A 57,671-nucleotide genomic window follows, 5' to 3' on the forward strand; every position below is an offset into this window, starting at 1 on the left:
CAATACTCTTGCCTGGAGCTACTTCATTCAGATTTCCTTCCTTTGCATTCCATCCGAGCTTCTCCGCTTCCTTCTTCGTAATGAAATTATCTGGCAGAGAATGATGCTTCCTTATATAATTCGCTACTTCCTCGAAGTCTGTTAGAGGTTTCGATTGAACTGGCTCGTTAGACTCCACTGTTGGCGAAGGACGTTCAATGGCCTTCTTCCCTTTATCAACCTGTGTCGTGCCGCATCCTGTCATTACCATCAAGGTAAGGAACAAGACGAACAGCGATTTCATCCATTTCAACGTAAAATTCCCTCCATATGTGCTAATCACCTGCTATTGTGAATCAGGAATTATTGTAACATGAATAAGCCCATAGATTAAAATCTACTTTTAGATTACCAGCGTAGCCATCAAAACAAACCTTCGCATCTCTAGTTCAGACGAGTCAAAATAAAAAGAAAGTCCAGCATAGCGCTGGACTTTCCAAGAACATAAGCATGTTCGATTATTGAATGTGAATAGTAGGAAGAGAGTACGTGAAATCGCGGTAAGGCGACATATCGAAGCCTTGCAGGCGAGCGTTCGTTGCGAACATATCACGACGTTGGTACATGAAGATGTAAGGAAGATCTTCGTTCAGCTCTTTATAGATTTGATGGAAGAATCCTTTCCGTTTCTCAACATCGAGGGTCGAATTAGCCTGCTTGAACAAATCATCGATCTTCGTATTGCTGTATCCGATATCGTTTTGGAAGCCTTTCGTTGAGAATACACCTTCAGAAGATTGCGGATCTGGCGTCAAGCTCCATGCCATGAACAGCATGTCGAAATCGCCCTTCTTACGCTTGTCGACAACTGCGTTGAATTCCATTTGGTCAGCGATGAACTCGATGCCAAGATCGCCGAAGTTCTTCTGTGCAACTGGAATAATTGCATCATTGACTGGGTTCGGTGTTGAAGCTGTGAAGTGAATTACGAACTTCTCGCCATTCTTCTCACGCTTACCGTCAGCGCCGACTTTCCAGCCTGCTTCATCAAGCAATTGCTTCGCCTTCTCCAGATCGAAGTTGTATTTCGTTACGTCATCTGTGTAAGACCAGGATTGCTTGGATTGCGGAATGTCGATAACGTCTGCATAGCCTTGGTATACGGCATCAACAATCTCTTGACGGTTCAAGCCGTATGTCAGTGCTTGACGAACACGCTTGTCCTTGAACTTATCCAGCTTGTGGTTGAATGCGATGTAGCCGTAGCCATTCGTACGGTACAATGTGGAATCCAGGAAGCCCATTTCCTTCAATTGTTCAACTTGGTCTTTGGATACTGCTGGAGCATCCATATCCGTTTCACCCGTTTGCAGCAATTGAACGTTGGTTTCGTCAGTTGTGAATTTGAAGATCAGCTTTTCAACCTTAGGCTTGCCCAAGAAGTAGTTCTCATTTGCAGTAAACTGCGCTTCTTGTCCTGCTACGAACTTATCCAGCTTGTATGGGCCAGCTCCGATTGGCTTCGTGAACAAGTCATGCATATAACCGAGGTTGCCTTGTTTGTAATCTTTGCCGTAGTATGCCTTAGGCATGATTTCCAAACCACCGATAGCAGCAAGTGCTGTCGCACTAACTTCTGTTGTCGTGAATTCGATCGTTAATGGATCGATAACCTTGATTCCTTCGATGGAAGATACTTTACCTTCGCGGTATTCTTGTCCACCCTTGATATGTGCGTCCTTGACGATATCAGACGGACCATCGTAGGATTTGTCATGCAGTGCAGTAAATGTAAACGCTACGTCTTCTGCAGTAAGATCCGTGCCGTCGCTAAATTTCAAGCCTTTCTTCAGCTTGAACGTATATTTAAGATTGTCAGGAGACACTTGATAGTCTTCCGCCAATGCTTTCTTCAATGTACCATCTTTATCATACTCCAGCATGCCCTTGAATAAAGCGCGCATTACATAAGTATCATAGGCTGTCTCCGAATAAATCGGGTTGAAAATACCTTTTGGAGCTGTCATACCGATAATAGCCATATCTTTACGGTTGTTTGCCAATTCTGGAGATTTAGAAGGATCTGTTGCTTTTATTACGCCCTCAGAAACAATTTCGCCTTCCCCAGCAGCATCGTCCTTTTTCTCTTCTTGGCCAGAACCCTGCTCATTTGATTGTGCATTCTTCTCTGATTCCTTCGCCTTGTCGCTGCCGCACGCGGACAACGCGATCGATACAACAAGAAGCGTACTCAGGAACAAACTCCACTTCTTCTTCATACTTTCGCCCCCTAAATCTGGAATAAATCCAATGATGTGATGTTTTTTTATGCACTATTTTAAACATGGCAGCAGCGGAAAAAAATACGAGAATTTCGTTCGTTTTCCATTAAATTCTTTGCACATAAAACCGTCTACCATAAATAGGCACCTCAATATTTCTCACTATACTACTTTATCTTCATAGTTTTGTAAAGTAGTTTCTTATATTTTCTTACAGGAGTAGTCGTGGAGAGGATTTTTACTCAAATTGATATTTCCATAGTAGACATTATGAATAATTAACCACATGTCTGAAAACAAAATACATTATTACATAAAAAGGGACCCTGATAATCAGGATCCATTATATACATTAATTGTAAGATGATAATTTTTCGTTTTTTACGATTCCATCTCGATGGACACCGCATGGGCAATACATGGAATGCTCTCCCCTTGCTGGTACGAAAGTGGAGACAGCAATGAGCCTGTAGCCACGACTAACAAGCGTTTTAGTTGCCCTCGAATCATTCGCTTCATCAAATGCCCATAAGTGACAACAGCTGAGCAGCCGCAGCCACTGCCCCCAGCTTGAACAGCTTGCTTGTTACGGTCAAATACCATGAGTCCGCAATCGTCGAATACTGTACCCTCCATTGATACTCCAGACTGTTTCAACAAGTCTGACGCGATTGGATGACCGACTGCAGCCAAATCCCCAGTTACGATAAGATCGTAATCTTTTGCCTCCCGCCCGGTGTCTCTGAAATGTGCCCGCAGTGTATCTACAGCTGCGGGAGCCATTGCCGCCCCCATATTGAATGGATCCGTAACCCCTAGATCAATGACCTTGCCTATCGTAGCGGTAGTAACCCTTGGCCCGCTACCTCGGCTGCACAGAACGGCTGCCCCTGCTCCGGTCACAGTAAACTGAGCCGTTGGCGGCTTCTGTGAACCATATTCTGTAGGGTAACGAAACTGCTTCTCTGCTGTACAGTTATGACTGCACGTGCCCGCCAGCGCATAATTGGCATTGCCAGAATCGATAATCATCGCCGCTAGCGCCAACGATTCCATGGAAGTCGAGCACGCGCCAAATACACCAATATAAGGAACTGACAAAGTACGTGCAGCGAAGCTGTTGCTTGTTATCTGATTCATTAAGTCTCCGCCGATGAAGTACTCGATATGGCTTGTATTTACATTTGCCTTCGTAATGGCGAGACTCGTCGCTTGTTCAAGAAGCTTGCGCTCGGCCTTTTCCCAGCTCTTCTCATACAAATCAAGCTGCTCATGAATCAAATCATAATCAGCCGCCAGCGGCCCCTGCCCTTCCTCAGGGCCAACAATAGCTGACGTGCCGATAATATATGGAGCTCGCTCAAATTTCCAAGATTGCTTGCCTATTAGCATAAAGCCACCTCGCTTCATCCCATTCCTTTGCAATTATTGAATGAGTAATGGTCGTACCTTTTCAATAATGTGCTTCATCGTACGAGAACATTGCCAATACATTTGCTTAGCCTTTTCATCTTCTGTTGCCAGGCAGAACAGTTCCAGATCAGCTTCGCATTTTTTCATCGTTGCCAGCGTATTCGCTCGCTTCTGCGGAACCGTGATTTTAATTTGGTCATTGAGGAGATCAACATATAATTCTCCGAAGCTGTCTACTTGAGCCAAATATACATCCTGAACGGCCTTCACCCCCAGTGCGGTTAACTGTTCGCTCAGCCATTTTTTATCACGTCCAATGGTGGCCAGTGGTTTTTCCAAAACCTGACCGTCCATAATGACTGCTTGCGGCTCGTATTCAGGTGCAACTTTGATGCCCAAATGCTTGGGGGTAAAGGGCATATTCTCATTTTTTAACAGCACACTAACATCGCCGCTTGATTCCATCATGGCAAATTCCACATCAGCGACTTTAAATACATCCTTTTTGCGAAGAAGCAGCAGCAATTCATCAGTGGTTAGACGTTCCTTTTTTAAATTATCCTCTAAAATTTTTCCGTTCTTGATAAGGACTGTTGACTTGCCATCAATCCAATCTCGCATCGTTTTACTTTTTAATTGCAATATTTCGATTCCGAATGATACAGCAACCCACACCCCAAGCGACACAAGCCCTAAATACCAATTGCTCTCCAAATCCAAAGAGACATAGGCTGCTAGGCTTCCGATCGTGATGCCGGTTATGTATTCAAATACGGATAATTGCGTTACCTGACGCTTACCGAGCATCTTCGTAAGCAAGAACAAGGCAACAACCGCAACCAAAGTCCGAAGTGTGATTTCCAGCCATTGTGGCATAATACATCCTCCTTGAGAAGAAAAGTTCCATTTGTTCCACTACGTCATTATTTGTAGGTGCTCCTGTTTTTATGAAAGTGGTTTTATTTGCTCCTGGGAGGTATGGTACAGCCGTATTCGGGACAAATTATGCTCTGTAGATCGAATGAGGAAGGGAGGTGTTGCAGCATGACAGTAGGATCACAAGTAAAAACATGCTTAGCTTCATTAAAGGGTGTACAGGCTGATTTAGAATCATTCGCACTAGCTACTCAAAACCAAGAAGCCAAGCAATTATATACCAATGCAGCGCAACAAACGCAGCAGATCTTGGATCAAGTGGAAAGCCGCGTTCAGCAGTTGGAAGCGGAAGAGCCGCAATATAAAGGCTTCTAAACCTAGCAGAACGTACAAGCCATGCAACAATTGCATGGCTTTTTCATATGAATGACGCGCTGAAATCCGTCAAACGTCCAATCACCCCCGCAGTTTCCTACATACAATTATACGGTAATACATCATTCTCCAGCGAAAGGGGTTAAGAACATGTCTGATGTAAGAAACTGTGGTGTTGGCGGATTTTGCGGTGGCTTCACAAGCACAGGTGTTATCTTGGTACTTTTCATTTTGCTTGTAATCGTAAGCCGCTCATTCTTGTTCTAATAATCGAATCCAGGCAACCACCCAAGCATCGCTTGGGTGGTTTATTATTTTTTACTTCTCTTGTCTATTTCCCAAGCTCATTCCAATATGGATAGGACGATTGATAATATTCTTCCAAGGTGATGTCACGTTCGGTCAAAAGCCAAGATAGATTTTTCCCAACATACCGAATGTGCCAAGGCTCATATTGATACCCTGTAATGTGTTCTTTGCCTTTGGGATATCGCACAATATATCCATATTCATAGGCATGATCCTTCAGCCATTTCGCTTCCTTCGTCACTGCGAAGCAAGCTTCAACCGCACATTTCCCGTCACTGCGAGTCAGATCAACAGCCAGCCCTGTCTTATGCTCACTATGTCCAGGTTCTGCGCAGTACAATTCAGCCATTTTCTTGCCATAACGCCGGACATTGTTCTGGTATATTTCCGTTTGAGCAGCTTGAGAGCGGTAAGCAGATACGCCAGCTAAATAAATGCCGTCTTGTCTAGCGCCGGCAATAAGTTGTTCCAAAGCACGGGCCGCTTCTTTACGCAATTTACGCTTATCCACCCGCTCATCAAAAATAAATGGAGCATTCGGATAAACAAGATCACTGGGACGGTAATCATTAGGGAGCTTATTGAATTTGTTCACAAGCACCCCATTACTTCTAACCTCATTTTCTGACAACTTATGAACAAGCTGTGTCGGCATTTGCTGCATCTTCCATACTGCGTGATTGAATGAACGCAAGGTTTGCAGGTGCAGCTCAACGGTATCCCCTGCATGAACCGTATAGGATAAGTGAGCAGCAGGCTTTGTCTCAATATGCAGCATGGTTCGCTCATTTCCCTGTATCATGCAACCACTGTACAAGGTCAGACTCAACACCAAAATGCTTATCACATATATATTCCGCAATCCATCACCCCCATCACTACTTGTTAGTATGAGTCGATGAGACATGATTCATGTGAATCGAAATAACAGTTATTAATAATTAAAAAGAGCCTGCCTGTGCTTAATGCGCACCTCAACAGACTCTTAACGCTATATATTATTAATTATATTACTTATTATTTCGCTATGCCTCAATTGCTGCTGGCGCCTCCGCTAGCGACTCTTCCTCACCCTCCGCTTCTTCCATTCCTCGCTGCGTAACAATGGATACCAACAGTTCGTTCTTATGGGATATGAGATGTATATGTTCTGGAACTTGAACATCTTCTACCAATAATTTGCCGCCTATCCTCAAAGTAGAGATATCGACTTGAATAACGGAAGGAAGATGTGCAGGCAGCCCCTCAATCTCCAGATTCGTTTCTTGTGTTTGCAAAATACCGCCTTTTTTCACACCTACAGGTGTGCCCACATACTCAATTGGCACATGAATGCGAATCGGATGATTGGCCGATACCTGTTGGAAGTCAATATGCGCATAAGCACCGTCGCCTTTGACAACGTCCTTGATTAAAGCTTGTACAGGCTTCATACCCTCAATCTGCAGCTGGAACACCTCTGTGCGTCCAACACGGGCGAGCTTAGCGAACTCCCTTGAATCGACATGAAGTGCTGTACTTTCCATATCTGCACCGTACACAACACCCGGAATCCGACCTTTCTGACGTAATTCACGAAGGGAAGAGCGAGTAAAGTCCGTTCTTCTCTCTGCTTTCAGTTGATAAGTTTTGCCTTGTGCGTTCATGATGAAACTGCCTCCTTATAGCAATCCTTTCACTTCACCAGAGTGAGTCCTGCGATGAGTGTAGCAGGACATGTGTATCATTACCCTAATTCAACTAATGTGAAACTCATTTTTCGAAAATTTTCATTATTTTCAGAAATAAATCAAATATCGCAATAATGACGGATATGTTGCCATCGCGTATAAGAAAAGCCAGCATTCGGTTTGAATGCTGGCTTTGGCGTTTGCATGCGCTGTTTTATAGGGTGGGATCAACAAATAGGAAGCTCACTGCTTCATTTCATTAACACGTGGATTTGCAGCGTTCCCTGCAAAAATCTTCCGTATTTAACAGTTATGGTCGCAGTACCGGGTTGTTTTGCATTTACCCGGCCATCCTCCCCAACAGACATTATCGAAGATGAACTGCTGGTAAATCGGAGATCGCTGGTCATCTCGAACCGATCACCGTTCTTCGCAATGCCATATACTTTTATTTGCTGCTGCTGTCCAACAACCATTCTCGCATCAGCCTTTATTTCGATTGACGCAAGCGTTTGATTCCATATCGTTTTAGATTGACTAAGGTTGCTTTCGTTGTGGAGCCGATCAGCAGCGGTTACCGCATACGAATACTGCTTTCCGGGATTGCCTGTCGTGTCTAGGTAAAACTGATACATCCCATTTATTTTCCGAATCGTTGTCAATATGTTCTTCGGATCGTTAATGTCAATTGCTGTATTGCCTTCGGCCCGATATATCACGTAATAAGCTGCTGAGCTGTTCTTTGCATCCTCCCAGGACAGGTGCACACCCTGACCTGTTACATGCGCAGCCGTAAGCTTGGGTACAGGCGGGGTATTGGCTGGCAGCCATGGCATCTCGGGAACAAGCGCCTTAAAGCGATAGCTCTCTCCACTTAGCCGATCCTTCAAACCAAGGGGATTGTTAAGGATATCCGTCGTGCTAAAATGCATGCTGCCCTTCACCACGTCGAAATTGAGCAGGTACTTCAGTTGATTAGGAAGCTCATCTGGATTGAGCCATGCTGGCGTATTGGGATCGTTTACCTTATAATCGGCATGACCAATATAGAGCTGAGTGTGCGTACCTTCAGTTTCCTTCACCCACCAGTCCACAAGCTTCTCAAAAGCCGCTGGAGTAAAGCCAAAATACCAATAAATTTGCGGAGTAATATAATCAATCCAGCCCTTTTGAATCCATAAGCGGGTATCTGCATAAAGGTCATCATAGTTCTCTACACCAGCTGTCGTGTCCGATCCAGTCGGATCTGTCGCTTTATTGCGCCACACTCCAAATGGGCTAATTCCGAACTTCATGTAAGGTTTCACTTGCTTCATTTTCTTCGCCAATTCCTCGATGAAGGCATTCACATTGTTGCGTCTCCAATCCGTAATGTCGGTAAACCCAGCCCCATAGTTCTGATAAGTCTCCCGATCCGGAAAGTCTACCCCATCTACCTTGTACGGATAGAAGTAATCATCGAAGTGAACCGCATCGATATCATAATTGTTGACAACCTCCATAACGCTGTCTATGACAAAGCGCTTCGCCTCAGGCACGCCTGGATTGAAATAAAGCTTCCCTCCGTAGGTGATAACCCAATCAGAATGCAGTCTCGCAGGATGATCGGCAACCAATTTTGTAACGTCTGACTGCATGCTGACACGATAGGGATTGAACCAAGCGTGGAATTCCATATTGCGCTTATGTGCTTCCTCAATCATGAACTGAAGCGGATTGTATCCCGGATCCTTACCCTGTACGCCAGTCAGCCATTCTGACCATGGCGCGTACTTCGAAGGGTAGAATGCATCAGCAGTCGGCTTGATTTGCATCACAACCGCATTCATTCCTGCCGCTTCCAGTTCATTTAACAGCTGAATAAAATCACGCTTCTGTTCTTTCTCCGTTACAACACCCTCTCGCGGCCAGTCGATATTGACGACTGAAGCAATCCAAGCCGCTCGCAATTGGCGCTTGGGAGGTGATGAATTCTTATTAACGACAAGCGTGAAATCCGCTGTCTTTCCTCCGTAAGTAGCTGAAATGGAGCTAATTCCAACTTGAAGCGCAGCTATGACACCAGTTGCATCTACCGTCGCTGTCTTCGGCTGACTTGTCTTGAACATCACACTGCTTGTCACCTCTTGCGATGTGCCATTTGAGTAGTAAGCTGTCACTTTCCCTTGCAAGGACTCGCCAATAGTCATTGCGCGAAGTCCAGACAGTTCAATTTTCTCCAGCTTCGGCTGCGCCGCAACAACCGTTAGCTCATAAGAGGAAGTCAGCTCGCCATATACCGCCTTCATCACGCTCGTACCACTCTCCAAGGCAGTGACCATGCCAGCTGCATCAATGGAAGCTACCTTCGGATTGCTGCTGTAATATGTGATTCCATCAAGCATAGCAACAGGCTTCGGTGTACTTTCGTAGCGCGCAAATGCATTGGTTTTTACACGTTGACCGATCTCCATGAGCGGATTTCCATACAGGCTCAATTGCTGCATGGCTGGTGCGCTGCTGGTGACAGCAACTTCATATACCGAGTCTGGAGCCTGCAAATATTGAATGGTTAACTTTGCACGTCCTTCACCTACTCCTGTTATGGTATGATCAGCATTCACTCGTACAATCGAAACATCACTGCTTACAAGTACTGCATCCTTGGTTACATCTGCTTGCTCTGCTGCTCCAGCATATGTTGCCAATACCTGAACCCGCTTGGTTTCCCCCGTCTGCAAGGGCGGTAAACCGGCAACAGTAACTTCATAGACAGTAGTCGCTCCATAGAAAGCCCGCAAACTATCGAAAGAAATAGCTCCGCTATTTTTGTTCCGATCATTCGTTTCTACCACATACAACTGGTTCAGTTTAATAGGCTGGACTAGATTCGTAGGCATGTTTGCCGTAACATACCTCCATCCCTCCCAACTCAGCCCGTTGCTGGTTGTAAAGTCTATTGTAGGCCTTGCTCCTGTTCCGTCCTGCAATTGAGCTCGCAGCCAATGTTTATTTCCATCTCCATATACCCAAACACCGATTGTAGAAGGATAGCCGATTAATTCCCGACCTGCTCCACCAGAAGCATTTAAGAAATTCAGATAGGCTGCGGATGTTCCTGATGTATCAGTGAAATCATAGGTGAGCTTGACGGCATGCTCATCATGCTGCACAGCATCCGGCCTAGAGGTTAAGATTGCCTTAACAGAGCCCGGCACTGCTCGAGCGGATGATGCCGTTAATTGTTGAAGCTGCTCGAAGTCATCAATTAACAGGGAGGAAGCAGCGCTTTCAAGATTAGGCAACATAGCCTGTTCATCGGCCGCTTCAGAAGATGGTGTCGGTGACGCTTCTGAGGAATTTATCGCGTAAGCGTTTACAATTGTGCTGAACATAAACATGACCGACAGCATTACCATGAGCATAATGCGAGCCCGTTTCCTTGCATGATGCAACGTTAATTCCCTCCTTCTTGATTAAGAAATGAGAATATCATCAGACAGCTCTAGATGGATGAAATATAATTTCACAATTTTTAACAACTTAAGTTTAAAAGATTTCAACACTCGTGTATATAGCGACAAAAGTTTTCTTTTGTCTAATTATGTAGGCCCACGGAAGCAATCCTTTGCACCCGCCATTTATATCCATAAAGACAAAAAGCCGAAGCCTTTAATCAAGAGACTTACAGGAAGACGAACTTCCTGTAAGCCTCCAATCAGCTTCGGTTACATCGTTACATATGAACTTGTCATTTACAAAATCGTAGATGAAGCATTGTTTAATCATTGCAGAAGAAGGACGATCATTTTGTAATTTTCTCCGAATGATACCACCGCTGTCCCGTGCTGGGATTGTAATACACAGTTACCTTCCTCCCCGTTGATGGATCCACGCTAATTTCCGATGTCTCGATATATCCTTCCGGCACCTTGTCCTCCGCATTAGCCTCATGCCTGCGATCTCGAAAAGCAGATACAATGAGTATGACGATGAAAAAGGCAATCTGTATGGAAAAATAAACGATTAAGAACGTTGTCATTTCACATCACGCTTGGGGCGAATCGTAACTGCCGTGCCATAGGCGACAATCTCACTCATATTGCGGCCGACCTCTCCAGAGTCGAAGCGCATCATTATGATTGCATCTGCTCCCATAGCTTGCGCATTCGCAACTAAGCGATCTATCGCTTGCCTACGCGCATCCTCCAGCATCTCGGTGTACTGCTTAATCTCGCCGCCTACAAGGCCCTTCAATCCAGCCGCAATGTCCTTCCCCAATCCTCTCGCCCGAACGGTCAAGCCAAATACCGTTCCGAGAACTTCCTTCACCTCATAATCTGGCACATGTTCTGTTGTTACAATAATCATCGATTAGCCCCTCCTCAACCGCACCTTATACTGACAGTATCTCTTAATGATAAGTTGACCATAATACGGTTGAGGATTCATTTTCGTTCAAACCTAGTTAAAAAAACAATTAAGTTAACATAATAATTATTATGTATATAAAATTCACTAGAATGATGTACCCAAATATAAGTCCTAGTTGCAAGCACTACATTGTTCTTCGTTTAAAATAAACTCTTGTCCACAAAAATAATCGCATTCCCAATTAACAGAATCGTAAACTGCAACCCGCTGTTCCCCTTGTTCATGAGATCGTACAGCGCCCATACGAGCAAGGCTATCGTATAGAACACGTAGCCATTTTTTGCTGATTTGTCATTATGATAGCGTTCCATTTCATCTTGTTTTCTCATTTCAGTTCCTCCTCGTAAGTGAACAGCATGTCGACCGTGACCCCTAATGTGCGTGACAGCTTGAAGGCAAGTGCTAATGTTGGATCGTATTTGTCATTTTCGATCGCATTAATCGTCTGCCGGGTCACTTCACACCGCAGCGCCAGCTCTTGTTGTGACAAGCCCATACGCTTCCGCAGCTCTGTAATCTTGTTTTTCATAACGAGACCTACCCTCTCAAATGTAAAAAACATTTTACATTATTTATTATAAGCAACTACGAAATAATGTCAAATATATTTTACATCGTTTTATTTTTTACGCCGATTTATTCACTTCTTTCCCCCTTGTGCACGCTGTTGAAATGCCCACCCATTTCGCTTGTGAAAGCTTATAACAAAAAGAACCCCTGCTCCTTAGGAGTGCAGGGGTTCAGGAATTCTTCTCGTCGTATTATATCGTGAACTTGAGCATTTCTGCCTGTAAGTCCTTCATTTTCCCATTCAATAGAGCGGCTGTATCTGATATTTCCTCTACGATAGCCAATTGTTCCTCGGACGCAGCGGCTACACTTTGCGTGTTCCCCGATGATTCCTTAGCAATTGAAGCCAAGTTATCAAGCGTGGCAGCTACCTCTTCAGTGCCGGCCGACATTTCCTCCGCTGCTGCGGATACTTCTTGAATCTGTTCCGTGACATGCTGCACAGCCTTCCAGATTTCTTGGAAATGCGCACCAGCCTCTTGAACGACAAGCGTTCCTTGCTCTGCCTGTTCCGCGCTTTCTCCCATCGCTTCAGCGAGTTCCTTCGTATGCATGACAACGGAGTTCAGCAGTTCGCCAATCTGTTCCGTGGAGACCTTTGTCTGCTCCGCCAGCTTGCGCACCTCCTGTGCCACAACCCCGAAGCCGCGTCCATGCTCTCCTGCCCGCGCCGCTTCAATTGAAGCATTAAGCGCCAGCAAATTCGTCTGCACGGCTACATTGCCGATAATGCTCACAATATGCTCAATCTTCTCCGATTGATCCGCCAATGATTGCGTAATGGCTACGGAACGGTTAACCGAGCTGCGAATCTGATCCATCTGCTGCATAGTCAACTGTACAACCTGATTACCTTGATCGACCGATACTGCAGCGTCATGACTAAGTTCAGATACAGTCGAGGAGGATTCCGCTATTCGCTGTATGCCAATTGCAATCTCTTCCATGGCCGCTTTACTTTCTTCCGCACCTTGCATCTGCGTTTCGGAACCGGTAGCCACTTCCTGGATCGATCCGGATATTTCATAGCTTGACTGCGCTGTTTGCTCCGCGATCATGGTCAAATGATGAGAAGATTCGGCAACATGATTAGCAGTTGTCTTCGCATTCGTTATTAAGTGCTTAATTTGAGCGATCATGACATTGAAGCTGTCTGCCAGGACTCCAATCTCATCCTTGGAATGAACGGGAATAGACACGGTCAAATCCCCGCCTGCCACTTGCTTCGACAATTTCGACAGTTGCTTGAGCGGACTTATTAATCGGCGGATCAAAAAGGCAATAATGATGATGAACACTGCTCCTACCCCTGTGCCGATGCCTATCGCTTTCCACAGCATCCCATTCAGATCGGCCTTAACCTTATTGTTATTGAAATCTACTGCAAAAACGGCCACCGTCTCACCTTTATCGTTGTGAATCGGCTTAACGACCGTGATCCATTCTCCGCCAAGATCTTCATACGCATCACTGAACCCGATTCCGGATTTCTCCATGGTACGTACCGCTTCAAACAGGGCCGGCTTCAATTCATAATCGTTGCCAGGCTTGTTGCCTAATTGTTCAAAATCATGGCTTCCCTGCAGCACCTTCATGTACGATTTCCCGTCTTTTTCCGTTACTTCCGGAAACAGCAAATAGACATAGTTAATAAAATTGTCCCGAACCATTACGTTCAAATTGTCACGTATCCACTCAATGTTTTCGTCATTGGAATATTGCGATGCTCCCATTGACTTCAGCTTGCCTGCAGCGCTCGCAATACCATCGTTTTCAATTTCAATTTGCCTTGTCAGCGTAGTGTGAAGGGATAACATCTCATCATTATAAATTCCCCGCTCCATCCAATAAGAAGTCGTCGTAAATACAACGCACATGAGAGCAAGCAAAATTGTCATCCCGATGACTGACTTCATGACTAAACTTTTGTGCTTCATCCAAATAAGCCCCCTTTTGACTGGTACGCAGGTTACATACGGGAGTCATTCGTATTACGAATACAAATTCATATGTACCACTTACGTATTAGCTGACCGAACAAAGTATGCCAACGAGCTATATATCGTCATATTTCGACAAAAATGAATAGATATGCTCTAAATTTAGGGGAATAATTATAGATTGCACAACATTTTTTTCCAAACATGCAAAGAACCTTACCGTTAATCCGGTAAGGTTCTTTCCTTCCACTACAATTCACGTGTTCAACCAACCATATGACCGTAACGTCAACAGCCGATTTACGGTCACGCTCCCTCGCCACTCCATCTCGCCAGCGGTACTCACGGCAGGCCAGCTGATCGGCCAACCTCCATCTTCCTGCTGTTCACCAACTAATGCCATCAAATGTTCTTCAATTTCGTTATCTGCGATAAATTGAGCGCAATAGCTCTCGCGCATAGGTGCCCAATCCAGCACTTTATGTACATACCCCTCTGCCTTCGTATTACGTTCAATAACGCCGGGCTGCCGCAGCCAATCGTTAACCTTCTGCAAAGCCTCCCCCGCTCTTTCCCTATCCGGATGAGCTGTCAAAAAGGAAATATACTGAATATTGCTGTGATAGTCAGCGCATTCTGCCGTCTTCAGTTGACTCCACATAAACTGCTCAGCTTGCTTAAACCAGCCTTTTTGCATAATTTCGGGAGCTGCCTGCTGCTTCATCAGATAGCCGAGAATATGTCCCGTGGGGTTCACGGAAGCGCAACCGTCATCGGATACAGTCCACCATGGCGCATGGGGATAATCGTTCGCCGACATCAGAATTAAAGGGAATCCTCCCGTACTTGTTACCGAAATCGATTCCAAATAGCGGCCTATTCCTGCTAAAATATCAGCATCATATTCATCGATTTCACCCATGATCGAAAGTGCCATTTCAGTGGGTACAGGCTGGCTGTGCGGACAACGAATATCTGGCTCTAAGGCTTGACCGAATCCGCCATCTTCATTTTGGAAGCCCTTGAGTGCAAGGATTACCGCCTCCTTACTCCCCTTGTTAAAATGATATTCAAACCGTCTTCGATCCAAAAGTCTCGCATTCTTGTGAACAAATCGCTGCGCACGAATGAAACTATCAACATCCAACATTTTATCAACTCCATTTATATTTAATGTGATTAATATATTTCATTTTCCGGTCTTTATTGACCTCTTTCTTTCACACGAATTGCCGTTCAAGGTTTCGCTGATGGACGAAACGCTTTATTTAATTACGTTAATATTCATGGCTGCAATAACTTAGTGAAGTACGCAAGCGCGTCGGAAGTCACCGAACTAGCAAGCCTTTCCTGAAGCTGCTGCCTCGCCTCATGAGCATTTATCGTTAATGCTTCGATTCCTAATTGCTCCATCCAATGATCGATCGTTTCATATGACGTGCTATTCCAGCCGTTAACTTCGCCTGCATCATTGCGTCGTTCCGTCACTCCTGAAATGACGATGTCCATTTTGCCCTGCAGCTCGTTCAACGCGTTATCGAATACCTTTTTCTGGTCTGGAGATTTCATATCTGCCTTCATCCGGAGCACCCTAGTATCAATCCCTGGATGTTCGGCGATGATGGCGTACAATAGCTTCGCTTCGGGCGACATTAATCCCGCCTCATATCGCTCCCTCACCGTACGTAGGCTCCCAACAATCGCGTTCCTGACAAGTGGCACTAAATCAATGGATATGAATACTCCTTTCTTTTTGAAAAACTTTCCATAAGCGGCAACGCCATCCCCAGGAAATCGAACTCGCCAGCGCCACGGATCTGCCTCCGTATCACTGTGCCATTGCTTCTTCTCCGTCACACTGACTAGCGAGGGATGATTCGGCGCGAGGTTGGCCAGCGGCAATATGCCTACATGGCGAATAAGTTCAACTGCCTCTTCATAACTTTGAATCTGGTTCGCATTCATACTCTATTCCTTCCCTTCTTATACATGCTCAACACGCATCAACAACATCCGTTCACCCGTTATACCATTTCGTATTATATGGTACGGGCATACCGTTCGCTGACCTGACTTGCATGCTGATGAATGGCTGCGCGCAATTCGTCAGGCTCCAGCACCTCTGCATCCAGTCCCAGTCCATAAAAGAAACGCTGAGCCCACTCCCATTCAGATCGGGGACAGCTAAAATCAACCTCCCCCATATCTTCGCCTGTATCATGGACATACTCCCCGATATGCTCATCCTGCTCCGCAAGCAGCATGCCGCGATATGTTAGTTTCGCCCTTACCCTTATAGAGCCTGTATCCTTCTCCCCATCGGAGATAGTCTGCTTATTGGAAATACTTTGACCTTCCAGTTCCCTGAACACCTCACCATCCACAACCGCTATCTGCGACATCCGGTCTACTCGAAATGCTCGATCCTCTCCATGCGTTGGGGAGTACGCGTCACAGTACCAGAAGCCGTGCGCAGAATAAATGCGATTCGGCTGCAAATATAACCAGCGCTCATGCTTCTGCGATCGATAGTACACATGAAGCCACACTGGCTTCGGCTGTGCAATATGCTCCAGCAGCTGCTTTAATTGAGGAGCACGATAATTCCTCGCTGGAACCGACAGCTCGATTCTCTCCAATATCGGTTCCACTTCTGTCAGCACCTCACTGGACACGATCTGCTTCAGCTTGTCCATTACAGTCCAGCGCTCTTGATTGAAAGGCGAGTCGGGAAGCTGAGTCATCCCTTGCAGGGCAAAGAGCACCGTTAATGCCTCTGTTGTCGTTAATTGAAGCGGCTGTAACGTGTACCCCTCCATCAACCGATAGCCGCCGGTTGAACCCGCAGTCGCATACAACGGTACACCCATTTCTCCTAATGCCTGCATGTCGCGAATTATGGTGCGGCGGGATACCTCAAACTTTTCCGCAAGCGACTGAGACGTTTCGGGACGCTGCTGAAGGGCGATAATGATAGCGGTTAATCGATCAATTTTTCTCAAGAGATTCACCTTATCTGGATTATTTTAACTGTATTGTTTTGATTATATCACGCGAATGGTGACAGCTTGTGTGTCACCATTCATGATCGGAGCATGATTTTTTTCGTACCCGAAACAGGCGAAATTGTTACATCTCATCGACATCGTCCTAAACGATGCATACCAATCCGCCGGAATCTGATATAGTTAATCCGATACATAACGGCAAGAGCCGCAAGGAAGGACATCGGAAGATGAATGTACAAGCGAAGCAAGGGCTTCTCGAAGAAGCTGCGAAATTTATTAGGCAATGCTACCAAGAGCTCGGCAAATCTCCTGCAGACATTAATGAGCGCCTATCACGAATAGAGTCCGACATTCTGCATACGGGCACTTACTCGCATACGGCAGAGGAGCTATCACATGGAGCTAAGATGGCTTGGCGCAACAGTAACCGCTGTATTGGACGCCTGTTCTGGTCATCCTTGCACGTGGTTGACGCGCGGCATTTAACGGAAGGGAAGCAGGTAGCTGATGCGCTCATCCATCATATCGAGTCGGCGACGAATGAAGGGCGAATACGTCCCACCATCACAATCTTCGCGCCGGCGCATCCAGACGGAACCCATCATGTTCGCATATGGAATCACCAGCTCATCCGCTATGCCGGCTATGAAACGGAGCAAGGGATGATTGGGGATCCGCACTCGCTTACGTTTACTCAGATATGCCAATCGCTTGGGTGGCAAGGAAAGAGAACGCCCTTCGACGTACTGCCGCTCATCATCCAGACAGGAGCAAATCCGCCGCAGCTCTTCGATATCCCGCGAGCTTGCATAATGGAGGTTCCTCTTGTCCATTCGGAGTTCGATTGGTTCGCCGAGCTGCAGCTGCGTTGGTACGCCGTCCCGATTATCTCGGACATGCGTCTCGATATCGGCGGCATATCTTATCCTGCGGCGCCATTTAACGGCTGGTACATGGGCACTGAGATCGGCGCGCGCAATCTGGCCGACGAAGCACGATATAATCTGCTTCCCGTGATCGCGGAGCACATGGGACTCTCTACTGCTTCCAATACAACTCTATGGAAAGACAGGGCGCTTGTTGAGCTCAATGCAGCGGTACTTCACTCCTTCAAAGAAGCGGGAGTAAGCATCGTAGACCATCATACTGCCGCGCAGCAATTCGTCAGGTTCCAGGAGCAGGAACTGAGCTGCGAACGGGCTTATACGGGTGACTGGACTTGGTTGATTCCGCCGATGTCGCCTGCGTCAACGCCTATTTTTCACCAAAGCTACGATAATTCGATCGTGAATCCAAACTTTTACTATCAATCTGCTCCGTATTCCGTAAGGCAATAAATGAAGATCAATCAAGGTCAGAGCTTGCTCGCTTATGCAGCCGAGCAGGCTTCTTCTTTTTTCTTCCCCTCTCATATACGATCTATCAGCACAGCAACTTCATCTCATATCCTGCCGTTGCCGCTATTTGACATTGGGTTCGAACAGGACTATAGTAGTTTCTGCACACAATAGTTTCCTAATTCAACTATTTCCTGATTCCATTTATTAAGGAGTGAAATCAACATGACTGCATCATCACCCGATTGGATCGTCATCCAAGGAGCCCGGGAACATAACTTGAAGGATTTCACGGTTCGCTTTCCACGGAATCAATTGTCTGTTGTATCGGGCGTATCCGGCTCAGGTAAATCCACCCTTTTGTTCAACATCCTCATCCAAGAAGGGGAACGCAAGTTTGTCAGTGCTTCCGGACATGCCGCGGACGATGTACAGCGTCCGGATTATGACAACATCTATGGCTTGTCACCAATCATCAGCGTTAGTCAACATCATCACAACTTCAGCCGACGCTCCACTGTCGGAACGTATAGTGAAATTTATACATACCTTCGCCTTCTATACACCGCTATTGGTGAACGAGCTTGCCCGCACTGCCATACGATATTCAACTATGCAGATATACGAACATCCCCTGTTCGCATGTCCGAAGAGAATCACATGCATCAAGAACAATATGCTTGCCCTTCCTGCAGACAACCAGTAGAAAATATAACGATGGCGCACTTCTCCTTTAATTCGCAGTTGGGTGCGTGCCCGACGTGTACCGGTCTTGGCGAACAAGTAGAGCCCATTCTCGATGCAATTGTACGTCCCGACTTGTCGATTCAAGATGGCGGCATTCAAGTATGGAAAAAGGGCTTCCTGTGGCACTTTGCCCCGCTTCTCCTGCGTGCAGCCAAATATTATCGTCTTCCCTTGCTCGAAGAGGATCTTCAGCGGCCGAACGGCGAATTGCCGGACATCGTGCGTCACATGCTGCTGTACGGAACGGACGACCAACGCATTCGCGAACTTCGCCCTGACGCCCCTGCCCCATCCAATATGAAGCAGGGTAAATATGAGGGTGCCGTGAACAGCCTGCTGCGCCGCTATTACGAGGGTGACGATGACGAAGAATCACAGCAGGAATTCACACGCTTCCTACGAACGGTTCCATGCGGATCATGTCACGGATCGCGGTTGAATCCCGCCAGTCTTCACGTCCTAGTGCACAACACGCCGATCCACCATCTTATGTCCATGTCTCTAACGCAACTGCTGAATTGGCTGGAAGACTTGCCTTCTACTCTGCCTGAGCGATACATCGAAGCGGCTCATCCTATCTGGATAGAATTGCTGGAGCGTACGCAAAGTCTCATGAATACGGGACTGGATTATCTAACACTGGATCGAAGCTTTTCTAGCCTGTCTGGCGGCGAAGCGCAACGTATGCGGCTGTCCTCCTTGCTGAATTCGAGCTTGAGCGGCATGATCTGTATACTTGATGAACCTACGGCAGGATTGCACCCGCAGGATACCGACAAGCTGATGCGTTCGATACGCAAGCTAACTGATCTAGGCAATACGGTAATCGTCATCGAACATGATATTGATGTGATCCGACAAGCGGACTATGTCGTAGACATTGGGCCAGGTGCTGGAGAGCTTGGGGGAAATTTGATGTTCCAAGGCAAGGTCAATGAGTTGATGCTGCATCCAGAATCGATGACGGCACGAAGCTTGCGGGGTTCTTTGGAGACGAACCGGTCAACTGCTCGCAGTTGGCATCGCGTATTAACGATCCGTGATGCGCATTCGAACAATTTGCAGCATATTACGGTAGATATTCCTCTAGGAGTCCTTACCGTCATAGCAGGCGTATCGGGCTCAGGTAAATCCACTCTCGTATTGGAAGAGCTGCTCCCGCGAATTCAATCTTGCCGTTTAACATCGACTAAATCAGATCGAATAAGCGGACATGAGCATATCCAGCATCTCGTTGTTGTAGATCAGCAAGCAATGGGCAAAATATCCCGTTCCAATGCAGCGACGTATACAAAAGTTTTTGACGATATTCGGGAATGGTTCAAGGAGCTTGCATCTCGACAAGGCTTACGATTAAAAGCCTCAGATTTCTCCTTCAATGTAGCCGGAGGAAGATGTGAATCATGCAAAGGCACAGGCAGCATTAAAGTTCAAATGCACTTCATGGCCGATCGTTTCATTGCCTGCCCGACTTGCCAAGGCAAACGTTATCATGAGAAAATACTATCTGTGCAATGGCGCGGACACTCTATCGCTGATGTGCTTCAGTTAAGTATCGAGCAGGCGAGGGAACTATTCCGCGATAATCTGAAAATCGCAGCTAAGCTGAATTGCTTATGCGACATTGGCTTAGGGTATTTGCGGATGGGCCAGCCATCCAGTACTTTTTCCGGCGGTGAGGCTCAACGTGTCAAGCTGGCTGCTGAGCTGTCCAATGCCAGAAGCGGTCATACGCTGTACATATTGGATGAACCATCAGTAGGATTGCACAATCAAGATACGAGTAAGCTGCTGGCAGTATTGAATCGCCTTGTCGATCGAGGGGACTCGGTTCTGCTCATCGAGCACCATACCCAACTTATCGCAAATGCTGATTGGGTGATCGAGCTCGGACCCGGAGGTGGACAGGCTGGAGGATCCGTTATCGCATTTGGAACTCCGGATGAGCTCCGCACCTGCAAAGAGTCGATTATTGGAGCATACTTATAAGCTCAACGCTTCTCCCGATGGATCTGATGATGTCCACGAGACTACAAGATGCAGATAAATGCATCATCGGGGCTGACAATAGATATGACCATAGAAGATATGCACATAGAAAGGAAGGTTCTCCTTGTCAGAAAGACAATTATATGACTTCGAAACCGAATTTACGATGCTCCAGTGCAAACTGGCAGCCGAGCATAATCGATTTAACGTGGAAGGAATCACGTCCGCCCAATACAATATACTTGATCTGCTTAATACCAGCGGCCCAAGGACAACTCGAGAGCTAGCCGATGCGTTCCATGCATCGCTGTCAGCGATCTCAAAGCTGACAAAGAAGCTGATTGAGAAAAAGATGATTACCCAGACTCGAGACAAAAGCGATAGAAGGTACATGTACCATGATATCACCGTGGCGGGGCTGGACTTTCTTAAAAAAGCAGCAGAATCCCGACATAGCATCATGGACGATATTCGGATTGCACTAAGCGAGGATGAGCTGACCCAGTTTGCTCGCCTATGTGGAAAAATAAATCAAACTATCCAAAAGTAACATTTGAAAGGTGCACCATGTAGTTCACTCATATTGTGCACCTTTTACACTTGGAATTCCGCTATTTCCCTAATGCAGTCTTATCTTTCAATATCCCTTGGATGCACGGAACCACGAACCAGCCCCCTAATATTGACCCATCTTCGATTTCGTTCACAATAGCATCTTCAAATCATTTTTTAATAAGTACAAGATGGTTTCGTTTCATCCTGCTCTGCTTCTTCGTGACCTCGGCCACGGAGCGAACAATAGCGTTACAGGCAGCAGTAGCAAGCCAACGATAAGCAGTGTCCAAATAACACTGTTCTGCATATTCAGCTCATGTTCAATAATCGCCTCCAATGACGATCCAACAACATACCCGCTTTCAATCCGTTCAGGCATGTCCTTCGGCGCATATGGAGCCAGACCTGCATACAGGACGGAATCAGTACCTTCAGGAAAAGCCATCGGCTTTAGTTGCCCGTCCACTGCCTCACCAATAACGGTAACCTCCTCGCCATTTCGCACGCCTGCATAGCTCCGTGCCGTTTCCTTCTGGCTCACAACGAGTATGTTACCATTCTCCACTGTTTGGTCTGAATCACGAAGCGAACCTTCTAGCAGCGGCACTTCCAGACCTGTCAGTCGGAATACAGAAGGTTGAAGCGAGATACCGTTTACCGACAGTCCGTTGACATCACCAATCGTTGACGTCATAACAGCCACATACCTGCATTTGCGAGAATTACATGACCAATTGCGATCTTCCTTCACGAGAATCGCATAAGAGTCTGTCAAATCATCATCTCGAGCAGGGGCGCTTGATTTCAGTGCCCCCTTTATAGCAACTATGCCGCTCGTATCTGCAGTTATCGTTTGAACCGCAACCGCATGTTTTATATCCCTTTCCCACCCTTTTGACTCGCTGTAGATGATAGCGAAACCACTGAAAATGAGAATATCTGCAAGCAGAAAAAAAAGAAACCACCCGCGTATCTTTCGAGTTTTGGTGCCCTTTCGTTGTGTACCTTGATGACGCTGGTTCGTCACGCTCGCTCTCACTCCCCATTTCCTTTTTTTCTTAATGATCGAGAAAAATGAACAATTGCAGTTATATATGGCTGCAAATTACAACACAAACACAAAAACGCCCACTAGCTGCACATAAGGACGTTAGAATCTACTTGTGTTTAACTGGTAGCTCCCCATTTAAAGGAATATCACAACTGTCATGATTACATTGCCCGGCGGGAACAATGGTGCGCCTTGAAGCGATGTATGTATACAACTTTCCTCCTACTCCCAGCTTCATACTAATCCAAACAAACGGACTAATAAGCATGAGCATGGGCACTCGCATACAGAGAGCATGCACCGCCTCAATACCAGAGCGAATGCGTCCGCTGCCCGTCTCCCGGACATGCATGCTGGATATCAAGTGATCGACGGATACCGATATCCGTTCTGTTACCTCGGGCTCGCGTATGGAGTAAAATTGCAGCACATGCATCCAATCCCAGCGCTCCAGCCGCTTGCGTATTCCTGTGCATAACGGGCACCACCCGTCATAATATACTTCCAGCAACCAACGTGATTGTGGGTGCATCATCTACACCTACCTTTCCAGTCTTCTCCTATATGAATAACAGCATGTTACGAGTAAAATACCGTAAATTGCACGACCGCCTCTTCATCCCCTACATTGGCATACATATGCGTTTCGGTAGCTGAAAATTGAATCGAGTCAAATTGATGAAGTGTATACGTATCCTCCCCGATCGTCAATCGGATCGTGCCTGACATAACCGTCGCAATTTCCACAGTCCATGGGTGATTCGGTTCTGGCTCGTATACACAATTCGGCTTCAACCGTGCACGCAGCATTTCCATCTTTTCGCGCAAGTCCGTAAATACAGGCTCCAATATCCACTGCCCTGACTCGCTTTCATAGGTAGGGCCGTGGCCTGCGCGCGAAATCCGCACCGACTTATCGGGCATGAGCAGCGTCATGAGCGGGACGGACAAGTGCCGGGATATTTTCCACATCATTCCGATTGTCGGATTCGTATCCCCACGCTCGATATTCCCAAGAGTAAGCTTGCTTACCCCTGATAGAACGGCTAATTCTTCTAAGCTGAGCTGCTTATCTTTTCTTAACTTCCGCAAATTCGCTCCTACCGATTGCATCAATTGCTTCGTTTCGTGTTCATTCATCGAATGTTTCCCCCAATTCAAACGAATAGTGTACAATCATCACGAAAATATTTATTACAATATACTTTACTTAAAATATAATATAGTATATTATACTTTACTGGATACACAATTGAAAATGATTTTCAAGTAGAGGTAAGGTGAGCATCATGAGAGCCATATTTGTTGGCATTTTAGCATCCATGTTTTTTTCATCCACATTCATTATTAATCGCGCGATGAACCTATCTGGGACAAGCTGGGCTTGGACCACATCGCTGCGCTTTTTACTTGCCATCCCGATCCTGCTGGCAATTGTTGCATTTCGCAAAAACCTTACACCGCTTTTCCGAGAAATGCGCAAGCATCCTTTGCACTGGCTAACTTGGGGTTCCATGTGCGGCGTCGCGTTCTATTCTCTGCTCAGCTTCGCGGCAGTCTATGCACCATCTTGGCTCACATCAGGAACGTGGCAAATTACGATCTTAATTGGCGGATGCTTGTCTCCTCTGTTCTATGAGACTCGCCAGACACCGAATGGCCCGGTAAAAGTGCGACAACTATTCCATTCAAAAGCATGCGTATTTCCGTCATTATACTTATCGGTGTAGCATTCATGCAAGTGTCTGAAGCGAGCAATGTTACACTGTCTGAATTGCTGCTTGGTTTCATACCTGTTATTATCGGCGCCACCTTCTATCCGCTTGGCAACCGTAAAATGATGGAGCTGTGCGGCAGTAAGCTGGATTCCTTCCAGCGCACACTCGGTATGGCGCTTGGCAGCATGCCTATTGCCATTCTGCTTGGCATTTATGGAACCGCTACGGTTGGATTGCCATCCGCTTCCCAGTTAGGCCAAGCTTTGCTGCTTGCCGGGGTCGAATCTACCCAAGCAGGTATTCTTATCTTCACCGTGCTTGGCGAGGTCCTGCTGCTCAACGGTTCATTCCCTCAAGGGTGGTCGCTCGTCGGAATGTTCATCATTATTGCCGGGATGATCGCCACAAGCTTGGCAAATCGCAATATTGCACCGGTCAAGCCTAAGCCTGCACCCACACTATCCAAGAGTGCTAGCTAATATACGGATACAGCGAAAGAGCGCCGCATACAGCCAATGTGTATGCGGCGCTCTTTCTATTATATAAGGTGGAGGGAAAACTAACCATGGTAAGTTATTATTTTCACAAAGTAATCAAAATGAAAGTCATTGATGGTTATGCGTAGTACGCATTCAGTAATTCACGTGTTTCTTCATTTTCTTGTTCAGGTGCAAGTCCTTTGTCTGCCCAGCATTGTCTGCACTCTTCTTCTGTCGTGCAGCGGTCGTTATCATCACACATATAGCAAAGTTGAAGGAAGTTGCGAGTTACTTGATCCGTTGTGTCAAATGTTTTGAATGTTCTCATCATTATCACTCCCTGTTCTTTATGGTTATACTATATCATGGAATTTAATGATAGTATGTGAATTAAATCACAACTTAACGTGAACATATATATGTAAGCTGCAGTTCTCCCACAATCGTTTGGTTACGGTAGAACTGCAGCTATTTACTGGAGTTCTTATTTCTTGTCCTTCATTTCTAGATGAATTTTGCTGCTGCATCGGATACGGCTGCTTCCGCAACATAATCTGTCGGGTTCATCGTTACATAACGGATAGCCCTTCATCCTATTATTATTTTGCGCTATCTTTTCGGGAGCAGCTGAATATATTCGTCTGAAAGCTTCATCAAAGAGAGAATATAGTCGTAATCCTTTCGATACGCTTCTTGAACCGGAACAGGCTGTAGGGTTTTCAGCGAAATGGCCGTACCATCCTCAAAGCCCTCGCCTGGGACGAACATCACCTCATTATTGAAAAATGAGCCCGTAGGCAAATAATAACGCATACCAACCACGTTATTATCGGTGTTCAGCATATCGCGTCCAAAAGCGATAAATTGCTTCTCCTGTAGCGATATACCGAGTAGGTTGGCGATCGTCGGCATAATATCAATCTGACCGCCTATATGTTCAATGACTTTCCCCCCGGCTTGTTTCGGCACATGGATAATAAGCGGAATATTAAAGCGGCTCACTTCATTCGAGTAAGGAACACCCAATCTTTTAGATATATCTGCGTCGCTTCCTTCATTCGGATTCACGCCAAAATGATCGCCATACACGACCAGCATTGTTTGATCCCAGACTCCTTGCTTCTTTAACTCTTCGATAAACTGACCCAACGCATAATCGGTATAGTTAATTGCCGTTAGATAGTTCCCTATATACGAGCCCTCCATATCTGCTGGGAGCTTCAACTTCCGCAGCTTGTCCGGAACAAGAAATGGAGCATGACTGGATGTTGTAACGAATTGAGCATAGAAGGGCTTATCCTTTTTCGTCATGTCCCGAATCTGTTTTGCTCCGATCCGATACAATTCTTCATCCGAAGCACCAAAATCATTGAAGAAATCGTTCGTATAGTATGGCTTATCGTAGTAATGATCGAATGCTAAACCAGGATAAAGCAAATGTCGGTTCCAGAATGTTACGTCATTGACATGGAACGTCGCCGATTGATAATTCAAGTCATGAAGGAGCCGAGGCAGGCTTGGCAGCTCTCTTATCCCAAAGCCCGTAGACATCGCAACCGTTCCTGTCGGGTAAATGGACGTATTGGACAGGAATTCTGCATCCGATGTATTCCCCTGGCCGATTTGCTGATATATATTCGAAAAATAGTAGCTATTCTTCAAAAGCTCATTCAGCACAGGTGTGATCTCCTGTCCTTCCAGCTTGGCTTGAATCGGGAAATTTTGAAAGGCTTCTAGCTGAACCACAATTACATTGGCGCCACGAGCAGTACCGAAATAATGCGGCTGACCAAGCGGCTGGCTGTCTTTGCGATAAGGATAAGTTGCTTGAAGCTCATTAATTTTCGATCTTGTTTGATCCAGGTTTCCGTTCGCAATGATTTCATTCTCATGTATAATTTTCAACGCTGTTGCTGCTTGATAGTTGAGATAGCCAATCTTCTCTGACTTTACTTTCTCATTGCTGATCGATTCGGCCTTGTCTATTACGAACCAGGAGTAGCTCATGCAGACGACCATAAGCAGAGCCGCTGCTACTCTCCATTTCCAACCTATGTACCGCTGCAAAGGAGCCGAATCCATCCAGAATCGCTGTTTCGAGTAGTTTCTGCGGAGCAACCATCGCGTTGCTACGAAAATCAATGCCACTGCAATATCTACAAAAAACAAAAAATGTGAGGTCTTGATGAGCGGCCCAATGCTGCCGCTGATTTGGGGAACTTGCCCCATTTCATTAAACGCTGTAAATGTCGGAACTGAATTAAAGTGAATATGGTACAGCGTCGCTGCGAACATAATAATAGAGAAAATGCCATTAAAAACCCAATAAATGGGACCCTTCATTAGTCGAGGCAATACTGCTTCAAAGAAACTGACAAGAACAAGTATTGAAATCATATCTGTCAGCAAGCCTGATGCGGTTACCGAATCATAGACGAAGTGACGAAGCAGCATTAATTTCCCCACTAGAAGAAATGTCAACAGCCCGCCTTGCGAAAGCTGAACCCTCTGGCGTTCCACCTTAGCCAGTGAAATATTAGTCATGATCGCTCATCCTTTGCAATGATGTTCATTCGTGATGATGATGCTTTTTTACATACCGACCTATTATAATACAGAACCAAATGAATGAATATGGTTATTATGGATCACGAGGAAGCGATTGCTACCCTCATATCCCGCTTCCTAATCGTGCTCCTGATCCGATGTAGAGAAAAAATGATAGGAGCCCTGCCATGAAGCAGTCCCTCCTTTTTTCAACACCGCTGATTTATTATAGACTTGCAGGAAGTATGACTTGCCATAATCCTGGGTAAATACAATCGGCTGATCTTCAGCAAGATAATGCAACTGTCCGAACCCATAATTGCGATCAAGCGTGACAAGCAATTGATGCTGACTTCCATCCTGCACTGCTGAGCTAACCAAGTATATATCAACGTCAGGATGCTGAGACTTCGTACCAGAGTCGCTGTACTTGGATCCTGCACTTCTTGCTACTTCTGTTGTCCCCGCATAGTAGCGCACCTCATTGTTCCATGCCCCGTTGACAGATTGCAAGCCATAATACCGATAAATCGTGATTTCCTCGAGCGGCAAAATATCCAAATGTACTTGTACCTTTCCACCTTCTACCTCATACGTTACGGTTTCCTGCAAAATTTCACGGCCGCTGCCATCCTGCTCCTTCGTATTAAAGCCTTGAATTCGATTTACAACTTCGATTTTGATCTTGTTTCCGGTTGCAACGATCCCATCTTGCAGCTCTTTCCCATCTACCCAAACTTTGTACCGAACGGTTCTTCCTGTTGTAGAGCTATTCTCACCGCCATCATAATTATGATTGCCGCCAGTGAAATCCTGACCCTTTCCATTGCCATTCTGGTTGGCACCAACGATGTACGGTCCAATCCAGTCCGATATATCAGGCCATAGAATCACTGAAGGACGAGCCAAATCCGCATTGGTATCCTTGTTCGCATTCGGACTAAGCCTCCACTCCTTCATCCCGTACAAGTGATTCGCACCGGCATGGTCGAACATAATCCACATATCGTTGCCGCTATTGTACTTATGCGCAATCTTCAGGCTGCTTCCATTTTTCAAGACATATTGAGTGGTGCCAAGCAGCGGGTTGGTCAGTATTGGATTTGAAAATGCGTAATTCATTTTTAATGGGTGTTCACTCCCCTTCATCTGAGCAACGGTCGAACAAAACGATGCCATGAGCACCGAAGCAAGAAGGAAGGTAGCCGTCAGTATACGTACATATTTCATTGCCTTCATTAGTTCACTCCCTTTAATCTTTTAATAAAGCGTTTACATAAAATCGGATCATAACGCCATCAATTCTCCTAGCATCCTCTCTCTTCTAAGTGAACTCTCTTTATGGATATTTCATCCTATCTTATCATAGCAAATTGATTAAATAATTCAATTAATACGTTTGTTTGAAGTTTTTAAAACACGAATTTGATTATAATCCAAACTTGTCGACTTTTTGACTCGGAGAAATACTCATTTGCAGTATACAGTTGCGCATAGAGTGTCATTCCGGGATATGAACATAAGCAAGCACGAATACGATAAGGAGTTTGATCCCATGGTAATGACACCACATGTGATAACTCTCCCCTTTGTATTGCACCATGACATCAAGTATTTTGATAATTATGTCCATTGCCGAATGAGGATGAATATTTCCAATTGTCACCTTGTGAGAACGCATTTAGGGTCTGGTTAAGATAGGTTCACTGGGGAATTGGGCTAGAGGATTTTTCACGACATGTTACTTGGATTCCTGTCATGGCCTGTTTGTTCTGCGCACATTTTGACTGAGAGTTTTTTGCCTGCCCTTTTTGACGAAACAGCCCGGTTATCGTTCATAAAAAACCGGTAAGTAACGGTTTTGGGAATAATTTTATGTTTAACGGGCAGTAATAGAAAAAGCAAATTCCTATCTATGAGGATGCCCACGAAACCGGTGCATTGCCACACGTCTTAGTTACCGTAAGCAATAGAACACCGACAGAGGAGTGCAGCAAAATGACGCTCGAACTAGGCGACCATGTTTGGTACTGGAATGGCAACATCTCACTTGACCAGAACATCCCGAGGGCCCTTTGGTTCCCAGGTTCGAATCCCCACGATCCAAACGATTACCAGGGCCACGGAAAGGAAATCTACAATTACGTGATCCACGCCGATGAAATCGCGCGTGGGCGCCCGCATATGCGAAACTACGAAGGCAGTTTCGCGTGGCTCAACAACAACCCCGGTAACATCACAGGCCGACCCGGCGGGCTCGACTTCGGGCAGTATCCCGGCAAGTTCAACTGGCACAACTTCTTGATCTTCCCAACGTGGAGTGATGGATTCAACGCAATCGCCTTGCTGCTCCGCAGCCCGGCTTACGTGGATCTGTCAATCCTGGACGGATTCAAGAAATACGCCCCCGCGTCAGATGGAAACAACCCGGTTGCATACGCCAACGCGGTGGCTGCGGCTTTGTCGCACGAGGGCATTACGGTGAATACTCGGATCGGCGACCTGACCGACGACCAGATGTTGGTCATGCAAAATAAGATCCAAGAAGTCGAGGGCGCCATTCCCGGCAATAGTCTCGCGTGGGACTCAGAGGACATACCAACAGAGATCGCGAGCCAATTGCCGCCTTCTGTCCGCTGAGTCGTCCCCGGGCGCTTCATCGCCGCACAACCCGAAACTGGACAACAGCCCGGTGTACGGGCGCATATTTTTATGTGCGCCCCGAACAACATGATAGGCGGCTTCTATACGCCTCTCACGGACGTGCTGGCTGGAATAGTCGCCAGCACTACGGTTTGCTGCGGCGACCTGCTCAGCCGAGTACGTCGATTCGGCGGTATTCCGCCTTACTTACATCTGATTCTGGTCGAGATCATCCGCGGGGCGCCGGGCGGCAGTACGTCGGCGTGGATCTCTACCAGTTCTTCCTCGACTTGGAATCGGCCAGAGTCGTACAGTTGTTCCCGTCACTACCAGTATTCTCCCCATACAGGCACAAAAACAGGGCATGCATGTGCATGCCCTATTGGCCAAAACATTATGCTATTATTCTTATGGCTCTGGATCATAAGCAACGTTAACGGAGCGATACCCGAGCTGTTTGATTTGCTCTGTTGTCATATATAAGATACCTTCCTCCAGAACACTATTTGCTGGATTCAATTCGATTGAGCGATTTCCATGCTCAAGTTTAAATCGGAAGGCAGCGGCCTTCTTATCCAGCTTGCTTAGCTTCCAACCATACACTTCCGTAAGCGGCTTAACCGGAATTTTCGCAGTCTGCTTCTCTTCAAATACAAACGGCACGCGCGCGGTCGTACCATCAATCGTCACTTTGTAATCGCACTGCGTCTTCATTTTCATTTTTTCCTCGGGCAGCGCGTCCAGATCGAAATCCGACGGCAAATCAATCGTTGAATCCTTCGCGTTCTCGGAGTGCGGCAAATAAGCTTCAGCCGCTGCCCAATCCTTCAAGGGCTTGGATACGCGCTTCTTCAAATCCAAAAGATACAAAGGGCGATCTGGCTTGTTCAGTGTATACACCACGTATCCCTTGTCTGGTTGAACGCCGCGGAGGTTACCAAAAGCGACACGATCCAGCTTATCCGCAGCAGGATCGTAGATCACAATTTCCTCCTGGTTTGACTTTTCATTCAAGCGACTATAGATGATTCGATTATCTGAAAGCCACGTAGCTCCAATGGAATAATCCGTGCGAAGCCACTCCTTCGTTTTCCCGGTTTGATTATTACGCAATACATAACTATGAACCTTGCCCGTATTTCCTTTACCAGTCGGTTCAAAATATAACCGTTCATGTATGCCCCATTTGCCGTCAGGCGAGGAACGGAACAATTTCCCCTTCACAACTTCTTGATCCTCAGGATCATAAATATACTGCATCCCGCCTTCCACACTATCGGCAAAATTAGTATCGAGCACAGGTAGTTGCTGACCTTCTTCTACCCGCATGCTCCTAATATTCGGGTTCCATTTCTTCCACTGGCCGTCAGCCATCTTTACAACAACACGCTTCTCGCGCGTCTCCAAGTCGATCCGTTCAACATTATAATAGACCGCCCCGCTCTGCGGATCGGTAAATATCTTCTCGGCAGAATATGTACCTGCTGCACCTGCGAGTGATGGCAGGCTCAAGCCTAAGAGGATACCCCATGCCCAAATTGTCGCCTTCAAGGGATCATCTCCTTCACGTATAATATCATTCATCAGCACAGCCCGATATGTTGGCTGCATATTTGATTTTTCGCCTACTAATAACAACGTGCTGCAATCGAAAATGTTTCAACTCTTTTTATAAGCCTTGTCATATAGACGAATAGGGTGAAGTTGTTCCCTTCAATGCTTTGGTTCTACTAATATAATCAGTTCCAACAAAAAAACGCCTACCGCACGTGCGATAGACGTCTCCTACTTGTTAGCCTGTGATGTGCATAACAAGCATTACATAAAGAACATATAAATGGGTGTAAATAAAATGGATGTAATTAGTCCAGCTAACCCCATTGCCAAACCACTAAACGTACCTTGCTTCTCTGAATCCGCCAAACTCTTTGCTGTCCCGAATCCATGTGCAGCTGTTCCCATTGCAATGCCGAGGGGCACTTCGCCGCGAATACCGGTCATGCGCAGGAAGCTCGTTCCGAACAATGCACCTACAACACCGGTAAATACCGTAAATACAGCGGACAATTCAGGCATTGCGCCTAGCGACTTCGAAATTTCAACCGCGATTGGTGAGCTGACTGATTTCGGCAGCATGCTCAGCATCACCTCTCTCGCACCATCCAAGCTCATCATGATCGCCGCGACACTAACTATCCCTACAAGCGATCCGCATGTAATCGACAAGCAGATGGCAGCGAACTGTTTCTTAACCAGCTCACGATATTTATAAATCGGTACACCGAGTGCAATTGTAGCTGGCCCAAGGATGAGAGCCAAAATATCTGCCCCATTTTTATAATCTTGAAGCGGAATGTTTCCGATGACGAGGAAGCCGATTAGCACTACCGAGCAAAATACGATCGGATGCATCCATTTGAAGCGAACGTGCAGAACGCGAGACAATGCATACACAACGATCGTTGCCGCTATTCCAAACAAAGGCTGCTGTGTCCACGATAATACGTTCATGTAGCATCCCCCTTTCTCACTGTTACCGTATCAGCTTCTGACGAGGGCTTCTCCATCTTCGATGCCACGAAGCCGGTCATCCATAGTACGACAAGCGTACTGCCAATAATGCCTACCGAAATACTCACCCAATGCGCACTTAGTATGGGCAAGAACGCCATAATGCCGACAACATACGGGATGAAGAATAACAGCATATGATCAAGCAGGAATTGAGCGGAATTCTCTACCCACTCCAGCTTCACCCACTTCATGCCGAGTGCAATCAGGAACAGCACCAAGCCAAGCACGTTGCCGGGCAGCGGGAGATGAAGCAAATTGTGCAGCCACACACCTGCAATGTTGAACCCTAATAGAATTGCAAATCCAAGCATAAGGAACCACCTTCTGATGATAAGACTTTGTTGAAATCCGTTCCTATTCTGAAACACCACTATTTTAGCAGAACTGGACTTCACGTCCCACAGACGGATATGGTCGAAAAGCTGAGCTGTAAGCGGTTTTTTACAATAAAAAAGGCCTGGAGCAGCCTCCAAGCCTTTTCACCTTTTTTCTGCAATTTTCATAAATTCTAATCATTTTCGCATGATTCGTGTCACACTATTGCCGCAATCGGCGAATAATCCGTGTTACGCGCCACACTGTCCAATTCATATGGCGCTGCTTGCGGAATGCAATATACTGCGGCTCCCACGTAACATCAAATAAAGACAACCATACTCTTCTATAGTTATTCATCGGATACAGCTCACGAATCCTGCGGAAGATTGCTACCGCTGTCCGTTCAGACCATAAATATGGCGCACGATCCGATTCAACATGCGAAAGCGGCAATAATCCACTCGCAAGTTGCTTGCAATCATGATGTTGTCCTAACCAAACGATAATGTCGCGCAGCTGCTTCAGCACCTCATCCTGTTCCGGCTGACATAAGCCGTGGCAGGAACGAATATCGCCAATCATTATCATCTCCGCTGTGTAATCAATCCGAAGGACGATGTAGCCGAGCAGTCGATCCCCATCTGCTTCATCCAATAAGCGTACTAACTGCAGCGTAGGATCAGGGACGATTAACATTTGATGAATCGTATCAAGATATCCCGGAGTCACTTCTTCCCACATTTTAGCTGACTCCATAACTTGCTGAACCAATGGTTCTGGCAAAGGGAATGGAATCAGCTCATAGCGATGAAGAGGCGGGCCAGTTACAGGTTCAGCCAGCTCATAACGGGCAATTTCTCCTACCTTGAAAAAGTCATTTCCATAATCATGGAGCAGCGGCATACCCTCAATCCCTGCTTGATAGAACACAATATCAAGCCCAAAACGATCAGCGTGCTCATATAAAGAGTGCAAGGCGTCATGCTCCTTAGCCTTCATTCGTTCTAATCGAGGCATTCCAAGCATAATGACCCGGCGGCCCTTAATAATGAATGGGAAGCGGATTTTGCCGCCATTGACAGAGAAGACACGCTTGTCCGCTACATTGTGATACATCCAGCCATTAATGCCAGTTAAGATGGCTTGATCATCTGCGCGCCAATCTCTTCCAAGCGGCTTCTTTAAATGCCGCTCGAACATCAGTACTCCAATTGCATACATAACTCCCGCTACGAGAAGCCCCGTAATTAATGTCGTCGTAAATTGAACGTAGCTCAAAGTATATGTCGCTGCATCTGCTGACTTTTCATGGTACTCAGCCAACATGTATCCCATCATCATGTACAGAAGCATGAGAAGCGTCCCGAATAAGCTGGTGAAGAAAATGGTGCTCTTCGTTAATGGGAACCGATATCGCGTGAACTGTGAGCGAATTAGAAATAAGAACAGCAGCATTCCGCAAAGCCACAGCGTATGGCGAATCGTTGTCCCCAACAGGAATGTAAGCAGCGTACAAATGGCGAGAGAGGCTAAAGTCATCACATACGCCCGAATCGTTCTTTCAAATAGCCCCTTCAATTGCAGCAGCATCAAAAGGCTTGCACCTAATAAGATACCGTTCACTATTGGAAATATGGAACCATGGAACAAGGGCAGAACGAACATGGATGATTCCCAGGATGGCTCTGTAAACGTGTATGTAAATAAAAACAAAGAGGTCATGAACAGCAGAATCACAACTGACCATGCAGACAAAGAGCTCCATATCGACCTCTGTACGAACCATAGAATGCTTCCTGACTCTATATACGATCCTAACGTAGGATGATCCTCGAACTTCTTGACGGCAACACCGCCGAACTCGAAGGCCGCAAAGATTAACCCCAGCGTAAAGGGAATAAAGTAGTATACGATCCGATAGAGAAGCAATGCGGTAAATACCGTGCTGTCTGCAACCCCTAGCGCCTGCAAGCCAATTAAGTATGTGATGTCGAAAGTCCCGAATCCCCCTGGGACCATACTGATCAGACCGGCGATGGCGCTCACTGTAAATACACCGATTACTTCAGCATAGGAGACATCTGCCTTCAGCATAAATAAGATTACATAGGCCACCGAACCTGCAGCGAGCCATTCAATGAATGACACAACCGTATAGCCAAATGTCAGCTTGGCGTTCGCATTCGCTCTTCCCTTCCAGCGCGAGAAAAGTAAATACGCAGGAAAGAATAAGGCCACCCCGACAAGAACGATCCATAGCCATCCCTTGGCTGCAAGCAGCTCACCTGCAGGGAACACGTGCAGCAGCACTAAGATACCTAGCAATGATAATCCGCTAATCATGGAAGGCGCCATCCAAGCGATCGCCAGCAGCAATTTACCCGCATCCCCTGTAAATGGACGGTATAGAACGGTACGAATTCCTACCCCAGCAATACCTCCGAATCCAACAATGCCGTTAAAGGTATTTGCAATCCAAGAAACTCGAAATGTTTTGCCAATAGGAACAGGTGCCTTAATCGAACGTAGCAGCAGGCGGTCATAGAAAAACATAGTTGCAACCGCCAGTCCTCCTAATACAATGAGTCCCGTAAAATACTCACTCGATATTAAACGGATGGCATGCAGCGATTCCCGTAGTGAAAACCTGGATAATTCCTTCTTTCCTTGAATAAAGACAAAGATAATGACGGCTAAAGGAAAGGCTATCTTGAGCGTCTGAACAAGCCGCTTATTGCGCAATAAGGCTTGCAGCTTCGTCTTGATTGCATTCATTCAACCCCTCCTCTTTTCCCTGATACCATATAGTTTGTAGTGGGGGCAGGTTCGTTATACGTTTCCCTTCCTAATTGTATACGTTCTTGCATCATTTTTCGACTCATGATAAAAATGCCTGCAAGCGAGTCACAGCTTCTTCTTTTTGTCGATCGGTTACATGGGTGTATACCGTTGTCGTTTGAATGGAAGCATGTCCAAGCATTTCCTGCACGGTTCGTATATCAGTACCGCTCTGCAGCAGCATGGTAGCGAAGGAGTGGCGCAGCTTATGGCAGGAATACGATCGCCCTCTTCCTCCATGCGGTCTCCGTTCCTGATCCGATTGCAGCTTACAAAAAGCCTGCTCTGCAATGTATTGAATATTGCGAATTGACAGACGCTGACCCTTCTGGGAAATGAAGAAGGCATCCTCACCTTCCCTCCAAGGCGTGAGTCGCTCCGCAAGCGCAATGTCCAGCTGAGCAGCAACCACCGCAGGCAGGGGAATCGTTCTCCACTTTCTCCCTTTGCCCAATACTTCAATGGAATGCCGTTCCGGATAATAATCCGATACATTCAGACGATGAACCTCGCCAACACGAAGACCCGCATATCCCATCAGCATGAGAATCGCCAGATTACGATCACGATACTTTCCTTCTGTTCGAACGAGAAGCTGGCGGAGCTGCTCTGGGTTCATAAATACAGGTGCACGGTTCATTTCTGTCTTTGATTTTTTCACCCCGGCAGCCGGGTTCACATCTGCCAGCTCAAACTCATTTAGCGCTTTATAAAAGCTTGTTACTGCACAATGCTTGCGATTACGCGTCGCATCACTCACACCGGACGCCTTCACCTTCGCAAGAAATGAAAGCACTTGGAACTTCGTCGCTTCTTCGGCAGGCTTGCCGTCCAAAGTGAGCAAAAATTGACGAACATCTCCCATATAATTTTTCTTCGTATAATACGTATACCCCGCATTGTCCATCCACAATCGAAAGGCTTCAAGCGGCTGCTCGTACATGGCCTGCAAATCATCTCGTGTCCAGTTCATTACGCATTTCTCCCTTGATTATGCTGCCTAAATAGCTACAAAAAAACTGCGTATAATTGATATTATACGCAGTTTTAGATCTGAGAGGCAAATAAATTAGCCCGTATCCATTGGATCGTAACAATCAACGATTGTTTTCGAAATTTTGACTATCGATAATCGCGGTGATATCCACTGATCAACATGATCTGGGAAAAAGTGAAGCCGATTCATCCTTAGAGTAGGAGAAACCGGCTTTTTCATGAACACGATTCGCTTAGCTTTTTTTCGTTAAAATGTTGACGTTCCTGTCGGATGACAAGAACTTGATATCATGGTCGTCAGCTATACTAATCTCTTTCATCATACACGGGCCCCAGTCCGTCCGCTACGGCCCTATTTGACGTTCATATTTTTCACGTATGACTTTCTCTCCCTAACTAGGTATATGTTAAACTAGGGGTACCGCCAGCATTTCGGAAAAACCACGCTAAGCACATTTTAATACAAAAAAAGCCGCCTATCGCCACTTCATTCAAGCGACGACAGGCGGCTTAGCGTGTTTTCTACTTCCATTTCTAAAAACAACTAAACTTCCACTCCTTCTCAATCCTTCTCAATATACCAATAAGCAATTCCTACGAACAAAATGCCGACAACCATGTTGCCAAGCGTGACCGGAATCAAATTTGCGGCCAGTCCTGCCCATGAAACCGTCTCTGGATGCGGGATGAACAGCGAGACCGACAGTAGCGTCATATTCGCCACGATGTGCTCAAACCCGGAGGTGATAAAGGCGAACAGGCACCAAAAAATCATGACCAGCTTCGCGACCTCTTCCTTCAGCTTCATCGAACACCAAACCGCGAGACAGACATACGTATTACATAAAATTCCACGCACGAACAGCTCCATAAACGGCGCATTCATCTTCGCGCTCGCAGCGTTGTTGATGAAGTCAGCCGTGCCGCCCTGTGCAAGCCCGGTAACAACGAAAAGCGCCGGGAGACGGAATCGATCTGAAGAAGATTAGCTGAAAGGCAGAGATAAATCAGGCTGTTGAGGAAGCCATATAAATGATCTCTAACGAAACGTGATATCGCTATTTGCGGCTAAATTGAGCCGCTAAGATTCTAGTATCGTTATTGTGCTAAACAAGTGCCTTTGTGACTGTTTTACCCCCAATATCGACTTGTAGTTACGTTAAATCTGATTTCCTTTTGTTTTTGAGACGTAACGCCGCCGATTACGTTCGCAAAAAAAGCTCCCTTAACAGCAGCAGGCCCAAAAACATGAGCCTGTTCGCCGAAAAGAGAGCATAATAAACGAATCGTCATCCAAGTATTTTCCGTATCTTATTCTTTAATCACCAACTTCAGCGGAGCAGGAATCGTTTTGTCCACTGTCTTGCCCTGCAGCACATCATATGCAGCTTGCACCGCAAGCTGTCCGATCAGCTCAGGCTGTTGCGCCACAGTAGCCGTCAGCTTGCCTTCCTGAATCGATTTTAATGCATCATCATTACCGTCAAATCCGACAACCGGAATATTTTTGCCGGTGCTCTTAATAGCTTCAATCGCACCTAGCGCCATTTCGTCATTGTGCGCGAACACAGCTTGTACATCAGGGTTTGCTTGCAGCAGGTTCTCCATCACATTGAGGCCTTTTGTACGGTCAAAGTCTGCCGTTTGCTTTGCAATAACTTTCAAAGTTTGGTCGGCCACTTCGTGGAAGCCTTTGCCGCGTTCACGGGTCGCCGATGCGCCCGCTACACCTTCAAGCTCAATGACTTTCGCATTTTTGCCGACGAGTTTCTCGATAAATTCAGCCGCCATGCGCCCGCCCTTGACATTATCTGAAGCTACTAGTGCTTTAACGTCGCCTTGATCCGCCGAGCGGTCGAGCGTAATGACAGGAATACCAAGGTTGTTCGCCGATTGCACGGCGGTTGAGATGGCTGAAGAATCAGTCGGATTAATGAGCAATACATTAACGCCTTTTTGCATTAAGTCATCCACGTCATTGCTTTGTTTAGCCGAATCGTTTTGCGCATCAACGACAATTGTTTCTATGCCGTGTTTTTTGGCTTCGGCAACCACGCCGTCTTTCAAGGAAACGAAAAACGGGTTATTCAGCGTTGAGACGGACAAACCGATTTTCATATTTTTCAAGTCCCCGTCTGACTTTGGTTTCGCCCAGCTTGGAGGCTCTAGGGAACATCCGGTCGTTACAATGAGCAGAAACGCTGCCAGTATAAACGTTAGCTTTTTCATGTGATTCTCTCCTCTCGCTTATGCAGATTTCTTCCGGTCGATGAGCACCGCAATTAGAATAACGATACCCTTGACCACCATTTGATAGAAAGAAGATACGCCAAGCAGGTTAAGACCGTTGTTCAGGGTGCCGATAATCAGTGCACCAATCAGCGTGCCGACAATTCGCCCCCGGCCTCCGGAAAGGCTTGTACCGCCCAATACAACCGCAGCGATTGCGTCCAGCTCATAGGATGTACCTGCAGTCGGCTGTGCCGAATTCAAACGTGAAGTCAAGATAGCCCCGGCCAAAGCGGAAAGCATACCTGCCAAAGAATAAATCATGATTTTAACGCGTGATACTTTAATACCGGAAACGATAGCCGCTTTTTCGTTGCCGCCGATTGCATAGGTTTTGCGTCCAAATGCCGTTTTGTGCAATATCACCCACAGCACGGCAAAGGCAATAATCATCGTAATAGCAGGAACCGGAATACCGAACTGATAACCGCGACCGAACAATTGGAATGTCATGCTGTCACCAAGCCCGGTAATCGGGTTACCATCCGTATAAACAAGCGTCAGTCCTCGGAAAATCGTCATTGTTGCAAGTGTCGCAATAAACGGAGCCATTTTGCCCTGTGTCACCAGAAGACCGTTAATCATGCCCATAACGCCACCAAGCAAACATCCGGCGAGGATAGACAGAATCGGATCATAGCCGGCTACGAGCATATTGGCTACAAACGCACTTGATAATGCCAGGGTTGAACCGACGGACAAGTCGATCCCGCCCGTAAGAATGACGAAGGTCATCCCAAACGCAATCAGTGCGTTGATAGATACCTGCCGCAGCAAGTTTAAAATGTTAAGCGGTTCCAAAAAACTTGGGTTTAGAATGGATACGATGACAATCAGAATGAATAGACCAAGAAGCGGTCCGAGCTTTTGCGTCATTTGCGAAAGTTGAAAGCCTTTGCTTGTTTTTGCATCATTGATGGTAGTCATATCACTGTCCCCCTGTCGCCAGCGTCATTATTTTCTCCTGTGTCGCTTCTGCTTTGTTTAATTCTCCTGTAATTCTCCCTTCATGAACAACAACGATGCGGTCGCTCATGCCGAGCACTTCAGGCAATTCGGAAGATACCATAATGATGGCAACGCCATGGCCTGTAAGCTCGTTCATGAGCTGGTAGATTTCGCGCTTAGCGCCAACGTCTACGCCCCGGGTCGGTTCATCAAGGATTAACAGCTTCGGCCCGATACCTATCCACTTGGCAATAACCACCTTCTGCTGATTACCGCCGGACAAATTGCCCGCTGCGGTTTCCGCTGAATGCGTTTTGATCTGCAGTCGCTTAATCAAGGCATCCACGAACACCTTTTCACTTTGCGTCGAGATGAGGCCTTTTTTTGTAAATCCACTGATGCTTGGGAGCACCATGTTTTCCCGAACGGAAAAGTCCAGAACCAATCCTTCGTCTTTGCGGTCTTCCGTGATGAAACCGATTCCATGATTTACGGCATCGACCGGCTTTCTAATCACGACCTTCTTGCCGAACATGCGAACCTCGCCTTGATCCAGCCGATCCAATCCGAAAAGCGCTCTCATGATTTCGGTGCGTCCCGAACCCATCAGACCGGAGAAACCAACGATTTCGCCTTGACGTACCTTGAAGCTTACATCTTCAAACCATCCTTTGCGAGTTGCATGCTCAACTTCCAATACAACCTCGGCCGGTGAAGGATTGCGAGCAGGGAAGCGTTCGGTCAGCTCTCTGCCGACCATTTTCTTTACGACTTCGTCGAAATTCGTTTCCGGAATCGCCTTCGTGTCTACCGTCCGGCCGTCACGCATAACCGTAATCCGGTCGCAAATTTCGAAGATCTCCTCCATTCGATGCGAAATATAAACAATCGATACTCCTTCTTGTTTCAAGGATCGAATGACTTCAAATAGTTTCTGAATTTCTCTTTCCGTCAGCGCCGAGGTTGGTTCGTCCATGATAATGACCTTGGTGTCCGTCAACAGTGCCTTGGCGATTTCAATCATCTGCTGCTGTCCCACCGAGCATTGTCCTGCTTCCATATTCAACGGAATGTCAACGGAGAGTCTTTTGAACTGCTCCTTTGCAAGCGCCTTCATTTCCTTTGATTTAAGAAGTCCCCAAGACGAGGACATTTCCTTCCCGATGAACAGGTTATCCACCACAGTCATATCGGGCCATATATTCAGCTCCTGGTGGATAAAAGCGATACCTTGACGCTCCGCTTCTTTCGGATTGGCAAAATACGTTTCCTTGCCGTCGATAAGAATAGTTCCCTTATCTCTTTGATGCAGGCCCGTCAGGATGTTCATCAAGGTAGACTTGCCCGCACCGTTTTCACCCATGAGGGCGTGAACCTCGCCTTCGCGCAGGTCAAAATCGACACCGGATAATACCTGGTTGCTGCCGAAGGCTTTGTGGATTCCTTTCATTTGAATCTGCATAATGGCTCCTCCTTAAAAGTTTTGCGAACGTTGCTTCTATGGATGTTCTTTACAGCAAAACTTACTTCGTAAGCAGATGCTTAGTTTTGTGTGTGTTGCTTCTCTGATTGCCTTCATAGCAAAACTAGCTTCGTAAGCAAATGCTTCGTTTAGCGGAGCAAGACTCCTCTAACTGTTTATCACAGAAAACTGCTTTGGCAAGCACACGCTTGCTAACCGAAATAGACGCCTGCCTGTAAAATGATATTGGCGAACGGCTTGGCCTCGCCCGTGCGAATCACAGCTTTGGCCTTGCGGGTCAATTGTTTGAATTCTTCGTGAGGACAATCCTCGATTTCGCAATCTGCAAATTTATGCTGAATATAAGCATTTGCTTCACTATTTTGCGTTTTGATTTCTTCCGCAATCACCACTTTTTCGATTTGCATATCGGCAGCAATGGCATTTACGGTTTCTTCGAAACTTGGCGTACCTAGCGTCAGCGCCAGATCAATTTTCTTTACCCCTTCCGGGATGGGAAGACCGACGTCGGCGACAACGATCGAATCCGTATGGCCCAAATCAGCTAGAATTTTCGAAATATGACTGTTCAATATGCCTTGTTTTTTCATTACATCTGCGCCTCCACTTCTTGACGATATGGCATGCCGCCCTGCGCACCAAACTTCGTTACAGACAAGGAAGCTGCACGATTGGCAAAACGGACGCTATCGTAAATCGCTGTTCCCTCTGCCAGAGCAACCGCAAAAGCGGCATTAAAAGTATCTCCCGCACCAGTTGTATCCACCACTTCTACTTTGTAAGAGGGTACAAGCACTTCATTTGAGCCATCAAAATAACGTACTCCCTTGCTGCCTTCGGTTATAAACAGCTTGTTCGGATACTTGCGCAGCGCCTCTGAAATGCTCAGGCTTGAAAACAGTATTTTCGCTTCATGCTCATTTGGCGTAATATACGCAGCATTTTCGATTACTTCATTATCAAGCGGACGTGCAGGCGCCGGATTGAGCAGCAGCGGAATCCCCAGCTTCTTGCAGATTCGGCTAACATAAGTTACGGTTTCTACCGGAATTTCTTGCTGGATCATCACCATATCCGCGTCTTTAAAAGCTCTCATCGAATGGTCGATGTAATCCGGCGTTACTTCATTGTTGGCCGCTTTTACGACAACAATACTGTTATCGCCTTCCGCTAAAATGATATGCGCCGTTCCGCTTTCCATATGTGTAACCGGTTCCACATAGTCGATACAAACTTTGTTTTGCTTAAAGTTGTTCAAAATTTGTTCAGCGAATGCATCGTCTCCCACGCGCCCGATCATGGTTACGTCGGCTCCGAGCCGCGCTGCGGCTACGGCCTGGTTAGCTCCTTTGCCTCCAGGAACGGTTTTGAAGCTTTCTCCGAGTACCGTTTCACCGGCCCCCGGGCGTTTGGACGATGTAACGACCAAATCAATCGATGAGCTTCCTACTACAATAATTTTTGCCATGTTGCCCCACCTTCCTCATTGTTTCCCGCTCTGTAAATGTTACGGGCATCTGTATGATTTTCTGATCTACGTTTTCATTCTCTAATAATTGTATCAAAAGGTCTGCCGAGGCTCTGCCCATATCATAAGCAGGCTGCCTGATCGTCGTCAGCGCCGGTGTTAAGAGACTGCTGAGCGGAATATCGTCAAATCCGATAATTTGCACGTCATCGGGTACATTCTTGCCAAGTCGAAGCGCTTCATGAAGCACCGCCGTAGCAACAATGTCGTTGCTGGCAATGATGCCATCGGTGTCCGGATAACGTTCGAACAATTCCTTCGCCCACTTTCCTGCTTCCGTGAACGAAAATGATGTAGTCTGGATCACATTGTAATCCATCCCATGACGATTCAGCACATCAATCGCGCCCTGATAACGATCCTGCGCCGGCCGAATGGAAGCCGGACCCTGCATGACCGTAATCCGTCGACTGCCGCGGGCAATCATTTCACGGGCAGCTATCTTTCCGCCTTCGTATCCGTCCGCATATACCGATGGGCGATTATCCACCGTCCGGTCGAGGAATACTACCGGAATCCTCAGCTTTCGATAGATATCGGCATCCGGATGATTCGTGGAAGCAATCACGCCAACCACATTATTTTGTACGAAGGTTTGGATATATTCCTTTTCTTTTCTGAGGTCTTCATCGCTGTTGCCAAAAATGATCCGAAAATCATTTTCCTGCATCTTATCCTCGACCCCTCGCGCCAACTCAGGAAAAAAAGGGTTAGTGATATCCGGGAGAAGGAAACCGATGAGTCTGGATTTTCGCTTGTATAAGGATCTTGCTACTTCATTCGGCGTATAATGGAGTTCTTTGATAGCGTTTTCAATCTTTCTGCGGGTATCATCATGCACATATCCAGTGTCATTGATTACCCGCGATACGGTTGCCGCCGATACGCCCGCATGTTTCGCTACGTCTCTAATTGTTGCCATAATTGTTACTCACCTCTAAATGTGAAACCGGTTACACATATAAAATAACACAATCATTTATCTTTGACAAGGTTTATGCCTGTTCCATTATCTAGGTTGGATGACTGCTGCATCTTTTGATGGTTGTGGCAGGCTGCGGTTCTGATCAAGTAGAATCTGAGGACATTTGTACTAAAAAAATACGACACAAACATTAATCCTTGACCTTTGATTTCCACCCATTTAGTAGAAATTCCTTGAACCAATGTTTGTGTCGTTCTATAATCTCCTGTAATGCGGCAAATGGAGATCGAAACGCCTTCCTTCGAAATGAAGGAAATTTTGCTTATTAGAAAACCTATCTCATGAAATCTTCAAGGCTGATTTTTTGGACCAACTCATACCCATTCCCCATCCCTTTGGGCTTAATGACGACTGTACCCATATAAGGAATCACACCGATGGAAACGCCAGCAGGAAATGCATGCCCAATTACGTCTTTGTTCGTTCCAGACGAAGGCCTCACTTCAGAGCATTTTCTCTCCCTGCGTCACGATACTTTGTTTCTCTTAAGCTGAAATAGAGCTACCGCCTGTTTGTAGGCCGTGAACCACAGAGTCCAATTCATTTTCCGTTAGCTCCAATCGGACATGAGTTCCGCTTTGATAACCGGACATGAACATCAGAATAGTCATACATATTAGCAGGAATACATACCATTCTATTCTCATATTGCCGGACATCCTCTCATGCACGAATGTACTCCTATCATTCGCTAAATTCAGCTAATTATGATTAGATTGTTCCAAATGCTTTTTTCTGTTGATCCACAATTGGTATTCCTTATCTAGTGCCGCATACTTCTTATCTCCCGGCTTACACAGTGATAGCTCAGCTAACACTTGGGACAATTTATGCTCTACCATTAATCGATCGTACACAACAGTTGAGGAAGGCATCTGTTCCGATCTCCTTGCATCAATGCTTCCAATTTGCACTGCCTGACTTAATGGGCGCTGTGATAGAGTCACTTTACCGTCATGAAAGACCAACCATTTGTGACATACTCGTTCGAGGAAATACCGATCATGAGAAGCAATCAGCATCGTTCCAGAATATGAGGTTAGCGTTTCCTCCAGTTGGGTCCTGCTCTGTAAATCTAAATGATTCGTTGGTTCATCTAGTACAAGTACGTCTGAATGGTTGACGATTAAGTTCGCAATTTTAAGACGCATCCGTTCCCCCAAGCTTAGGCGCTTCATCGGTTTCATCAACATTGCTGACTCGATCCCCATCTGAGCGAGTACCGTACGTACCTCGGCAAGACTTTCGGAGTCGTACCATTCTAATGCACATTGCTCCGTATCCAGCTCGTCCAGCTCCTGAGATAAGTAGACGGGCTTGATACTTGGGCTTAGCCAGATCTCCCCCTTATCAGGTTGAAGCTGCCCAATCAGCATCCGGATAAGGGTTGATTTGCCGCATCCATTCGGCCCCAGAAGTCCGATTCTGTCACCACGCTGAACGGTAAATGAACTATCTTGAAATAAGAGCTTATTCCCTACAGCTTTACGAATCCGATTGGCTTCCAGCATTCGCCTCCCCCGTTTCTCGGGATGATCGAATTCAAAATAGATTTGCTGCTCTTCTCTCGGCTTCTGAATTCCTTCATATTCCAATCGACGAAGCCTTTTTATCCTCGATTTCACCTGTCGATCCATTTTCTTGGCCTTGGTACGATAGAACTCCTTGATCCCAGTACGCATCTCGGTCATTTTGCCAACTTTGCCTGCTTCTCGGTGCGCCTTGGAAGACCACTGTTCCAAGCGGAAGATTTCCGCTTCTATTTTTGCTTTATCCTTTTGCTCTGTCTCATATTGATGCAGCTGATTCTGATATCTTCGAGCCTTTTCATCGCGATACGCACTGTAGTTCCCCATGTATTCATGAGCAGCCCCATCCTCGAGCTCAATGATGCGCTGAACCGTCCGATCGAGAAAATATCGATCATGCGAGATGACAATCATCGAACCATCATATGCATTCAGTTCTCGAATCAACCATTCTACGCCATCCAAATCTAAATGATTCGTTGGTTCATCTAATAGTAATAAATGAGGGCGAGTAGACCAGATATGAGCTAGCGCCATCTTCGTGCGCTCCCCTCCGCTCATATGACGAACTCTCTCCATTTCCCAGGACTGTACCTGACTTACGCCCATCATGCTTGTTGCAGTCATGAATGAGGAAGCTCCCTCCTTCTCCAGCATACATTCCGACATCTCACGGAACATTTGAACAGAATACGAAGTCGATTGCCGTAAATATCCGATATCAATCGAATCTCCGTAACAAGTGATCACGCCTGCGTCCGGCTTTTCTGTTCCATATAGTAACTGAGCGAGTGTCGTTTTGCCTGCACCATTGCATCCGACCAGTCCAATGCGATCCCCCTTGGCAATATCGAGCTGAACATTTCGCAGAACCTGCAAATCTCCAAAGGCTTTCGCTAATTTTCTGCAGCTTAACAACAACGTCATACGTTAACCTCCTTTATCTGCGCAACTAAGCGCAACAAAAAAACCCACCGGCCTCTGCCGATGAGTCACGATTAGATTGTGCGATAAAGAAACCTAACGTCAACAATTCGCATACCCTCCATAAGCACTCTAAAGAGCTTACGCATAGGTACAAGTCACGACAAAACAAAACAGGAGCATGGCTTATTCAGCCTGCACTGCTTCCTCTGTACGAACTATTACGATAAGAGTATCTGTATATAGGCACACGTGTTTTCTAACCGTTCCACCATTGCGGCAGAGCACCTGGATCGTTGTATCCAATTTCATAACGAAATCCAATTAGTTAGTCCACATGACCTAAAAATAGATACCTCCTCTACTATATTCGCTATAACCTTAACATAATGTGATGAAAAAGTACACTAATAATGAACATCATTTCATGAATCCAATATTTGCAGTAATGTTTTAGTTAACATAATATTTTTTATGTAAAGACAATATAAAACGTAAATCATTTACTCCTAACAAAATATTGTAGAACGACAGAATACTGATTATTTTAGTGACAGAAACACATTTTCCATTCGCGATTCTCAGGCCAAAGGTACATCGATAGTTCGGAAAGTACAAGCACTTTTTGCAATTTGCCTCAAGCGGTTTAAAGTGTTTCCTCTCCTTTCTAATTCCACAACACGATTCATGCTCATTCCAGTCTTTGCTTCATTCGATCTACTCCAAATAAATTCACCTCATTATAGCTTATCTTTATCCTTCATTCGGAAGTTGTTTAAGAGGCCTCATCCCTGTGCAATAAAGAAATTCCAATATGGCATACAACGACAAGAGAGACAGGAAATTTATGTCCATGTATTTTAACGGTATTTTGGGTCAATCTATATGTGTTTCCAACATCAATAAAATGAAAAATCAAAGGAGCTATTCAGACAATCCGAAATTGAGGACATACAAGCAGGAATGACATTAACTTTAAGACTTCACAGAGGGTCGATCCGATCAAAATCCGGCTATGCCGGGTTCCGACCTTGCCACTGGTTTTGGTCTGGTCGATGCGTCCCGCGCGATCGATGAAGCAAAACGTATGGGTTAGCAGACTGTTAAAGCTCGAAACTATCGAAAAACGAAGGAGTATCAACAAATGGCAGTACCTCAATTACCGAATGAAATTATCTTAATGATGGCTAGCCGCGATATGCGAATGCACCACTATATTTGGCATACAGTGCGAAACAATTGGCTCCGCCTGTCTAGCTCAGCACAGCAGAGTTTGAGAAACTTGGGGTGGGAACCCCCCCGCCCCGCCCTGAATCAAAACAGAACTCCAATCTTTAACAATGCTTCAGGTGAAGATTTTTTGTTTATGCATCGGCAAATGATCGCATCCGTCAACAAGGAACTGGAAAGAATCGGCCAACCCGATTACCTTAAAGTCGAAGGGTGGACGAATGTTCCTGCGCCTGGTGATCAGGATTATCCGGTTCCTCCGGCTTGGAATTCCGATTTGAATCAAGTAAAATCAGATTCCTATTATTCAACGGTTCTGTTGCCTTTAGAAAATCAGTTTAAAGATCCGGAACAATTAAGGAATATGAGCTTGGGTGAGATGGGAGCGCGCATCGAGTTTACGATTCATAATAATCTTCATATGCGGTTTGCGTCGAATCCTGGTCAACAAAGACCTCCTGTGGCTGCCGAGAATCCTGAAGTTATAGACTCAAGATGGGATAATCCTCAGTATGACTATTTAGGGGATACTTATTCAAGTCATGTAAACCCAATATTTTGGAAGCTGCATGGTTGGGTAGATAACAGAATTGAAGATTGGAAAAACGCAAATGAGGTTTTAGATATACAATGGATCGGAACATGGGAAGGGCCCACTCATCATCATCATTTTGCAGATTCGCAGGATCATCTGAACCGGGCAGTAAGTGTGCTGGGAGAGAATGATCTGCTTCCGGAATTCCCGACAGGAGAACCGACGCTGAGATGACTGCGAGAATCATTCTTTTTGCCGTGCCAATTGAAACTATGGATGAAGAAGAACAGATCAATTTTCTGTCGCTACTCAGAAAAGTATTCACTTTTCTTGCTGCAAATCAACGTCCAGAAAAATAATTGCTTTTTTTGCATATAATCCATGGTTAAATAATTTCAAAGTAAACCTTATTCTGTCGTTGGACAAAATACCGAGGAGATCACTGAATTCAATGAAACAAAACAAAAAACAAGAGAGCAGATGCCCTCTTGTTTCGAGTAATTTACTGAATGCGTTTATTTAATCAATCTAATTTTTAGTTCCATTAATTAATTTGTTTGTACGTTCTTTATTACTCTGCGTTCTACAATTGCAAGTCTCGTAAACAGAGCAACCGCGCCTGCTGCAAGCCCGCTAATAAGCCCGATCCAATACCCATAGGCTTGCAAGTCTGTCCAGTTGGCCAATACATAGCCTAATGGCAAACCAATAATCCAATACGAGGCAAATGCAATAATGAACACTGCATTAACATCTTTATAACCGCGAAGTGTACCTTGTACGGGTGCCGCAACCGCATCAGACAGTTGGAAGAATATAGCGTATATAAGGAACGACGATGTAATCTCGCGTACCCCCGCTTCCCTCGTGTACATGCCTGCCACTTCATTATGGAATAAGAACAGGAATACCGCACATAGCAAGGATAAACCCACCGCTGTAAATATACCAAGTCTCGCATAGGTCTTCGCATCCTTGAATCGCTTGGCGCCTACTTCGAAACCAACGAGAATCGTTAATGACATCGCGATGCTCATCGGAAGCATGTATAATAATGAAGCGAAATTGAGTGCCGATTGATGTGCTGCAATTGTTGCCGTGTCATATTCACTCATGAATATGGTTACCATGGAGAATATACTTACTTCAAAGAAAATGGATAGTCCAATTGGCAACCCGATGAGCAGCACTTCTTTCCAATGCGTAAGCGATATCCCCTTCCAAGAACGAAACATGCCCATTTCCCGCATACGATCGTTACGGCGCAAAAATGCAAATGCGACGCATGTAATAATGAAATACGTAATTGCTGTTGCGATTCCAGCTCCTGCGCCGCCGAACTGAGGCAGCCCCATTTTTCCGAAAATGAACAAGTAATTCAACAGCACATTAACTGGGAAGGACAGCAGTGTAATAATCATCGTAACCCGAGTTAAGCCAAGCCCATCAATGCTAGCGCGCATTACGGTGTAAAGGAAAGATGGAATGACTCCAAAGCCAATTGCAGTCAAATATTCCCGAGCAACTCGATGGACATCTGTATCCAGCTTCATGAAAGTCAGTATCGGATCAACCGCAAAAATACCAATTCCGATGACAGCCGCTCCGAAAATGACAGCTAAATATGCTGCTTGGGTCACACTTGGGGCAATTAACTGCCTGCGTCCTGCTCCCATATGCTGTGCTACGATCGGCGTCACCGCGAGAAATATTCCGCTAAGCCCCGTATATACGGGAACCCAAATACTCGTTGCAATCGCTACTCCCGCTAAATCAGAGGTTCGGTAGTTGCCTGACATTACCGTATCAAAGAACGTCATCAACTGCATCGCTACTTGCGTTACGAATATGGGCAGTAAAATATGAAGCATTTGAATCATTTTTTGCTTTAACGAGTAAGTTTGTTTCATGTCCTCTTATCTCCTTGTCTGCACAACTTTAACCATTGTAGCATCTCTACCCATTAGTTTGAACATATATTTGACTACCGACTTGTTTCTTTACGCAAGAACGCTAGTTCGGTTACAATAGAAGGAGTATGGAAGGAGGTCTCTGCCAAAAATGACGATTCAGAAGACGAGAGACCGTGCTGTGCTTCAGCACAAGCTGCCGTCCCTGCCCTGGTACGTGCAACAATTTATTGAATATAAGATGCCAGATTTATCTCCATCCTCCTTGTTGGAATATGTGCGGGACTACGAAATATTTTTAGGTTGGCTCGTTTCAGAACGACTTACTGATGCTCATGACCTGAAAGATGTTACGCTGCTGGATTTGGAGTCACTGCGAATGGAGCATATTACTTCGTTCCGCATTTATTTGACGACATACAAGGAAGCGACGAATGCTCGTGTAACCGTGTCCCGCAAGCTGTCCTCTCTGCGCTCTCTATTTCACTACTTGAGCCAAATTGCAGAGGATGAGAATTTCTATCCGTTATTAAAACGGAATGTAATGGCCAAAATCGAAATCAAACGTATACATAAACCGAAGGACAGTGCTTCCAAACTCAAGGGAAAACTGCTTGAAGACAATGAAATCAGCGGCTTTATCCACTATGTGCGGGAAGGATATGCTCAAGATGTCATTAATAATAAGCAAGCCGCTTACGCCCATGCACAAAATGCGGTTCGAGATGCTGCTATCGTCAGTCTGATTCTGAACTCAGGACTGCGGGTCAGCGAAGTCGTCAACCTGAACTTGGACGATGTCGATATGAACAACAAGCTTGTCTACGTGTACCGCAAGGGACATAATGATGAAACGTTCAAGACTCCCGTTTATTACCGCGATAGTGCCAAACAAGATCTGGTCGATTACTTAGCAACCCGTTCTACTCGATACGCAGCGCCTAAAAAAGAAAAAGCCTTCTTTCTCGCAATCAAAAATGGAGAAAAGGAAGGCAATCGGATGACAAAGCGCGCCATCCAGCAGATGATCATTAAATATGCGAAGAGATATGGCAAACCTGCCCTAACCGTGCATAAGCTTCGTCACTCCTTTGCCACGGACTATTATTTGCAAAATGATATCTATAAAACAAAAGAACAGCTTGGCCACGCCTCAACTGAAACAACGGAAATTTATGCCCATCTAACCGATAAGACAATGTCTGAGGCCATTGAGCGGCGTCCAAGTGCTGATGAATAACGTATTCAACTATCAAGTTTGTATAAGCTTATAAATGGAACAGACACAAATAGAACCGCTCTGGATTAGAAGAGCGGTTCATTCTTTATTAGCTGCCCTATCGTTTTCGTCGGAAGATGCTTCCCGAACCTGAACGAGTCTTCGGCGGCTTATTCTTCTTTACTTTCGGCGGATTATAACTGCCTCCACTATCCCCTCGTGATATAGAGCCACGCTTGCTATTATCCTTAGGCTGTCTGGAGAAGAACCCTCCACCAGTGTTCGTTGACGTATCTGACGAAGAGCCTCTGCGGAAGATAGAGCCTTTTCGCTCAACCGTCATTGGAGGGGCTTTTTTCTTATCCTCCACCGTAGGCTTCTGATATGATTTCGTCGGTTCGTATGTACGACGATCATTGTAACCTCGGTATTTCCCGGCTCCACTTAATGAATCGAACAGCGTATCAAGCAGCTTGTATTGCAAGTACATTTCCAGGAAGCTGCGGTCATAATTCTGTTTTACATATTCATGTGAATCAACCTCGATGATCGCATCTTCTGGTTTGTCTTTGTCGCGCTGCACCTGTATAAGCTCATCATCATAGACGAGGAACATCCGTTCATCACTCTGCTCCGATGTCTGCTTAGGTGTGCGCTTATCAGCAATTGACTTGACTGCCTCTGGCACGGTCGTATTTTCAGCACGATAGATATAGGAAGTGCTCTTTCCATCACGACTAACCGACTCCAGCGGATACGTTTCTGATACATCATACTGACCGCAGGCGGTCAACAATGGAATAATCAAGCTGAAAATGACTAGCCATTTGATTGAATCCAATCCGAATTTTCGCATAGGCGCCTCTTAAGAACCGCGCAGGATGCGTACGTCGGCAGATATGACGGAATCTCCTTCATACAACTGGAATCGTCCATCCTGCCATTCAATGCGAAGCAGCTTACGATCATCGGCTTGAAATTGCCATACGTACTGCTCCCCAGATACGCCAAATGGCGTTTGTCCTGTACACACAACTCTGCCGTTATATTGGTCTTCCATGTAATACCATTTCCCGTCTAACTCAATTTCTGTAGGCACTTCCTCCGCATCGTCTAGACGACCATCAATGGAATCATAGAGACTATAGTAAGCTTTCTCTCTTTGCTCCACGAGTAAATATTTGATTTGTGAGCCATCTCTCAGCGTCAGCCAAGCCGAATTGCGCATGCGCCAATCCGTACGTCCAATGACCTCATAACTGATTAAAGATACTTCACAAATATCGCCAGGTCCGAGCGTGGATGGGGTTTTCTCCGGTTGAGGCGCTTCCGGCTTAGCCATTATATTTTTGATACGTTTCCATATGCTCATGAATGGTGCCTCCTTTCTGTTGCGTTATACACAGGCTGCGATAATTAGCGCGCCGACCACATGAAGCGATCCTGCCACAAGTGCATAGGACATATTTCCTTCCTTCGTTCCGACTTCTAAGTTCATATTGAATACAGAACGGAACAACAAGCGGACAAGAAGCTCTAGAATGAGCAAAATAATAAATGAGAAGAGAGACATCATTAATGCCTCGCCCAAGCTGTAAGCGACGCGAATAGAACTAGACAAAATATAGCCTTGGGAGAACAGCTTCATAATAAAGCGAGTCGTCACCGCTACATTACCTTGTCTCATCTCATGAATATCTTTGTATCCTGTAAAAAAGGAGTCTACAATCATGAGAATGAATAAGAGCACCGCTCCAATGGCTGTCCACACTGCAATTCTCGGGACATTTTCCAGTAAGACAGACCAATTTTCTAATCCGAAACTCAATTCGAATCCTCCTTCACTGCTCCAATAACGAATACCTTCCTAAGCGAAGTTTGTCCAGATTGAGCAGTCTCGTATAAAAGTTTGTTCTCTTCATTGTATCGAATTTATCCTAACATATACCTTGATGGAGAATAAAGAAAGACGCTTGCACATCAGATAACAAGCGTCTTCTATATCCGATTCCGATTATTCGGCAGATTTATCGTACTTCTTCATCAGGGCTGCCAATTCATCCTCGACACCTTTATCCTTTGTCAAGCTCGCGAACTCATCATCCAATGACTTGCTTCCCGCTCCGCGAATTTCATTGCTCGCTTCAGCCTGAGCTTCCATTTGCAGCATTTTGTCTTCCATGCGTTTCAAGCCTGACATAGCAGTATCGGAGCTGAATCCCGCCATCGCTTTGTTGATTTCTGTTTGTGCCTTCGCAGCGTTGATACGAGCAACCAACGTTTCACGCTTGTTTTTCATATCTGTGTATTGCTTGCGCATTTCTTCCAGCTTCGCGCGAAGGGCATCTGCAGAAGCTTTATTTTGATCATAGCTTGCTTTATATTCATTCATTTTCGCTTCAGCAGCTTTTTTCTCTTCCAACGCACGGCGTGCCAATTCAATATTATCAGCTTGAACTGCAATTGCGGCTTGCTCAGCGCGCTTATTCACAAGAGCCTCTTGCTCCTCATAAGATTGTTTGAAGCGTTTCTCGATCGCGATTTGCTGTGCGACTGCGCGTTCTGCTTCTTCCAAATCCTCTTGCATATCGCGCAAATATTGATCCGTCATCTTAATCGGATCTTCAGCCTTTTCAATCAAAGCATAAATATTGGACATCGTTAAATCACGCAAACGTTTAAATACGGACATTGTATATTTCCTCCTTTGAGTTGCATAACCATTGAAACAATATACGTGTGATTTACTATTATGTTTCATTACACATTCATACGAATCAGTTCTAAAGTTGTTTCAAAAAAACAAAAAAATCCTATCTCTATTTTATATGGAAAAGTGGAATTTTGTATACACCCATCGCAGCACAACAAAAAGAATCAAAATTGAATGGAAAACAATATAAAAAAGAAGATCAGGAAACCCCGATCTTCTCTCTCAGACGCTCAACTTGCTCTATTTCATTGCAGACAATGTAAGTAAAAATTGCTTCCAAGCGCGATCAACAACAGCTTCAATCTCTGATGTTGTAAGATGATCATAGTGAATGCCTGCACAGACCGTTACCGTTGCTTGCAGTTCCTGTGCAGCCTGTTGAGCCATAGGTTCAGTTAATACATATTCCTTATGACCCGGAACCTTGTTCGTCTGCACTACCCATTCCTGCTGATCCGTCCCCTGCCCCTTGTATGCAGTGGATACGGCACCAATATGCTGATCCCCACCACAAATCGTGAACAGATAATCCCTACCGATTTTTTGGAACTGGATGCTCAGATCTTCCCCCGGCTGTAGCTGATTCATACCAATTCGCGCCCCCTCATTTTAGCCGCTTGAACCTTATCTAATAATGCCGCGAATTTCATCCAAACTATGAATGTTCTCCATTTCCATAAAGCTCTGAAGTCCAGCCAAAAGCTCTTCCCCCGCACGCAAATTCATAAAGTTATAAGTACCAACCTGTACGACTTCGGCTCCTGCCATAATAAACTCGATAATATCCGAGGCCGACGCAATTCCACCCATTCCCATAATCGGAATGGACACCTGCTGTGCAACCTGATGAACCATTCGCAGCGCTATTGGCTTAATAGCTGGACCAGACAAGCCCGCATACGTATTTGAAAACATGCTGCGACGCTGATAAATATCTATTTTCATGCCGGAGAACGTATTAACCAAGGAGACGCAGTCGGCTCCCTCATCCTCACACATGACTGCCATTTCTACAATATTTTCTGCGTTTGGAGACAGTTTCACAGCAAGAGGCAACGAGGTAACTTGACGAACCTCGCGAATAACCTCTCTTGCAACTTCTGTTTTAACACCGAAAGCAATTCCGCCTTCTTTTACATTTGGGCATGAAATGTTCAGTTCAATCATATCCACGGCCCGAACTTTTGCTTTTCGGCGCTCCTCAGCATCCTTCGTTATCTTCAGGGCCCCGATTACATATTCTTCAATGTTGCTGCCGCCCAGATTTGCGATTTTAACCGGTTCAATGGTCTCCCAAAATTTCATTTCTTCTGTCAGGAATGCATCGATGCCTGGATTTTCAAGTCCTACACTATTCATCATTCCGCCAGGTGTTTCCCATACTCGGGCACCGTTATTCCCCTTACGTGGATGGAGGGTAAGCCCTTTGCAGGAGATGCCGCCCAGCTTGTTGATATCATACAATTTGGCATATTCTTGTCCAAAGCCAAAAGTCCCCGATGCCATCACAATCGGATTGTTGAACGGAATTCCGGCCACATTACAAGCTAAGTTCCGCATGCCATTCCACCTCCTCCGCTAAAAATACAGGCCCGTCCGCACATACTTTGCGGTTGCCGTTTTTATTCATTACTGTGCACACATAACATGCTCCGATTCCACAAGCCATCCGTTTTTCAAAAGAAACATATACTTTCGTATCCAAGCCTTCTGCTTGTAAAGCGATCGCCTTCATCATACCGAGTGGACCGCAAACAAGCACATTGTCATACTTGCTCAAGTCAATGTCATCAAGCAGATTTCCGTTTACGCGAACCACTAATTCGTTTGCATATGGTTCGTAAACTTCCGTTAAATAAGATTGTCCTCGGAAGCCGAGATAAATATCCGGTTTATCCAGCTGCTTCGCTGTATACAATAAGGGTGCAATGCCTATACCGCCTCCGATTAGCGCAGTTCGTCCTTTAACGTGGGGGAAACCATTGCCGAACGGCCCTTCCAGCTGTATACGGTCTCCTTCACGAAGCTGTGCAAACAATCGTGTGCCTTCTCCTGCAATTTTGTACAGGAATTGAATGCGATCCCGCTCCAGATTACAAATACTGATTGGACGAGACAGAACGGGTGCCATATTCCAGGCTCGCAGCATATAGAATTGTCCCATTCTTGCTTGAAACTGACCCTCCACCGTCATGAGGTAAATGCCTTCAGAGATGCGTTCGTTGGAAAGAATCGTATACACAAGTATGCTCCTTTTTTCACGAGTAAGGATAGTCTGCATCCTTCTCACGTTATTATTGAGACGTGCAGATTCCTGCTCGTAAGAAAAGCCCCACCCTACTGTGGCGGCCCGATATGGCCTATTTAAAGCTTTTCTCACCTTTACAACTCTACTATGCCTGTTCTAAACCTCCCCCTACTGTGACACATATCACAAATCAGTCATCATTATGACAATGGTTTCGCAAATTTTCAGAATATTAGCAAGAAGTTACAAGTCGTGCTTGAAACAGCTGCCTGTACAATGAGATTAATTCCCTGTCACTGTTGAATGATGATTGGGGCATATTTCTTTACCCCCAAGGACATAACAAGAACATTGATGTCTACGGAATGGGGGAATGGCACTATGCGAAATAAACAAATTTGTTTATCTGTATTATCTTTGTGCTTGCTCGCAGTAGCTGGCTGCTTCGCTCGCCAACAGGAAGCGCCATCCATACCCAATCTTCCTCCGATCAAGCCCAATCAAACGCAATCAGAATCAATCCATTCATCAACTGAAAGCCTGTGGACGAAAGATCGCACTCATTCTGTCCCCCGCATTTTCAAGGCTGGATCAGAGACCACCCATTCTCAAAGCTACAATAGCTTACATGGGACAACTGGATTAGAAACGATTCATTTGCCAAAGTTCACCGTTACGACGGAGCAGACAGAACGCAAAGAACTGAAAAAGAAGCAGGCGCAATCTCATTCTAGACAACAAATAGAAAATGATTCGAATGCTCGCAAGCAAACTTGGCAAAAATCGAGCACATCTCAATCTGCAGCACAAACTTCGCAGTCTTCACGTTCTAGCATGCATAAAATGAAGAAACGACAGCTCACAATTGCAGAGCTTAGGGTGAAATATCCGCATATCTTCAAATTAAATGCAAAGCAACGTCGAGGCGAACGACAAGTTGCCCTTACCTTCGATGACGCACCAGATAATCGAATTACACCGCTTGTCTTGGATATATTGAAGGAGCACAATATACAAGCCACCTTCTTCCTTGTAGGCACTCGTGCCAAGGCATATCCGAAGTTGGTCGAGCGTATGGTTCGCGAAGGCCATATCATCGGCAATCATTCGTACAACCATCCGTTGTTGACGAGGCTCACGCTTCCTGCCTTTGAGCATCAGTTAAAGGATACGGAACGGATTATTGAGCAGTCTATCGGATATAAACCGCGTTATTTCCGTCCGCCATATGGCGAGATAAATGAGGAGCAACTGCGATGGGCAGGAGATAACGGGTACTTGGTCGTCAATTGGGACGTAGATTCAAATGACTGGAGAGGTTTGAGCGCATCACACATATTGCAGAATGTCATGCGTGAAGTTCGTCCAGGCTCCATTATTTTGCAGCATGCAAGCGGTAGCACACAGAATGGGTATTTGCATGGAACCGTAAAGGCACTCCCTTCTATAATTAAGCAGTTAAGGGAGCGGCAATATGAATTCGTTACCTTACCGGATTTACTT

General features: G+C 45.8%; 52 protein-coding genes and 2 pseudogenes (2 of these 54 only partly in view). 11 read left to right on the forward strand and 43 right to left on the reverse strand.

The features are described from left to right. The 4 genes from ACQ5BJ_RS04050 to ACQ5BJ_RS04065 all read right to left on the reverse strand — a co-directional run. Positions 1-292, reverse strand: partial view of a ribonuclease domain-containing protein gene (locus ACQ5BJ_RS04050; protein WP_430108718.1) — the 5' portion only. Its footprint begins 188 nt before the window's first position; 292 of the gene's 480 nt are visible here — the first part of the coding sequence; the start codon lies at positions 290-292; its stop codon lies beyond the left edge, outside the window. A gap of 205 nt (positions 293-497) precedes the next feature. Continuing rightward, positions 498-2,258, reverse strand: coding sequence for an ABC transporter substrate-binding protein (locus tag ACQ5BJ_RS04055; RefSeq protein ID WP_005550044.1), 1,761 nt, complete (start codon positions 2,256-2,258; stop codon positions 498-500). Between the two features lie 384 nt (positions 2,259-2,642). Beyond that, a complete protein-coding gene (spoVAD, locus tag ACQ5BJ_RS04060; protein WP_262866700.1) occupies positions 2,643-3,653 on the reverse strand; it encodes a stage V sporulation protein AD in 1,011 nt (336 codons plus the stop codon). 33 nt (positions 3,654-3,686) lie between these two features. After that, a complete protein-coding gene (locus ACQ5BJ_RS04065) occupies positions 3,687-4,550 on the reverse strand; it encodes a DUF421 domain-containing protein (protein ID WP_268599853.1) in 864 nt (287 codons plus the stop codon). A gap of 168 nt (positions 4,551-4,718) precedes the next feature. Between ACQ5BJ_RS04065 and ACQ5BJ_RS04070 the strand changes: the two genes are divergently transcribed. Next, positions 4,719-4,925: a DUF1657 domain-containing protein gene (locus tag ACQ5BJ_RS04070; RefSeq protein ID WP_005550041.1), complete on the forward strand. Its 207-nt coding sequence runs from the start codon at positions 4,719-4,721 to the stop codon at positions 4,923-4,925. A gap of 150 nt (positions 4,926-5,075) precedes the next feature. Then, positions 5,076-5,192, forward strand: a complete 117-nt coding sequence (locus ACQ5BJ_RS04075; RefSeq protein WP_193373007.1) for a sporulation protein YjcZ — start codon at positions 5,076-5,078, stop codon at positions 5,190-5,192. 64 nt (positions 5,193-5,256) lie between these two features. Here ACQ5BJ_RS04075 and ACQ5BJ_RS04080 read toward each other — a convergent pair whose 3' ends face one another. The 11 genes from ACQ5BJ_RS04080 to ACQ5BJ_RS04130 all read right to left on the reverse strand — a co-directional run bounded on the left by ACQ5BJ_RS04080 (position 5,257) and on the right by ACQ5BJ_RS04130 (position 16,838). Continuing rightward, a complete protein-coding gene (locus ACQ5BJ_RS04080; protein ID WP_268599854.1) occupies positions 5,257-6,096 on the reverse strand; it encodes a M15 family metallopeptidase in 840 nt (279 codons plus the stop codon). A gap of 163 nt (positions 6,097-6,259) precedes the next feature. Then, complete coding sequence (locus tag ACQ5BJ_RS04085) at positions 6,260-6,880, reverse strand: 50S ribosomal protein L25 (RefSeq protein ID WP_005550039.1); 621 nt, start codon at positions 6,878-6,880, stop codon at positions 6,260-6,262. A gap of 275 nt (positions 6,881-7,155) precedes the next feature. Continuing rightward, entirely contained in the window at positions 7,156-10,338 is a 3,183-nt protein-coding gene (locus ACQ5BJ_RS04090; RefSeq protein ID WP_430108724.1) for a family 10 glycosylhydrolase, read from the reverse strand. 350 nt (positions 10,339-10,688) lie between these two features. Continuing rightward, positions 10,689-10,925, reverse strand: a complete 237-nt coding sequence (locus ACQ5BJ_RS04095; RefSeq protein WP_005550036.1) for a hypothetical protein — start codon at positions 10,923-10,925, stop codon at positions 10,689-10,691. Beyond that, entirely contained in the window at positions 10,922-11,254 is a 333-nt protein-coding gene (locus tag ACQ5BJ_RS04100; RefSeq protein ID WP_005550035.1) for a YbjQ family protein, read from the reverse strand. Before ACQ5BJ_RS04100 ends, ACQ5BJ_RS04095 begins: the two co-directional genes overlap by 4 nt. 203 nt (positions 11,255-11,457) lie before the next feature. Further along, positions 11,458-11,646 carry a hypothetical protein gene (locus tag ACQ5BJ_RS04105; protein WP_430108726.1) on the reverse strand — a complete coding sequence of 63 codons (189 nt, stop codon included), beginning with the start codon at positions 11,644-11,646 and terminating at the stop codon, positions 11,458-11,460. Next, complete coding sequence (locus ACQ5BJ_RS04110; protein ID WP_005550030.1) at positions 11,643-11,846, reverse strand: helix-turn-helix transcriptional regulator; 204 nt, start codon at positions 11,844-11,846, stop codon at positions 11,643-11,645. The genes ACQ5BJ_RS04105 and ACQ5BJ_RS04110 overlap by 4 nt, the downstream gene beginning before the upstream one ends. Before the next feature lie 232 nt (positions 11,847-12,078). Continuing rightward, entirely contained in the window at positions 12,079-13,824 is a 1,746-nt protein-coding gene (locus ACQ5BJ_RS04115) for a methyl-accepting chemotaxis protein (protein WP_430108729.1), read from the reverse strand. Between the two features lie 259 nt (positions 13,825-14,083). Continuing rightward, positions 14,084-14,977, reverse strand: a complete 894-nt coding sequence (locus ACQ5BJ_RS04120) for a hypothetical protein (RefSeq protein WP_005550028.1) — start codon at positions 14,975-14,977, stop codon at positions 14,084-14,086. A gap of 134 nt (positions 14,978-15,111) precedes the next feature. After that, positions 15,112-15,792, reverse strand: a complete 681-nt coding sequence (locus ACQ5BJ_RS04125) for an AlkZ-related protein (protein WP_005550027.1) — start codon at positions 15,790-15,792, stop codon at positions 15,112-15,114. A 74-nt stretch (positions 15,793-15,866) separates the two neighbouring features. After that, positions 15,867-16,838 carry a helix-turn-helix transcriptional regulator gene (locus tag ACQ5BJ_RS04130; RefSeq protein WP_430108733.1) on the reverse strand — a complete coding sequence of 324 codons (972 nt, stop codon included), beginning with the start codon at positions 16,836-16,838 and terminating at the stop codon, positions 15,867-15,869. 224 nt (positions 16,839-17,062) lie between these two features. Between ACQ5BJ_RS04130 and ACQ5BJ_RS04135 the strand changes: the two genes are divergently transcribed. The 3 genes from ACQ5BJ_RS04135 (at position 17,063) to ACQ5BJ_RS04145 (ending at position 21,458) form a co-directional block, all read left to right on the forward strand. Continuing rightward, a complete protein-coding gene (locus ACQ5BJ_RS04135) occupies positions 17,063-18,172 on the forward strand; it encodes a nitric oxide synthase oxygenase (RefSeq protein ID WP_268620579.1) in 1,110 nt (369 codons plus the stop codon). Between the two features lie 225 nt (positions 18,173-18,397). Continuing rightward, the gene (uvrA, locus tag ACQ5BJ_RS04140; protein WP_430108737.1) at positions 18,398-20,908 is read left to right on the forward strand and encodes an excinuclease ABC subunit UvrA; all 2,511 of its coding nucleotides are present in this window, start codon (positions 18,398-18,400) and stop codon (positions 20,906-20,908) included. A 124-nt stretch (positions 20,909-21,032) separates the two neighbouring features. Further along, on the forward strand, positions 21,033-21,458 hold the full coding sequence (locus tag ACQ5BJ_RS04145; protein WP_005550022.1) for a MarR family winged helix-turn-helix transcriptional regulator: 426 nt from the start codon (positions 21,033-21,035) through the stop codon (positions 21,456-21,458). Positions 21,459-21,662: 204 nt separating this feature from the next. On the opposite strand, the gene ACQ5BJ_RS04150 is transcribed toward ACQ5BJ_RS04145, so the two are convergent. The 3 genes from ACQ5BJ_RS04150 to ACQ5BJ_RS04160 all read right to left on the reverse strand — a co-directional run bounded on the left by ACQ5BJ_RS04150 (position 21,663) and on the right by ACQ5BJ_RS04160 (position 23,654). After that, a complete protein-coding gene (locus ACQ5BJ_RS04150) occupies positions 21,663-22,490 on the reverse strand; it encodes a hypothetical protein (RefSeq protein WP_268599859.1) in 828 nt (275 codons plus the stop codon). A gap of 130 nt (positions 22,491-22,620) precedes the next feature. After that, on the reverse strand, positions 22,621-23,049 hold the full coding sequence (locus tag ACQ5BJ_RS04155) for a thiol-disulfide oxidoreductase DCC family protein (RefSeq protein ID WP_430108740.1): 429 nt from the start codon (positions 23,047-23,049) through the stop codon (positions 22,621-22,623). 44 nt (positions 23,050-23,093) lie between these two features. Next, on the reverse strand, positions 23,094-23,654 hold the full coding sequence (locus tag ACQ5BJ_RS04160) for a helix-turn-helix domain-containing protein (RefSeq protein ID WP_005550018.1): 561 nt from the start codon (positions 23,652-23,654) through the stop codon (positions 23,094-23,096). 149 nt (positions 23,655-23,803) lie between these two features. On the opposite strand from ACQ5BJ_RS04160, the pseudogene ACQ5BJ_RS04165 reads away from it, so the two are divergent. Further along, positions 23,804-24,711 (forward strand): annotated as a pseudogene (locus tag ACQ5BJ_RS04165) (DMT family transporter). A 136-nt stretch (positions 24,712-24,847) separates the two neighbouring features. Here ACQ5BJ_RS04165 and ACQ5BJ_RS04170 read toward each other — a convergent pair. The 3 genes from ACQ5BJ_RS04170 to ACQ5BJ_RS04180 form a co-directional block, all read right to left on the reverse strand. Then, positions 24,848-25,042: a hypothetical protein gene (locus ACQ5BJ_RS04170; protein WP_005550015.1), complete on the reverse strand. Its 195-nt coding sequence runs from the start codon at positions 25,040-25,042 to the stop codon at positions 24,848-24,850. A 278-nt stretch (positions 25,043-25,320) separates the two neighbouring features. Further along, a complete protein-coding gene (locus tag ACQ5BJ_RS04175; RefSeq protein WP_268599862.1) occupies positions 25,321-27,255 on the reverse strand; it encodes an LTA synthase family protein in 1,935 nt (644 codons plus the stop codon). A 141-nt stretch (positions 27,256-27,396) separates the two neighbouring features. Then, positions 27,397-28,497, reverse strand: a complete 1,101-nt coding sequence (locus ACQ5BJ_RS04180; protein WP_430108744.1) for a hypothetical protein — start codon at positions 28,495-28,497, stop codon at positions 27,397-27,399. 759 nt (positions 28,498-29,256) lie between these two features. On the opposite strand from ACQ5BJ_RS04180, the gene ACQ5BJ_RS04185 reads away from it, so the two are divergent. Further along, entirely contained in the window at positions 29,257-29,898 is a 642-nt protein-coding gene (locus ACQ5BJ_RS04185) for a hypothetical protein (protein ID WP_163977581.1), read from the forward strand. A gap of 411 nt (positions 29,899-30,309) precedes the next feature. On the opposite strand, the gene ACQ5BJ_RS04190 is transcribed toward ACQ5BJ_RS04185, so the two are convergent. From ACQ5BJ_RS04190 to abc-f, 14 genes and pseudogenes are all read right to left on the reverse strand, one after another. Further along, complete coding sequence (locus ACQ5BJ_RS04190) at positions 30,310-31,452, reverse strand: hypothetical protein (protein WP_268622261.1); 1,143 nt, start codon at positions 31,450-31,452, stop codon at positions 30,310-30,312. 267 nt (positions 31,453-31,719) lie between these two features. After that, positions 31,720-32,412, reverse strand: a complete 693-nt coding sequence (locus tag ACQ5BJ_RS04195) for an LrgB family protein (RefSeq protein WP_005550004.1) — start codon at positions 32,410-32,412, stop codon at positions 31,720-31,722. Continuing rightward, on the reverse strand, positions 32,409-32,786 hold the full coding sequence (locus ACQ5BJ_RS04200; protein ID WP_163977583.1) for a CidA/LrgA family protein: 378 nt from the start codon (positions 32,784-32,786) through the stop codon (positions 32,409-32,411). The genes ACQ5BJ_RS04195 and ACQ5BJ_RS04200 overlap by 4 nt, the downstream gene beginning before the upstream one ends. 226 nt (positions 32,787-33,012) lie before the next feature. After that, positions 33,013-35,568 (reverse strand): flippase-like domain-containing protein, encoded by a 2,556-nt coding sequence (locus tag ACQ5BJ_RS04205; RefSeq protein ID WP_171416866.1) that lies wholly within the window; start codon positions 35,566-35,568, stop codon positions 33,013-33,015. A 103-nt stretch (positions 35,569-35,671) separates the two neighbouring features. Then, positions 35,672-36,604 (reverse strand): tyrosine-type recombinase/integrase, encoded by a 933-nt coding sequence (locus ACQ5BJ_RS04210; protein WP_005550000.1) that lies wholly within the window; start codon positions 36,602-36,604, stop codon positions 35,672-35,674. 585 nt (positions 36,605-37,189) lie between these two features. Beyond that, positions 37,190-37,570: pseudogene (locus ACQ5BJ_RS04215) on the reverse strand (formate/nitrite transporter family protein); the annotation flags it as partial. A gap of 368 nt (positions 37,571-37,938) precedes the next feature. Continuing rightward, complete coding sequence (gene rbsB / locus ACQ5BJ_RS04220) at positions 37,939-38,856, reverse strand: ribose ABC transporter substrate-binding protein RbsB (protein WP_005549995.1); 918 nt, start codon at positions 38,854-38,856, stop codon at positions 37,939-37,941. An 18-nt stretch (positions 38,857-38,874) separates the two neighbouring features. After that, positions 38,875-39,843, reverse strand: coding sequence for a ribose ABC transporter permease RbsC (gene rbsC, locus ACQ5BJ_RS04225; RefSeq protein WP_171418699.1), 969 nt, complete (start codon positions 39,841-39,843; stop codon positions 38,875-38,877). 1 nt (position 39,844) lies between these two features. Further along, positions 39,845-41,326: a sugar ABC transporter ATP-binding protein gene (locus ACQ5BJ_RS04230; RefSeq protein WP_005549993.1), complete on the reverse strand. Its 1,482-nt coding sequence runs from the start codon at positions 41,324-41,326 to the stop codon at positions 39,845-39,847. A 212-nt stretch (positions 41,327-41,538) separates the two neighbouring features. After that, entirely contained in the window at positions 41,539-41,937 is a 399-nt protein-coding gene (rbsD, locus tag ACQ5BJ_RS04235; protein WP_005549992.1) for a D-ribose pyranase, read from the reverse strand. Further along, positions 41,937-42,815, reverse strand: coding sequence for a ribokinase (rbsK, locus tag ACQ5BJ_RS04240; protein WP_430108750.1), 879 nt, complete (start codon positions 42,813-42,815; stop codon positions 41,937-41,939). Before rbsK ends, rbsD begins: the two co-directional genes overlap by 1 nt. Continuing rightward, positions 42,778-43,797 carry a LacI family DNA-binding transcriptional regulator gene (locus ACQ5BJ_RS04245; protein ID WP_289355723.1) on the reverse strand — a complete coding sequence of 340 codons (1,020 nt, stop codon included), beginning with the start codon at positions 43,795-43,797 and terminating at the stop codon, positions 42,778-42,780. Before ACQ5BJ_RS04245 ends, rbsK begins: the two co-directional genes overlap by 38 nt. 548 nt (positions 43,798-44,345) lie before the next feature. Beyond that, positions 44,346-44,507, reverse strand: coding sequence for a hypothetical protein (locus ACQ5BJ_RS04250; protein ID WP_430108753.1), 162 nt, complete (start codon positions 44,505-44,507; stop codon positions 44,346-44,348). Between the two features lie 54 nt (positions 44,508-44,561). Further along, a complete protein-coding gene (abc-f, locus tag ACQ5BJ_RS04255) occupies positions 44,562-46,316 on the reverse strand; it encodes a ribosomal protection-like ABC-F family protein (protein WP_430108756.1) in 1,755 nt (584 codons plus the stop codon). Positions 46,317-47,457: 1,141 nt separating this feature from the next. Here abc-f and ACQ5BJ_RS04260 point away from each other — a divergent pair. Further along, positions 47,458-48,312, forward strand: a complete 855-nt coding sequence (locus ACQ5BJ_RS04260; protein ID WP_262866696.1) for a Tat pathway signal protein — start codon at positions 47,458-47,460, stop codon at positions 48,310-48,312. Continuing rightward, on the forward strand, positions 48,309-48,437 hold the full coding sequence (locus ACQ5BJ_RS04265; protein ID WP_005549985.1) for a hypothetical protein: 129 nt from the start codon (positions 48,309-48,311) through the stop codon (positions 48,435-48,437). The genes ACQ5BJ_RS04260 and ACQ5BJ_RS04265 overlap by 4 nt, the downstream gene beginning before the upstream one ends. A gap of 189 nt (positions 48,438-48,626) precedes the next feature. Here ACQ5BJ_RS04265 and ACQ5BJ_RS04270 read toward each other — a convergent pair whose 3' ends face one another. Then, entirely contained in the window at positions 48,627-49,988 is a 1,362-nt protein-coding gene (locus ACQ5BJ_RS04270) for an MATE family efflux transporter (protein ID WP_430108760.1), read from the reverse strand. 151 nt (positions 49,989-50,139) lie between these two features. On the opposite strand from ACQ5BJ_RS04270, the gene xerS reads away from it, so the two are divergent. Continuing rightward, a complete protein-coding gene (gene xerS, locus ACQ5BJ_RS04275) occupies positions 50,140-51,228 on the forward strand; it encodes a tyrosine recombinase XerS (RefSeq protein ID WP_268622250.1) in 1,089 nt (362 codons plus the stop codon). 97 nt (positions 51,229-51,325) lie between these two features. On the opposite strand, the gene ACQ5BJ_RS04280 is transcribed toward xerS, so the two are convergent. The 7 genes from ACQ5BJ_RS04280 to ACQ5BJ_RS04310 form a co-directional block, all read right to left on the reverse strand. Further along, entirely contained in the window at positions 51,326-52,063 is a 738-nt protein-coding gene (locus tag ACQ5BJ_RS04280; RefSeq protein WP_005549982.1) for a DUF4247 domain-containing protein, read from the reverse strand. Positions 52,064-52,072: 9 nt separating this feature from the next. Beyond that, positions 52,073-52,579: a DUF4178 domain-containing protein gene (locus ACQ5BJ_RS04285; protein ID WP_005549980.1), complete on the reverse strand. Its 507-nt coding sequence runs from the start codon at positions 52,577-52,579 to the stop codon at positions 52,073-52,075. A gap of 24 nt (positions 52,580-52,603) precedes the next feature. Beyond that, positions 52,604-53,035, reverse strand: coding sequence for a DUF350 domain-containing protein (locus tag ACQ5BJ_RS04290; RefSeq protein WP_005549978.1), 432 nt, complete (start codon positions 53,033-53,035; stop codon positions 52,604-52,606). 186 nt (positions 53,036-53,221) lie between these two features. Then, the gene (locus ACQ5BJ_RS04295) at positions 53,222-53,899 is read right to left on the reverse strand and encodes a PspA/IM30 family protein (protein ID WP_005549977.1); all 678 of its coding nucleotides are present in this window, start codon (positions 53,897-53,899) and stop codon (positions 53,222-53,224) included. A gap of 261 nt (positions 53,900-54,160) precedes the next feature. After that, positions 54,161-54,508, reverse strand: coding sequence for a hypothetical protein (locus tag ACQ5BJ_RS04300; protein ID WP_005549974.1), 348 nt, complete (start codon positions 54,506-54,508; stop codon positions 54,161-54,163). A gap of 36 nt (positions 54,509-54,544) precedes the next feature. Further along, entirely contained in the window at positions 54,545-55,480 is a 936-nt protein-coding gene (locus ACQ5BJ_RS04305; RefSeq protein ID WP_005549973.1) for a dihydroorotate dehydrogenase, read from the reverse strand. Beyond that, the gene (locus tag ACQ5BJ_RS04310; RefSeq protein WP_005549971.1) at positions 55,461-56,162 is read right to left on the reverse strand and encodes a dihydroorotate dehydrogenase electron transfer subunit; all 702 of its coding nucleotides are present in this window, start codon (positions 56,160-56,162) and stop codon (positions 55,461-55,463) included. Before ACQ5BJ_RS04310 ends, ACQ5BJ_RS04305 begins: the two co-directional genes overlap by 20 nt. Positions 56,163-56,549: 387 nt before the next feature. Between ACQ5BJ_RS04310 and ACQ5BJ_RS04315 the strand changes: the two genes are divergently transcribed. Beyond that, positions 56,550-57,671 carry the 5' portion of a polysaccharide deacetylase family protein gene (locus ACQ5BJ_RS04315; RefSeq protein WP_289355726.1) on the forward strand. The gene runs 27 nt beyond the window's last position, so 1,122 of the gene's 1,149 nt are visible here — the first part of the coding sequence; it begins with the start codon at positions 56,550-56,552; its stop codon lies off the right edge, out of view.

This window comes from Paenibacillus sp. B1-35 (assembly GCF_050474385.1).
Lineage (GTDB): Bacteria > Bacillota > Bacilli > Paenibacillales > Paenibacillaceae > Paenibacillus_B > Paenibacillus_B alvei.

Excerpts from the sequence above, each read along its gene's own strand:
- ACQ5BJ_RS04180 (WP_430108744.1), bottom strand. The coding sequence starts at position 28,497 with ATGAAGGCAATGAAATATGTACGTATACTGACGGCTACCTTCCTTCTT.
- ACQ5BJ_RS04160 (WP_005550018.1), bottom strand. The coding sequence starts at position 23,654 with ATGAATGAACACGAAACGAAGCAATTGATGCAATCGGTAGGAGCGAAT.
- ACQ5BJ_RS04260 (WP_262866696.1), top strand. The coding sequence starts at position 47,458 with ATGGCAGTACCTCAATTACCGAATGAAATTATCTTAATGATGGCTAGC.
- ACQ5BJ_RS04110 (WP_005550030.1), bottom strand. The coding sequence starts at position 11,846 with ATGAAAAACAAGATTACAGAGCTGCGGAAGCGTATGGGCTTGTCACAA.
- ACQ5BJ_RS04135 (WP_268620579.1), top strand. The coding sequence starts at position 17,063 with ATGAATGTACAAGCGAAGCAAGGGCTTCTCGAAGAAGCTGCGAAATTT.
- ACQ5BJ_RS04120 (WP_005550028.1), bottom strand. The coding sequence starts at position 14,977 with ATGTTGGATGTTGATAGTTTCATTCGTGCGCAGCGATTTGTTCACAAG.
- ACQ5BJ_RS04065 (WP_268599853.1), bottom strand. The coding sequence starts at position 4,550 with ATGCCACAATGGCTGGAAATCACACTTCGGACTTTGGTTGCGGTTGTT.
- ACQ5BJ_RS04175 (WP_268599862.1), bottom strand. The coding sequence starts at position 27,255 with ATGACTAATATTTCACTGGCTAAGGTGGAACGCCAGAGGGTTCAGCTT.
- ACQ5BJ_RS04265 (WP_005549985.1), top strand. The coding sequence starts at position 48,309 with ATGACTGCGAGAATCATTCTTTTTGCCGTGCCAATTGAAACTATGGAT.
- ACQ5BJ_RS04085 (WP_005550039.1), bottom strand. The coding sequence starts at position 6,880 with ATGAACGCACAAGGCAAAACTTATCAACTGAAAGCAGAGAGAAGAACG.
- ACQ5BJ_RS04300 (WP_005549974.1), bottom strand. The coding sequence starts at position 54,508 with ATGAATCAGCTACAGCCGGGGGAAGATCTGAGCATCCAGTTCCAAAAA.
- ACQ5BJ_RS04095 (WP_005550036.1), bottom strand. The coding sequence starts at position 10,925 with ATGACAACGTTCTTAATCGTTTATTTTTCCATACAGATTGCCTTTTTC.
- ACQ5BJ_RS04125 (WP_005550027.1), bottom strand. The coding sequence starts at position 15,792 with ATGAATGCGAACCAGATTCAAAGTTATGAAGAGGCAGTTGAACTTATT.
- rbsD (WP_005549992.1), bottom strand. The coding sequence starts at position 41,937 with ATGAAAAAACAAGGCATATTGAACAGTCATATTTCGAAAATTCTAGCT.
- ACQ5BJ_RS04105 (WP_430108726.1), bottom strand. The coding sequence starts at position 11,646 with ATGAGAAAACAAGATGAAATGGAACGCTATCATAATGACAAATCAGCA.
- spoVAD (WP_262866700.1), bottom strand. The coding sequence starts at position 3,653 with ATGCTAATAGGCAAGCAATCTTGGAAATTTGAGCGAGCTCCATATATT.
- ACQ5BJ_RS04305 (WP_005549973.1), bottom strand. The coding sequence starts at position 55,480 with ATGCGGAACTTAGCTTGTAATGTGGCCGGAATTCCGTTCAACAATCCG.
- ACQ5BJ_RS04155 (WP_430108740.1), bottom strand. The coding sequence starts at position 23,049 with ATGATGCACCCACAATCACGTTGGTTGCTGGAAGTATATTATGACGGG.
- ACQ5BJ_RS04245 (WP_289355723.1), bottom strand. The coding sequence starts at position 43,797 with ATGGCAACAATTAGAGACGTAGCGAAACATGCGGGCGTATCGGCGGCA.
- rbsB (WP_005549995.1), bottom strand. The coding sequence starts at position 38,856 with ATGAAAAAGCTAACGTTTATACTGGCAGCGTTTCTGCTCATTGTAACG.
- ACQ5BJ_RS04115 (WP_430108729.1), bottom strand. The coding sequence starts at position 13,824 with ATGAAGCACAAAAGTTTAGTCATGAAGTCAGTCATCGGGATGACAATT.
- rbsK (WP_430108750.1), bottom strand. The coding sequence starts at position 42,815 with ATGGCAAAAATTATTGTAGTAGGAAGCTCATCGATTGATTTGGTCGTT.
- ACQ5BJ_RS04070 (WP_005550041.1), top strand. The coding sequence starts at position 4,719 with ATGACAGTAGGATCACAAGTAAAAACATGCTTAGCTTCATTAAAGGGT.
- ACQ5BJ_RS04100 (WP_005550035.1), bottom strand. The coding sequence starts at position 11,254 with ATGATTATTGTAACAACAGAACATGTGCCAGATTATGAGGTGAAGGAA.
- rbsC (WP_171418699.1), bottom strand. The coding sequence starts at position 39,843 with ATGACTACCATCAATGATGCAAAAACAAGCAAAGGCTTTCAACTTTCG.
- ACQ5BJ_RS04295 (WP_005549977.1), bottom strand. The coding sequence starts at position 53,899 with ATGTCCGTATTTAAACGTTTGCGTGATTTAACGATGTCCAATATTTAT.
- ACQ5BJ_RS04210 (WP_005550000.1), bottom strand. The coding sequence starts at position 36,604 with ATGAACTGGACACGAGATGATTTGCAGGCCATGTACGAGCAGCCGCTT.
- ACQ5BJ_RS04270 (WP_430108760.1), bottom strand. The coding sequence starts at position 49,988 with ATGAAACAAACTTACTCGTTAAAGCAAAAAATGATTCAAATGCTTCAT.
- xerS (WP_268622250.1), top strand. The coding sequence starts at position 50,140 with ATGACGATTCAGAAGACGAGAGACCGTGCTGTGCTTCAGCACAAGCTG.
- ACQ5BJ_RS04200 (WP_163977583.1), bottom strand. The coding sequence starts at position 32,786 with ATGCTTGGATTTGCAATTCTATTAGGGTTCAACATTGCAGGTGTGTGG.
- ACQ5BJ_RS04170 (WP_005550015.1), bottom strand. The coding sequence starts at position 25,042 with ATGATGAGAACATTCAAAACATTTGACACAACGGATCAAGTAACTCGC.
- ACQ5BJ_RS04285 (WP_005549980.1), bottom strand. The coding sequence starts at position 52,579 with ATGAGCATATGGAAACGTATCAAAAATATAATGGCTAAGCCGGAAGCG.
- ACQ5BJ_RS04075 (WP_193373007.1), top strand. The coding sequence starts at position 5,076 with ATGTCTGATGTAAGAAACTGTGGTGTTGGCGGATTTTGCGGTGGCTTC.
- ACQ5BJ_RS04195 (WP_005550004.1), bottom strand. The coding sequence starts at position 32,412 with ATGAACGTATTATCGTGGACACAGCAGCCTTTGTTTGGAATAGCGGCA.
- uvrA (WP_430108737.1), top strand. The coding sequence starts at position 18,398 with ATGACTGCATCATCACCCGATTGGATCGTCATCCAAGGAGCCCGGGAA.
- ACQ5BJ_RS04185 (WP_163977581.1), top strand. The coding sequence starts at position 29,257 with ATGACGCTCGAACTAGGCGACCATGTTTGGTACTGGAATGGCAACATC.
- ACQ5BJ_RS04250 (WP_430108753.1), bottom strand. The coding sequence starts at position 44,507 with ATGAGAATAGAATGGTATGTATTCCTGCTAATATGTATGACTATTCTG.
- ACQ5BJ_RS04280 (WP_005549982.1), bottom strand. The coding sequence starts at position 52,063 with ATGCGAAAATTCGGATTGGATTCAATCAAATGGCTAGTCATTTTCAGC.
- ACQ5BJ_RS04205 (WP_171416866.1), bottom strand. The coding sequence starts at position 35,568 with ATGAATGCAATCAAGACGAAGCTGCAAGCCTTATTGCGCAATAAGCGG.
- abc-f (WP_430108756.1), bottom strand. The coding sequence starts at position 46,316 with ATGACGTTGTTGTTAAGCTGCAGAAAATTAGCGAAAGCCTTTGGAGAT.
- ACQ5BJ_RS04055 (WP_005550044.1), bottom strand. The coding sequence starts at position 2,258 with ATGAAGAAGAAGTGGAGTTTGTTCCTGAGTACGCTTCTTGTTGTATCG.
- ACQ5BJ_RS04230 (WP_005549993.1), bottom strand. The coding sequence starts at position 41,326 with ATGCAGATTCAAATGAAAGGAATCCACAAAGCCTTCGGCAGCAACCAG.